The organism is Acinetobacter sp. YH12140 (assembly GCF_013418475.1).
GTDB lineage: Bacteria > Pseudomonadota > Gammaproteobacteria > Pseudomonadales > Moraxellaceae > Acinetobacter > Acinetobacter amyesii.
Genome location: NZ_VPBZ01000002.1, coordinates 1 through 57671, shown reverse-complemented (window position 1 = coordinate 57671; position 57671 = coordinate 1). Strand labels below are relative to the sequence as shown.

General features: G+C 40.8%; 49 protein-coding genes, 2 tRNA genes and 1 pseudogene (1 of these 52 running past the window's edge). 22 read left to right on the top strand and 30 right to left on the bottom strand.

What is annotated here, in order from left to right; translation table 11 throughout:
• Nucleotides 1–677 carry the 3' portion of an ABC transporter permease gene (locus FTU75_RS01815; RefSeq protein ID WP_180114935.1) on the top strand. It extends 454 nt beyond the left edge of the window, so the window shows 677 of its 1131 coding nt (coding positions 455–1131); its start codon lies beyond the left edge, outside the window; it ends in the stop codon at nt 675–677.
• Nucleotides 674–1792 carry an ABC transporter permease gene (locus FTU75_RS01810; RefSeq protein WP_180114933.1) on the top strand — a complete coding sequence of 373 codons (1119 nt, stop codon included), beginning with the start codon at nt 674–676 and terminating at the stop codon, nt 1790–1792. The genes FTU75_RS01815 and FTU75_RS01810 overlap by 4 nt, the downstream gene beginning before the upstream one ends.
• Before the next feature lie 119 nt (nt 1793–1911).
• Here the strand turns inward: FTU75_RS01810 and FTU75_RS01805 are convergent, their stop codons facing one another.
• Complete coding sequence (locus FTU75_RS01805) at nt 1912–2460, bottom strand: hypothetical protein (RefSeq protein ID WP_180114931.1); 549 nt, start codon at nt 2458–2460, stop codon at nt 1912–1914.
• Between the two features lie 459 nt (nt 2461–2919).
• On the opposite strand from FTU75_RS01805, the gene gltP reads away from it, so the two are divergent.
• Complete coding sequence (gltP, locus tag FTU75_RS01800) at nt 2920–4215, top strand: glutamate/aspartate:proton symporter GltP (RefSeq protein WP_180114929.1); 1296 nt, start codon at nt 2920–2922, stop codon at nt 4213–4215.
• A gap of 65 nt (nt 4216–4280) precedes the next feature.
• On the opposite strand, the gene FTU75_RS01795 is transcribed toward gltP, so the two are convergent.
• From FTU75_RS01795 to FTU75_RS01770, 6 genes are all read right to left on the bottom strand, one after another.
• Nucleotides 4281–4724, bottom strand: coding sequence for a DUF3887 domain-containing protein (locus FTU75_RS01795; protein ID WP_078192064.1), 444 nt, complete (start codon nt 4722–4724; stop codon nt 4281–4283).
• Between the two features lie 73 nt (nt 4725–4797).
• The gene (gene gyrA / locus FTU75_RS01790; protein WP_180114927.1) at nt 4798–7782 is read right to left on the bottom strand and encodes a DNA gyrase subunit A; all 2985 of its coding nucleotides are present in this window, start codon (nt 7780–7782) and stop codon (nt 4798–4800) included.
• A gap of 471 nt (nt 7783–8253) precedes the next feature.
• Nucleotides 8254–8709, bottom strand: a complete 456-nt coding sequence (locus tag FTU75_RS01785) for a hypothetical protein (RefSeq protein ID WP_257223681.1) — start codon at nt 8707–8709, stop codon at nt 8254–8256.
• 461 nt (nt 8710–9170) lie between these two features.
• Nucleotides 9171–10103 carry an FAD-binding protein gene (locus tag FTU75_RS01780; RefSeq protein WP_111883923.1) on the bottom strand — a complete coding sequence of 311 codons (933 nt, stop codon included), beginning with the start codon at nt 10101–10103 and terminating at the stop codon, nt 9171–9173.
• A gap of 18 nt (nt 10104–10121) precedes the next feature.
• Nucleotides 10122–10874, bottom strand: coding sequence for an electron transfer flavoprotein subunit beta/FixA family protein (locus FTU75_RS01775; RefSeq protein ID WP_078192067.1), 753 nt, complete (start codon nt 10872–10874; stop codon nt 10122–10124).
• Between the two features lie 527 nt (nt 10875–11401).
• Nucleotides 11402–12007 (bottom strand): LysE family translocator, encoded by a 606-nt coding sequence (locus FTU75_RS01770; RefSeq protein ID WP_078192068.1) that lies wholly within the window; start codon nt 12005–12007, stop codon nt 11402–11404.
• A 113-nt stretch (nt 12008–12120) separates the two neighbouring features.
• Here FTU75_RS01770 and FTU75_RS01765 point away from each other — a divergent pair, with 113 nt between their 5' ends.
• Nucleotides 12121–12615, top strand: coding sequence for an Lrp/AsnC family transcriptional regulator (locus FTU75_RS01765; protein WP_078190405.1), 495 nt, complete (start codon nt 12121–12123; stop codon nt 12613–12615).
• Between the two features lie 465 nt (nt 12616–13080).
• Here FTU75_RS01765 and FTU75_RS01760 read toward each other — a convergent pair whose 3' ends face one another.
• The 7 genes from FTU75_RS01760 to FTU75_RS01730 form a co-directional block, all read right to left on the bottom strand.
• On the bottom strand, nt 13081–13452 hold the full coding sequence (locus FTU75_RS01760; protein ID WP_078192069.1) for a hypothetical protein: 372 nt from the start codon (nt 13450–13452) through the stop codon (nt 13081–13083).
• 279 nt (nt 13453–13731) lie between these two features.
• Nucleotides 13732–14655 (bottom strand): tyrosine recombinase XerC, encoded by a 924-nt coding sequence (locus tag FTU75_RS01755; protein ID WP_180003344.1) that lies wholly within the window; start codon nt 14653–14655, stop codon nt 13732–13734.
• A gap of 71 nt (nt 14656–14726) precedes the next feature.
• Complete coding sequence (locus FTU75_RS01750; protein WP_180114925.1) at nt 14727–15560, bottom strand: enhanced serine sensitivity protein SseB C-terminal domain-containing protein; 834 nt, start codon at nt 15558–15560, stop codon at nt 14727–14729.
• A gap of 85 nt (nt 15561–15645) precedes the next feature.
• The gene (gene dapF, locus FTU75_RS01745; protein WP_180114923.1) at nt 15646–16491 is read right to left on the bottom strand and encodes a diaminopimelate epimerase; all 846 of its coding nucleotides are present in this window, start codon (nt 16489–16491) and stop codon (nt 15646–15648) included.
• Between the two features lie 13 nt (nt 16492–16504).
• Nucleotides 16505–17749 (bottom strand): diaminopimelate decarboxylase, encoded by a 1245-nt coding sequence (gene lysA / locus FTU75_RS01740; RefSeq protein WP_078192073.1) that lies wholly within the window; start codon nt 17747–17749, stop codon nt 16505–16507.
• 24 nt (nt 17750–17773) lie between these two features.
• Nucleotides 17774–17983: a lipoprotein gene (locus FTU75_RS01735; RefSeq protein ID WP_373685839.1), complete on the bottom strand. Its 210-nt coding sequence runs from the start codon at nt 17981–17983 to the stop codon at nt 17774–17776.
• A gap of 344 nt (nt 17984–18327) precedes the next feature.
• Nucleotides 18328–19731: an amino acid permease gene (locus FTU75_RS01730; RefSeq protein ID WP_078192075.1), complete on the bottom strand. Its 1404-nt coding sequence runs from the start codon at nt 19729–19731 to the stop codon at nt 18328–18330.
• Between the two features lie 333 nt (nt 19732–20064).
• Here FTU75_RS01730 and FTU75_RS01725 point away from each other — a divergent pair, with 333 nt between their 5' ends.
• A complete protein-coding gene (locus FTU75_RS01725) occupies nt 20065–21426 on the top strand; it encodes a sodium:alanine symporter family protein (protein ID WP_180114919.1) in 1362 nt (453 codons plus the stop codon).
• A 75-nt stretch (nt 21427–21501) separates the two neighbouring features.
• Here FTU75_RS01725 and FTU75_RS01720 read toward each other — a convergent pair whose 3' ends face one another.
• Nucleotides 21502–22029 (bottom strand): hypothetical protein, encoded by a 528-nt coding sequence (locus tag FTU75_RS01720; RefSeq protein ID WP_306669976.1) that lies wholly within the window; start codon nt 22027–22029, stop codon nt 21502–21504.
• Nucleotides 22030–22214: 185 nt separating this feature from the next.
• Here FTU75_RS01720 and radA point away from each other — a divergent pair, with 185 nt between their 5' ends.
• The 6 genes from radA to FTU75_RS01690 all read left to right on the top strand — a co-directional run bounded on the left by radA (nt 22215) and on the right by FTU75_RS01690 (nt 27981).
• Nucleotides 22215–23603 (top strand): DNA repair protein RadA, encoded by a 1389-nt coding sequence (gene radA / locus FTU75_RS01715; RefSeq protein ID WP_180114917.1) that lies wholly within the window; start codon nt 22215–22217, stop codon nt 23601–23603.
• Between the two features lie 123 nt (nt 23604–23726).
• Nucleotides 23727–24728, top strand: a complete 1002-nt coding sequence (locus FTU75_RS01710; RefSeq protein ID WP_180020733.1) for a Tim44 domain-containing protein — start codon at nt 23727–23729, stop codon at nt 24726–24728.
• Between the two features lie 202 nt (nt 24729–24930).
• A complete protein-coding gene (locus FTU75_RS01705) occupies nt 24931–25278 on the top strand; it encodes a hypothetical protein (protein ID WP_078192079.1) in 348 nt (115 codons plus the stop codon).
• A 1-nt stretch (nt 25279) separates the two neighbouring features.
• Nucleotides 25280–27031: a PepSY domain-containing protein gene (locus tag FTU75_RS01700; protein WP_180114915.1), complete on the top strand. Its 1752-nt coding sequence runs from the start codon at nt 25280–25282 to the stop codon at nt 27029–27031.
• The gene (locus FTU75_RS01695) at nt 27028–27366 is read left to right on the top strand and encodes a DUF3325 domain-containing protein (protein ID WP_180114913.1); all 339 of its coding nucleotides are present in this window, start codon (nt 27028–27030) and stop codon (nt 27364–27366) included. Before FTU75_RS01700 ends, FTU75_RS01695 begins: the two co-directional genes overlap by 4 nt.
• Before the next feature lie 102 nt (nt 27367–27468).
• Nucleotides 27469–27981 (top strand): tetratricopeptide repeat protein, encoded by a 513-nt coding sequence (locus FTU75_RS01690; RefSeq protein ID WP_078192082.1) that lies wholly within the window; start codon nt 27469–27471, stop codon nt 27979–27981.
• A 64-nt stretch (nt 27982–28045) separates the two neighbouring features.
• On the opposite strand, the gene FTU75_RS01685 is transcribed toward FTU75_RS01690, so the two are convergent.
• From FTU75_RS01685 to FTU75_RS01675, 3 genes are all read right to left on the bottom strand, one after another.
• Nucleotides 28046–28570 (bottom strand): cysteine peptidase family C39 domain-containing protein, encoded by a 525-nt coding sequence (locus tag FTU75_RS01685; RefSeq protein WP_078192083.1) that lies wholly within the window; start codon nt 28568–28570, stop codon nt 28046–28048.
• 65 nt (nt 28571–28635) lie between these two features.
• Nucleotides 28636–29583 (bottom strand): DUF4424 family protein, encoded by a 948-nt coding sequence (locus FTU75_RS01680; protein WP_180114911.1) that lies wholly within the window; start codon nt 29581–29583, stop codon nt 28636–28638.
• A 34-nt stretch (nt 29584–29617) separates the two neighbouring features.
• Nucleotides 29618–29920, bottom strand: coding sequence for a hypothetical protein (locus FTU75_RS01675; RefSeq protein WP_111883908.1), 303 nt, complete (start codon nt 29918–29920; stop codon nt 29618–29620).
• Nucleotides 29921–30156: 236 nt separating this feature from the next.
• Between FTU75_RS01675 and ahcY the strand changes: the two genes are divergently transcribed.
• The 7 genes from ahcY to FTU75_RS01640 all read left to right on the top strand — a co-directional run bounded on the left by ahcY (nt 30157) and on the right by FTU75_RS01640 (nt 40736).
• Nucleotides 30157–31539: an adenosylhomocysteinase gene (ahcY, locus tag FTU75_RS01670; protein ID WP_180039608.1), complete on the top strand. Its 1383-nt coding sequence runs from the start codon at nt 30157–30159 to the stop codon at nt 31537–31539.
• A gap of 176 nt (nt 31540–31715) precedes the next feature.
• Nucleotides 31716–32552 (top strand): methylenetetrahydrofolate reductase [NAD(P)H], encoded by an 837-nt coding sequence (gene metF / locus FTU75_RS01665; protein WP_180114909.1) that lies wholly within the window; start codon nt 31716–31718, stop codon nt 32550–32552.
• A gap of 32 nt (nt 32553–32584) precedes the next feature.
• On the top strand, nt 32585–33298 hold the full coding sequence (locus tag FTU75_RS01660) for a 16S rRNA (uracil(1498)-N(3))-methyltransferase (protein WP_180114907.1): 714 nt from the start codon (nt 32585–32587) through the stop codon (nt 33296–33298).
• A 183-nt stretch (nt 33299–33481) separates the two neighbouring features.
• Complete coding sequence (locus FTU75_RS01655) at nt 33482–36358, top strand: EAL domain-containing protein (RefSeq protein WP_180114905.1); 2877 nt, start codon at nt 33482–33484, stop codon at nt 36356–36358.
• A 140-nt stretch (nt 36359–36498) separates the two neighbouring features.
• Nucleotides 36499–38778, top strand: coding sequence for an NADP-dependent malic enzyme (locus tag FTU75_RS01650; RefSeq protein ID WP_180114902.1), 2280 nt, complete (start codon nt 36499–36501; stop codon nt 38776–38778).
• Between the two features lie 81 nt (nt 38779–38859).
• A complete protein-coding gene (locus FTU75_RS01645) occupies nt 38860–40101 on the top strand; it encodes a multifunctional CCA addition/repair protein (protein ID WP_180114899.1) in 1242 nt (413 codons plus the stop codon).
• A 161-nt stretch (nt 40102–40262) separates the two neighbouring features.
• On the top strand, nt 40263–40736 hold the full coding sequence (locus FTU75_RS01640; protein ID WP_180114897.1) for a hypothetical protein: 474 nt from the start codon (nt 40263–40265) through the stop codon (nt 40734–40736).
• Nucleotides 40737–40871: 135 nt separating this feature from the next.
• On the opposite strand, the gene epmA is transcribed toward FTU75_RS01640, so the two are convergent.
• The 6 genes and pseudogenes from epmA to greB form a co-directional block, all read right to left on the bottom strand.
• A complete protein-coding gene (gene epmA / locus FTU75_RS01635; RefSeq protein ID WP_373685843.1) occupies nt 40872–41840 on the bottom strand; it encodes an EF-P lysine aminoacylase EpmA in 969 nt (322 codons plus the stop codon).
• Between the two features lie 5 nt (nt 41841–41845).
• Nucleotides 41846–42913, bottom strand: a complete 1068-nt coding sequence (locus FTU75_RS01630; protein ID WP_180114892.1) for a 4-phosphoerythronate dehydrogenase — start codon at nt 42911–42913, stop codon at nt 41846–41848.
• 115 nt (nt 42914–43028) lie between these two features.
• Nucleotides 43029–43781, bottom strand: a pseudogene (locus FTU75_RS01625) (class II aldolase/adducin family protein).
• 165 nt (nt 43782–43946) lie between these two features.
• Nucleotides 43947–44036 (bottom strand) — tRNA-Ser (locus FTU75_RS01620).
• 229 nt (nt 44037–44265) lie between these two features.
• Nucleotides 44266–44355: transfer RNA gene (locus FTU75_RS01615), tRNA-Ser, on the bottom strand.
• Nucleotides 44356–44441: 86 nt separating this feature from the next.
• Entirely contained in the window at nt 44442–44936 is a 495-nt protein-coding gene (greB, locus tag FTU75_RS01610) for a transcription elongation factor GreB (RefSeq protein ID WP_180114890.1), read from the bottom strand.
• A gap of 365 nt (nt 44937–45301) precedes the next feature.
• On the opposite strand from greB, the gene FTU75_RS01605 reads away from it, so the two are divergent.
• The gene (locus FTU75_RS01605; protein ID WP_180114888.1) at nt 45302–46414 is read left to right on the top strand and encodes a transglycosylase SLT domain-containing protein; all 1113 of its coding nucleotides are present in this window, start codon (nt 45302–45304) and stop codon (nt 46412–46414) included.
• Between the two features lie 76 nt (nt 46415–46490).
• Here FTU75_RS01605 and FTU75_RS01600 read toward each other — a convergent pair whose 3' ends face one another.
• Both FTU75_RS01600 and ttcA read right to left on the bottom strand, forming a co-directional pair.
• Nucleotides 46491–46874, bottom strand: a complete 384-nt coding sequence (locus FTU75_RS01600; protein ID WP_078190434.1) for an SCP2 sterol-binding domain-containing protein — start codon at nt 46872–46874, stop codon at nt 46491–46493.
• A 222-nt stretch (nt 46875–47096) separates the two neighbouring features.
• On the bottom strand, nt 47097–48026 hold the full coding sequence (gene ttcA / locus FTU75_RS01595) for a tRNA 2-thiocytidine(32) synthetase TtcA (RefSeq protein WP_078192144.1): 930 nt from the start codon (nt 48024–48026) through the stop codon (nt 47097–47099).
• A 498-nt stretch (nt 48027–48524) separates the two neighbouring features.
• On the opposite strand from ttcA, the gene FTU75_RS01590 reads away from it, so the two are divergent.
• Together FTU75_RS01590 and htpX are read left to right on the top strand one after the other, a co-directional pair.
• Complete coding sequence (locus tag FTU75_RS01590) at nt 48525–49388, top strand: lytic transglycosylase domain-containing protein (RefSeq protein WP_180114886.1); 864 nt, start codon at nt 48525–48527, stop codon at nt 49386–49388.
• 133 nt (nt 49389–49521) lie between these two features.
• Nucleotides 49522–50427, top strand: coding sequence for a protease HtpX (htpX, locus tag FTU75_RS01585; protein WP_078192146.1), 906 nt, complete (start codon nt 49522–49524; stop codon nt 50425–50427).
• Nucleotides 50428–50591: 164 nt separating this feature from the next.
• On the opposite strand, the gene FTU75_RS01580 is transcribed toward htpX, so the two are convergent.
• The 3 genes from FTU75_RS01580 to FTU75_RS01570 form a co-directional block, all read right to left on the bottom strand.
• Nucleotides 50592–51182: a DUF4112 domain-containing protein gene (locus FTU75_RS01580; RefSeq protein WP_180114884.1), complete on the bottom strand. Its 591-nt coding sequence runs from the start codon at nt 51180–51182 to the stop codon at nt 50592–50594.
• A gap of 80 nt (nt 51183–51262) precedes the next feature.
• The gene (gene mgtE / locus FTU75_RS01575) at nt 51263–52606 is read right to left on the bottom strand and encodes a magnesium transporter (RefSeq protein ID WP_180114882.1); all 1344 of its coding nucleotides are present in this window, start codon (nt 52604–52606) and stop codon (nt 51263–51265) included.
• A 232-nt stretch (nt 52607–52838) separates the two neighbouring features.
• A complete protein-coding gene (locus FTU75_RS01570; protein ID WP_180114880.1) occupies nt 52839–55940 on the bottom strand; it encodes a multidrug efflux RND transporter permease subunit in 3102 nt (1033 codons plus the stop codon).
• Nucleotides 55941–56216: 276 nt separating this feature from the next.
• Here FTU75_RS01570 and FTU75_RS01565 point away from each other — a divergent pair, with 276 nt between their 5' ends.
• Nucleotides 56217–57404 (top strand): glycerophosphodiester phosphodiesterase, encoded by a 1188-nt coding sequence (locus tag FTU75_RS01565; protein WP_180114878.1) that lies wholly within the window; start codon nt 56217–56219, stop codon nt 57402–57404.
• A gap of 56 nt (nt 57405–57460) precedes the next feature.
• Here the strand turns inward: FTU75_RS01565 and FTU75_RS18240 are convergent.
• Nucleotides 57461–57671 (bottom strand): hypothetical protein (locus tag FTU75_RS18240; RefSeq protein WP_257223678.1); only part of this gene is annotated, 211 nt, incomplete at its 5' end.

Here is a 57671-nt window from a genome sequence, read left to right as displayed (position 1 = left end):
ATACCATCCCCTACCTCGATGCACCGACGCCCAATGTTAAAATTTCACCCTTATATAATCCGGGTTTAAATTATGAGTTCTATTTAGAGCCTTATATGATTCCTGCGATTCTGCATTTATTACTGTGTTGCTGCGTCGCATTTTCGGTCGGTCAAGAAATCAAATATGGCACTGTAAATCAATGGGTGAAACCGACTTCTGTCTTTCAAGCCTTAATCGCTAAAAATCTCAGTTATGTTTTCATTTTTACCGCTTGGACATGGGCGTGGATGTTCTGGCTAATCGTGTCTCGAGGGTGGTTTGTTCAGGGTTCATTAGTGCTAATTTTGCTCGGACAATTGTTTTTTTATACAGCCTATGCCTTTATCAGCTCTACCGTAGTTTTGGCGACACGTGATCTCACCAAATCTTTTGGTTTTATCGCTGTGTATGGTGGCTCATCACTGAGTTTTGCAGGGGTGACATTGCCGCTGAATAACGCGCCAATGTTTACAAAGTTCTGGGCCAATATTATTCCCTATACGCCTTATGCCAAGTTACAAACAGAACAATGGGTCATTGGTAGCCCAATCTCCATTTCAATCACACCGCTTGTCACCCTGATCATTTACTGTCTGTTCTATTTTGTTCTTGCCAGCTTCTTTCTACGTAAAATACTAAAGGAGCAAGTCATATGAATGTAATCGCGTCATTTCTATCAAATTTGCTCAGACACTATATTCAAACCTTTAAAGATATTGTGAAGCACAGTTCGATTTTTACCACTTTAGTGCTTTCTGTTTTTCTTTACAGTTTTTTTTATCCCATTGCTTATCAAGCGGAACACGCGGAATCGCTCCCCATTATTGTGGTGGATGAGGAACAAAGCATACTCACCAATACGATTATTGGTGCTGTAGCCAATAGTCCCAATGTAGAAATTCGAGCTGTGACTGGTAATTTTGCTGAAGCTGAAAATATGCTCCGAAGTCAGCAAGCTGACGGAATTTTACTGCTGCCGAGTAATCTTTCAAATAGCATTCGCCGTGGTGAAACCGGTGGAATTGGTTTATATCTTAGTGCTGCAAACTTTCTAAAGACACAAAAAATTGGCTTAGGTTTAGCCAGTTCGATGGAAAATGCCCTCGTCGAATATGCAGAAAAATTCCAGAACATATCCGATTTTAGCCCCGCTTTGTCTATCCATAAGATTCCATTATTTAATCCACTTTCAGGCTATGGCAGTTATATTTTCCCAGCGGTTGCGCCCTTAATTATTCACCAGACGATTTTATTGGGTCTGTGCATGCTAATTGCGACCTATCGACAAAACACCACTTGGCGTCCGAGCTATACACAATTGGCTGGTATCTTCTTGTGTATTTTGACCATTGGAACTTTGGGCTGCTTCTATTTATTTGGTTTTACCTTTTGGCTGAATGATTATCCACGGGGTGGAAATTTTTGGGGTATGTTCATTGCTGTGCCCATCTTCCTCAGTTGTATTATTGCGATGACACTCTATCTAGCCACCTTTCTTGACCTGCCAGAACGTGCAGGACATGTCATCGTTTTTAGTTCTATTCCACTATTTCTACTCTCGGGAACGGCATGGCCACATGCAGCTATGCCTGAATGGATGCAAATACTTGCACAGGTGTTGCCATCAACCCAAGGCATTCAACTGTTCCTTCAACTCAATCAGATGGGTGTGCCTACAGTAATCGTCATTCCTAAACTGCTTTACCTCACAAGTATTGGACTGATTTTTTTATGTCTTGCTGTCTGGCGTTTAAAGTTTGCCAAAAGATAAAGCTTTTTGTGCTATAAGACATGTCTGGTCTCAAGCGAAATGCGTTCAAACCTATTCATCATGGAATCGAACGCTTTGCTTCTTAGCATGTCTCAAATTTTAATGCTTTCTGTCACCAATTAACTGTATGCATTTGGCGTCACAGTCGATGCTTCATCCACTTGAATATCAAAATCATCTGCATCTGAGGTGATCTCAGTAACCAAATCATCTGATTCTTTTTCTGCAGCGTTTTCAAGCCAGAATCCTTTTACTTTATCGTCCCCATCATGACCAGCAAAGACCACACTCATATACAGTTCTTTTTGCGGATAATCATATTTATACACAATCGTTGTGGTCTCACCTTCTCCAAGCCGAGTATTTGCCATTCGCTGAATCACTTCCGCCTCAGCACTAGGTTGACCTGCAGGAATCAGCTTTTTCATGCGCGAAAACAGCTCTGGATCTGCCAACATCGCATCACGAACATTTTCTTCAACCAATGCCAAAAAGCTGTCTTGATGGGGTTCGTGTAGCGCGACGAATAATTTTTCTGACTTAGCACGCTGTGAACTTGTCTCACTAGGTAGGCTTGATTCGAATTTTGCAATCAAGAAATCGCCAATTTTTTCACAAGCCGTTATAGGTAAGATTAAAGTGATGATGACGACTAATTTTTTCAACACCGTACAAGCCCTCTGGTTATTATTAAAATTTATAAAGTTAAAATTTAGTTAGAAAAATCTGTGTGATTTATAGAATTTTCACTGATTTATCTGCCTCACAAGTATAAAGCAAACTTCTATATAAAAATGAAAAATACAGGCTCACATTTAGTTTTTCGATCTTTCTAGGCAAATCAGAGATTTTATGAAGTGTTCATTAATAACTCAATTTTATTCGTTTTATAAATTAAACTTAATAATCAAATCGCTTATACAATTTAAAATGATAATTTATCGATCAAACAGTTTAGTTTTGATCAAAATCGTTGGCTGTATTCTCATATAAACTGCAAAATATTGTCGTATTTATCTCCCAAATTATTCAGAACTTTTTGTCATGGCGGATTCAGTCTGTCTGCAACATTTGTTCGTGGATGACTGTGGGCTTTTTTCTCCCAAATCTGACATAAGAGCTGATGTATGAAAAAGATTAAGGTGAGCCTTGCCTGGCAAATCGTGATTGCTCTCATTCTAGGTATACTTGTTGGTGCTTTCCTACACTATTCTCCTGAATATCGTGATGCTTTAGTTAATAACTTTTTGACGCCTTTGGGTTCAATTTTTATTAACCTCATTAAGATGATCGTTATTCCGCTTGTTGTGTCGATGCTTATTTTAGGTATTGCCAATACAAGTCACGGTAGTAACTTAGGTAAACTTGGTTTCAAAACAATTATTTATTTTGAAATCATTACCACCGTTGCTATTTTAGTCGGTTTAGTTGCAGCCAACGTATTCCAACCTGGTGCCGGCATTGATATGTCTGCATTGACGCAAGTCGATATTTCAAAGTATCAAGAAACAACACATGAAGTCAGTGAACATTCTCATGGTTTGATTCAAACAATACTTTCACTTATTCCATCTAACTTTTTTGCAGCTTTGACGAGTGGTCAAATGCTCCCAATCATCTTTTTCTCTGTGATGTTTGGTGTAGGTTTAGGTGCGCTTGATCAGGAAGTAAAACAACCTTTAATTAAAGTGTTGACCGCTGTTTCTGAAACGATGTTTAAAGTTACGCACATGATCATGATGTTTGCACCTATTGGTGTATTCGGCTTGATTGCTGCAACTGTTGCGAATTTCGGCTTCAGCTCTCTTGTGCCACTGCTTAAACTCGCAGTTTTAGTTTATGGTGCAATTTTCTTCTTTATTTTCATTGTATTAGGTGCAGTTGCTAAATTCTGTGGCTTCAGTGTTTGGGCCATTATCAAGATCTTAAAAGATGAATTGATTCTCGCGTATTCAACTGCAAGTTCTGAAACCGTCCTCCCCCGTATTATGGAAAAAATGGAAGCTTATGGTGCTCCGAAACCGATTACCAGTTTCGTGATTCCAATTGGCTATTCATTTAACCTCGATGGTTCGACCCTATATCAAAGTATTGCGGCTATCTTTATTGCTCAGCTTTACGGGATCGATCTGACAATCACTCAACAAGTGATTCTAGTACTGACCTTGATGATTACCTCTAAAGGGATTGCAGGTGTACCAGGCGTTTCTTTCGTGGTCTTGCTAGCGACTCTCGGCAGTTTCGGTATTCCACTTGAAGGTCTAGCATTCATTGCTGGTATTGACCGTATTTTAGATATGGCACGTACTGTACTAAATGTGATTGGTAACGCGCTTGCGGTACTGGTGATCAGTAAATGGGAAGGCCAATTTGATACTGAAAAACAAAAAAATTATGCCGCTAATCTAAAAGATGCCGCTTAATTTTATGTCATAAAAAAGGACGCTTCGGCGTCCTTTTTTACAGCTTTGTTTTATTTTTCCAAACTTTATTTATTTTTTTCGCCAAAAACTGAAATATTAAAATCTCGAATTTTGTTACTTCCTGCGGGTTTATCAAAACTTACATCATACTGTACAAGGTTTTTATTGGTATAACCGTACTCATAAGTGACCGTATATAAAGACGGTTTTTCAGTCGATTTTTCAATGTGCTTAGCCACTATATTTTTGCGTGAGTAATCTTGTTTCGGAATACCTCGTGCAAATTTACGCAGCTCTTTTTCATTCTGTTCAAACTTCGCTTTGAGTTCTGGTTCAAAGTAGGTATACAACTTTTCAAAATTGCCTTCACGTAATTGATCATAGGCAGCTTGAGCAACTTCAGTCTGTTCAGCACTTGGGTCTGGGATTGCATTTAAGGCTTTTTGACCAATTTGGTCACAGCCGCCAAGCCCAATAAGTGAAGCCATTGCAAAATATTTTAATTTCATATTGTACTCATCAATCTAAAATTATCTGTCTATAAAAAAGGACGCCGTAGCGCCCTCTTTTCTCAATCTTCAATTAGTCTTCTTCAGGCTCATTGAGATCTGATTCATTGTCATTTTGATCAATAATCGTTGAGTCATCTACAAGTTGCTCAGTTTCGATTGCTTCCACTTCTTCAAAAGTTTCGTCTTCTTCAACTGCTTCGATCGCCACAACACCGACTAAAATTTCGCTTTCACCTAAACGGATCAAACGAACACCTTGAGCATTACGACCTGTTTGTGCCACTTCAGACGCACGTGTACGAACCAACGTACCGCCATCTGAAATTAACATTAGCTCTTTAGACGCATCAATCGCTACCGCACCAACAAGTTCACCGTTACGTTCAGATGTTTTAATTGCAATAACACCTTTACCGCCACGTTTCTTGGTTGGGAAGTCATCTACTGGTGTACGTTTACCATAACCATTAGCTGAAGCACAAAGTACTTCACCAGTTTCCGGAACAACTACCAATGACACTATACGGCTAATGAGAGCTGAATCAGAGGTATCGTCATCATCAGACTCTACATCCGCATCCTCAGCGTCTTCAGCTTGAGCTGCTGCACCAATGGTCACGCGCATACCACGAACACCTTTGGCAGAACGACCCATTGAACGCACGTCAGTTTCTGCAAAACGAATGGCTTTACCTTCGTTTGAGAACAACATGATTTGTTGTTCGCCGTCGGTAATGGCAACACCGATTAAGGTGTCATCACCATTCAGCTCAATCGCGCGTAGACCGTTTGAACGAACATTCGAGAATTGTTCTAACTCAACACGTTTAATCGTACCGTATTCTGTTGCCATAAATACGTAGAAGTTTTTACGAACGGCTTCTGCTTGCTGTGCAAAGTCATTGATGATTTCGTCATCAAGATCAGTCGTAGATAACTCTAGACCCAATTGTTTCAACTGAATACGAAGTGCGTCAGATAAATCATCTGCACCGTCTTCAGTCTCAGCAAGTGCAGCTTCTAAACCAGCAAAATGACTATTAATCACTTCATTGGTTTGTAGCTGTGCACTATTGGCTTTTACAAATGCTTTAAAGTCAGCCAAGCGTTCTTTAAATTTCTTCGGCGCATCGACCACTGGTAAAATAGCGGTGATGGTCTCGTTTTCATCTAATGGCAATAAGTTCACCATTGGACGACCTTTCGCACCACGAGATGCTTGAGGTACTTCATATACTTTCAGACGATAAACTTTACCTACATTGGTAAAGCAAAGCACTGTTGCGTGGTTAGAAGTCACGATCAAATGTTGGATGTAATCGTCTTCTTTCATTGAAGTTGCAGATTTACCACGCCCACCACGACGCTGTGCAGCGTAGTCTGACAATGGTTGAGTTTTTGCATAGCCTGATTTAGAAACAGTTAGTACCATTTGCTCTTCAGGGATTAAATCTTCACGAGAGAAGTCGATACGTGATTCCACGATATCGGTACGACGTGCATCGCCATATTGTTGAAGGATTAAAGCCAATTCTTCTTTAATTACATTCATCAATAAGTTGAAATCGTTCAAAATTGCAGTGTATTCAGCAATTTGACCTAGAATTTCTGTATATTCAGCTTGTAACTTGTCTTGTTCTAGACCAGTTAAGCGATGTAAACGAAGTTCTAAGATCGCACCTACTTGGGTTGGAGACAGACGATAAACATCACCTGTTAAACCAAATGGACGTGCTGGATCTTCGCCTTCAATTTCATCTGGTCGGACAGATACCGCACCCGCTTTTTCAAGCAATGCAACAACACCACCGCCGGCCCACTCGCCCGCTTGTAAACGTTCGCGTGCTTCGCTTGGGTTTGCAGATGTTTTGATGGTTTCAATGATCGCATCGATGTTTGCAAGTGCAACCGTCAAACCTTCTAAGATATGTCCACGTTCACGTGCTTTACGCAATTCGAACATGGTACGGCGTGTAACCACTTCCTGACGGTGACGGATAAACGCTGCAATAATATCTTTCAAGTTCATTAACTTAGGCTGACCATTATCGAGGCAGACCATGTTAATACTGAATGAATTTTCTAATTGGGTATTTTGGAATAAGTTATTTACAATCACTTCGGCGTTTTCACCACGCTTCAAGTCAATTGCAATACGCATCCCTTCTTTATCTGATTCATCACGAAGTTCAGAAATACCTTCAAGTTTTTTCTCTTTGACCAACTCAGCAATACGTTCAATGGTTTTTGCTTTGTTAACTTGATAAGGAATTTCAGTGAAGACAATCGTGCTACGGCCCGATTTTTGGTCTTCTTCAATGTGATATTTACCACGGATATGCAAACGGCCTTTACCAGTACGGTACGCATCGACAATGCCAGATTTACCGTAAATGATACCGCCTGTAGGGAAGTCTGGACCAGAAATGTGTTCCATTAACCCTTCAATGCTGATGTGCGGATCGTTGGCATAAGCAAGACACGCATTAATGACTTCTGTCATGTTATGCGGAGCCATATTGGTTGCCATACCTACAGCAATACCAGCTACACCGTTAATCAACAAGTTAGGCACACGTGTTGGCATGACTTGTGGAATACGTTCAGAACCGTCGTAGTTGTCTTCCCACTCTACGGTATCTTTCTCAAGATCCGCTAAAAGTTCGTGGGTCAATTTACGCATACGAACTTCGGTATAACGCATTGCTGCTGCACTGTCACCATCGACAGAACCGAAGTTACCCTGACCATCAACCAATTGATAGCGTAAGCTGAAATCTTGAGCCATACGAACAATGGTTTCGTATACAGCTAAGTCACCATGTGGGTGATATTTACCGATGACGTCACCGACTACACGGGCAGACTTTTTGTAAGCTTTGTTGTAGTCATTGCCCAATTCGTGCATTGCAAAAAGCACACGACGGTGAACAGGTTTGAGACCATCTCGGACATCTGGCAACGCACGTGACACAATCACGCTCATTGCATAATCGAGATATGAGCTCTTCAGTTCATCCTCAATGGCAATCGGTCTAATTTCCGATACGCTCATGCATACTCCTTGTTATACAAGCAGAATTCTGCCCGCATTTATATATCGTAAATCTGTAAAAATTAGTTCAAAAAACACTGAACCAATATCAAAAATCAAGTGGGACAGTATAGCATAAAAACCCTGATTTTTGTGCCAATCATCTTGCACTAGAACCATGATTTTTTGTATTTATTTTAAGCATTTTGATTTTATTTGCTGTGAAAAAAACCTCTACGAATAGAGGTTGTTTAATGTTCAAAAGATTTCTTTTCGAAGCTTCAAATTTAGGGGCATAAATGTGATAAAAATCACTCTTTATGATATTGCATGACCTCTAATTCTTGAGGCACATGATCATGCTGCAACCATGGGTATGCTGTTAGAAACAAACCAAAAATAAGCGGAAATTCATAAACTTCTTTGATGAAATCTTTATAAGCCAAATCGTACAAAAATAAAAAACTAAGACTTCGACTATGCTCAACTGCATCAGAAATAAATAAGCCCAATATCACCCACCAAGCCGAATGCCCAAATTGGCAAAGCCAAGGTTTTTAGTTTATGTACAATTTCTTGACGCAAATAAGGCGAAAATAGCATAAAGACCACAGGTGCAATCATGAATACCGAAATTAAACGAAAATACGGTTTAGGCACATCAGGAAAATAGTCACGCCCCCAACTAATACTGCGACCAAATAGCAACAACCACCATGCGACAGCCCACAACCAAAATTGTTTCTTTCCATCTTGCATTTCAAGTGGTCGAATATAGAAAAAAGTATAAATCGCAAAAAACAGCAATAACAATGCTTGGACCGATTCAACTGCTGTAACAGTCATTCCATCAAATAAAGGAAAAGAGATACTTTGTAAAACAGGAAAAAGTAAACAGCAGATCATCAGCACCAATACACTGACTGGTAACTGAAAATCAAATTTCAAAGGGAGACTCCGCCTAAAGGGCAAGTTCAATAAAACAGCAATGTTAACACAAAATACACAATCCTTTAAGCTTGCTTTAAGTTTAAGATTCAAGGTTGAAGAATAGGTCTTGATTATTTTCTTTTAAATCTTTGTATTTTTATAATTTATTAATTTCCATCCTATTACCAAGCGATTGCTCCTGCTTACTTACCATTTAAGTTTCAACATACGTTTAGCTTACGCTACAGTAGTGCCTAATACTGACAACAAGAAATAATATCGTAAGAATTTTGAAGTACGAAATTAAGAATCCACCACTCTCATAAATATGAAAAATAAAAGTGCAATGCATATTTATGTACATTCACGTATGGTTAATCGATTAAGCATGATCAAGAAGATCTACCAGACTATTCATTCCGCAATAAAAAACGCTCCTAAGCCATAAGCTTAGGAGCGTCTTGAACTGTGTTCAGAAATTAGATTTTAGATACTAATTCTGGAACTACAGTGTTCAAGTCACCCACTAACCAGTAGTCAGCTACTGAGTTAATTGGCGCTTCTTCGTCTTTGTTGATCGCAACGATCACTTTAGATTCTTTCATACCTGCCAAGTGCTGAATCGCACCAGAGATACCTACAGCGATGTACAAGTCAGGAGCAACGATTTTACCTGTTTGACCCACTTGCATATCGTTTGGTACGAAACCAGCATCAACTGCTGCACGAGATGCGCCTTGCGCAGCACCAAGCTTGTCCGCTAATGGATCAAGTACAGTGTGATAGTTTTCACCTGAACCAACACCACGACCGCCTGAAACAACAATACGCGCAGCTGTTAATTCTGGACGTTCAGATTTCACGATTTCTTCAGAAACGAACTTAGAAATACCAGCATCACCAGTAGATGCAACAGCTTCAACTGCAGCAGAGCCGCCTTCGCTTGCAACAGCATCAAATGCAGTACCACGAACAGTCGCAACTACAACAGACTCGCCAGACTCTACAGTTGCAATCGCGTTGCCTGCATAGATTGGACGTTTGAAAGTTTTAGGACCTTCAACAGCAATGATGTCAGTGATCATGCTTACGTCAAGTAGCGCAGCAGCACGTGGAAGTACGTTTTTGCCCGTTGTCGTAGAAGCAGCAAGGATGTGAGTGTAACCCGCACCGATAGAAGCAACTAATTTAGCAACGTTTTCAGCCAATTGATTAGCATAAGCAGCGTCGTCAGCAAGTAATACTTTGCTTACACCCGCAACTTTAGCTGCTTGGTCTGCAACTGCTTGAGCGCCTGAACCAGCTACTAATACAGTGATATCACCACCGATTTTTTGCGCTGCAGCAACAACGTTAAGAGTTGCACCATTTAGTGCTTTGTTGTCGTGCTCAGCGATAACTAAAATACTCATGATTTTTATCCTTCTGTATTAGATCACTTTCGCTTCGTTTTTCAATTTATCTACAAGCTCGTCTACAGACTTCACTTGTACGCCCGCTTTACGTTCTGCAGGAGCTTCAACTTTAACAGTTTTAAGCTTAGTCGCAGGTGAAACGCCATAATCAGCAGGTGACTTAGTATCAAGCGGTTTTTTACGCGCTTTCATGATGTTTGGAAGAGCAGCATAACGTGGCTCATTCAAACGCAAGTCAGTGGTGATAATTGCAGGAAGTGCAAGTTCAACAGTTTGTAAACCACCGTCAATTTCACGAGTCACTTGTACTTTGTCGCCTTCAACTTTAACTTCTGAAGCGAAAGTACCTTGGCCAGCACCTAAAAGCGCGCCAAGCATCTGACCAACTTGGTTAGAGTCGTCATCAATTGCTTGTTTACCAAGAAGGATCAATTGAGGTTGTTCAGCGTCTACAACACCTTTTAGGATTTTTGCAACTTCAAGTGCACCTAACTGGCTGTCGTCAGCTTCAACAAGGATACCGCGGTCTGCACCAAGCGCCATAGAAGAACGGATTTGTTCTTGAGCTTCTTTAGGACCAATAGAAACAACAACGATTTCTGAAACAGTTCCTTTTTCTTTTAAACGAACCGCTTCTTCCACTGCGATTTCACAGAATGGGTTAATTGACATTTTAACGTTCGTTAAGTCAACACCACTGTTGTCCGGCTTAACGCGAACTTTAACGTTGGCATCAACCACACGTTTTACAGCAACAAGAGCCTTCATGTAATCCTCGGCTGTTTTAGCAAATGTAAATGTTGAGAAAAGTTATATTAACTCTTCACTTTAAATTTTTTAGGTGCCCTATCTTGCAATGTGTACGGCATTTCGGTCAAGTCACAATTATCGAAAGACCTGTAAAAAAGCGTAATTTCCTTGAACTTATCGTTCACATTTTTTAAAGAATGGTTCAGTTATCCAAAAAAACGCATTATTCAGTTATTTTTTAAGCATTGATTTTTATTATTTTTTTACTTGATTTAGCTCATCAAAAGATCTGATTTAATATCAATTTTCGATCAATCTTTCTGAAATAGAGCTTTCCCTCTACACATTCGGCAACATATCTAAACTTGTCATTTAAGATAGAAGCATAATGAATTTAGCGCTAATTTCACTTTTCCGAAGCTAATTGGTGGGTTTTTCTCCTGTTCTTATTCTTAATATGTGTCGATATTCACCACATATAAAAAAACCTCCGCCTTCACGAAGGTTTTAGTTAAGGCAATTATTTCTATTTACATTTGCTGTTTTTAATTGGCAATTAACCATGTCGCAGCAAGAACCAATAAACCGCCTGATGTACCATCGATCCACTTTTGTTTGCGTTCATCAATTTCAGTTTTTTGTGTAATACGTGCAAAGACCACACTCAAACTACAATACACCACAAAAATCAGCCCAATAAAAATGAAGGACAAAATCAAACCTTGACTCACGGTATTCGCTGATTTATCGATAAATTGCGGCAAAATTGCAAAATATATCAACATTCCTTTCGGGTTCAGTAAAGCCGTAAAAAAGCCTTTTTTTATCGGGTTGGACGCTGACTTTTTCTCAATACTTAATTTTTTACTGCTAAATACTGAACGCAGCAAATGCGTTGCCAAATATAAAAGATAAGCAATCCCCAACCAGCGGATTGTTTCAAACAGTAGTGGAAATGACACGATAATCGCAGCAATACCCAATGCCACCAAAATCGAGTGAACCAAATAACCTGAGCACACCCCCACTGTTGCCATCATGCCTGCTTTTGCATCCTTACCCATCACTTGTGACAGGATAAAAAGCATATCGGGTCCTGGTGTGAAAATAAGGGGAATTACCGTTAAGGCAAACAAAGCAAATACAGACATTTCAATTTTCCCTTTCTATGTCCTGAAAGTGAAATTAGTATGTTTGAATCGCTTTAAAATAGGATATCAAATATTCTATAATAGATATTATTTTTAGAATTATATTCTATTTTATGAAGACATCTTCTAAGTCAATTCTAGTTAAACTAGATCGTATTGATAAAAATATCATTCGCGCACTTCAAAATAATGGCCGCATGCAAAATAATGACTTAGCCAAGGAAATTGGACTCTCGCCTTCTTCTTGTTTACGTCGGGTCAAATTACTCGAAGAAGCAGGTGTGATTCAGAATTACACCACCGTGGTCGATCCACAAAAGATTGGCTTTCAATTGATTTTATTCTCTCGTATTTGGTTGACTGGGCAAGATGCTGAAACCATCGATACTTTTATCGAAGCGATGAAAGAACTTCCTCAAGTCATGGAGTGCTACATTATTTTGGGTGAGTGCGATGCAATGCTCAAAGTAGTGGTGCCTGACCTAGAAAGTTACCGCAAATTTCAGTCTACTCACTTAACCAAGAAAAATGGCATCACCAGTGTAAAGACTGATTTACCAAGCCAAATCATCAAACAAAGCTTCCAGTTACCGCTAGAAGATTTATAAACAGAAATTGGTCTGCCAAGGAACAACTCAAGCATCAGAAACGACGAGGCTGAAACTACAAGCTTGGCAATGTAGTGACGGATTACCTTCACAGCCTCGAATCCAAATACCTAGCAATGCGGTATTTACTTATATTATAAGCAAAGAAAAATAATAATTTGCGGCATATTTGCAGCAATTAAATGGGAAATATCTAGGAGGTCTTTGAGCTCAATTGCTCAAGTAGGAAAACCATTGATTGGATTGACAGGCTCTCGCTATCAAAATTAAACGAATTGAATTACTAAGCAGCAAAACGGATTGGCATTTAGAAATTTTTGTTTAAGCAATTAAGCTTTGCAAAGAATATTAACACTCTAACGCTCTGCTCACAAGCATCTCAACATGTCATGGAGCGAGTGATATAAGGGCTAAACATCCAAAACCAATGAAGATAGCCCTTGAGTTGTTTATTTGACCAATGGTTTAGGCTGGCTGATTTTCCAAAAAGTCACGATGGATGTGGCTTAGGTCAATAAGTTCATACTTTGCCAAATCAAAAATACGCCAAATGGTGAGGGCATCTTCTTTACTGTCAAATTTAGCAGTTGCTTTATTGGTAAGCTGCCATTGTTTATCCGAAATCCAAATAAAGTATTGGCCCGTCACCGCATTAAACGCCTGAACTTTACCATCGGCATTAATCCCTTGTAGCTGCGCACCTTCAGGCAATACAGCTTCTACTTCAGGCAAACTGATTTCAACAAAGTGTTTGATCTGGCGTAAGCCGTATCCTGCAAAAATTTCTTTTTGCTGACCATTTAACTGGTCATATTTTTCTTGAATATCTGAAATCATGGTATGGCCTATATATTTTTAACGGTACAGCAATTTAGTAAATGGCGAATTTCACTTCAGCACTTACGTTAATTCAATAATGGACAATTTTTATACCCGATAATTTGAATTTTTATAATGCGACAATAGTTCAAAATGTCGGTCAATTTTACCAATATTTTTTCACATCCTTATTTAATTTTCATGAAGTAGACCACTTTAGGATATAAAATGTGAAATCTAGCCTGTAAATTTAAGCAAAATTTAGACCACTGAGTACCAAAGTCGTTTTTGCAATTGTTACGAATCTTTATGCTGTGCCCTTGGATGGGCCTGATCATAAACTTGTGCCAATCGATCAAAATCCACATGGGTATAAATTTGTGTAGTGGTTAAATTACTATGCCCCAACATTTCTTGTACAGCACGCAAGTCACCGCTATTGGACAACATATGGCTAGCGAAGCAATGTCGTAATAAATGCGGATGTAAATCGACATTTACACCTGCACGTCGAGCTTGAAATTTAACTCGATTTTCTATTTGTCTTACCCCTAGTGGATTGCCTTTTTGAGTGATAAAAACTTGGGCTTCTGGGACAAAATCACCATGCCATGCAGGATATAATTGCAACCAATGCATCACAGCCTCTTTGGCTTTAGAACCGAAAGGTACAATGCGCGTTTTATTCCCTTTACCCGTAATACGTAACAGTTGGCGATTAAAATCAATATCTCGAATGGTTAAGCCCTGCACTTCTGCCAAACGTAAACCACTTGAATAGAGCAACTCCAAAATCGCTTTATCACGTATCCAAAGTTGCCGTTGAGTTTCACTTTCCGGCTCGGGCTGTTCCATGATTTGTTTAATGGTTTCAATATCGACCAATCCTGGTAAAGGACGTGATTGGCGTTTGAGCTGAAAATCATCTGCAGGATTAAAATTGAGATAATTTCCTTGTTCTGCCCATTTCATAAATTGGCGTATCGAAGATAACATGCGCTGCAAACTACTTGGACTGAGCTGAAACTGTTCCACTTTATGAGCAACAAATTCACGCAGATCTGACTTTTCAACATCATGCAGTGGCAAGTTGCGTATTGTACAAAATTGGAGAAAATCACTGACATCACGCTCATACGCTTGCAATGTATGTTTAGACTGATTTTGAATTTCACGTTCCTTCAACCACATAGTCAGTAGTTGACTCTGATCCATCGTCATCTGTCTTCTCCCATTTCAACATGTGCTTTAGCGTTGTGGTACGTTCTCTAAAGCGATTTTACATATCTATTTTATGAAAAGAGTCTAGCAAAGAACCCTTTAGGCTTACCATCAACACGTTGGTAAAAAGCTTGCGTTTCATTAAGCAAATACCCTTCTACACCATCCACACTGTGTGGATTGACATGGATTAAATCCACTGGGCATTGCTCTTTTAAACTATCCTGTGTGATACGACCAATTTTACTGTGCAAATCTTGAATTTGTTGTTCAGATAACCCTGCTTCTAAATCTAGTCCGATCAACAAAGTTGGTGAATCATCTCGAGCTTCATTCAGCATTTGCGCCAAATAGGCAGCTTTTACCACACGCTCTGTGCCAAAAAAAATGCTTAATTGATCAATCATAAACTGCGGATATTCTGCCGGCTGACCAATTAAAACTTCCGTATCTTCCGTAACTTCATAGTTTTCTGAGGGCTGAATATACTGCCCGTTCAGCAAATGTTGAATTTCTTCTGGTACAAAGTCCTTCGTCGCATCAGGTGATTGTGGATTCAATACAAGCCTTGCCCCAATGGTCATTTCAAATAATGCCTTGGTTGGTAGCCGGATATACGAATCCTCTTCAGATATTGCCAACCGCATTTTTTCCAAAGAAGTAAAAAACGGGATGACGCAATCATAAGTTTCATCTTCCCATGATTTCAATTGAACACTGCCGCCCTCATCCAAGATCAAAGCTTCGGCAATACGTGAATCACGTCCCCCTGTTGTTCCCACACAATACACATTGGCCGCTAATAATTGAGCTAAAAATTCGGGTCGATACGCAGGTTCATGTAAAGCTTTATGAAAAAGTTGCTCTAAGATTTCTTCTTTTATTTCTTCGTTTATTTGTTCCATGTTGACTACAATCCCATTGAATTATAATTTTTTATTCACTTTTTATTTTATGAAAAAAAGCCCTGAATGGATCAGGGCTTTGATTTTAACCTTGGAAGTAGCTTAAATCTAAGCGTCCTTCGTAAACTGTTGCAGTTGGTCCAGTCATCCAGACTACACCACCTTCTTGCCACTCAATTTGCAGCTTACCACCTGCCAACTCTATTTCGACCGAATTGGCTAATAAACCACGACGCATACCTGATACTGCCGCTGCACAAGCACCTGTACCACAGGCCATGGTTTCACCGACACCACGTTCAAATACACGTAGGCGTGCATGTTTCTCATCCACAATTTGCATGAAGCCAGCATTTACACGCTGTGGAAAACGCTCATGCGATTCGACTTGTGGACCAATTTTAGCGACGTCTGCAGTAATGACATCAGGAACGATCGTCACTGCATGCGGATTACCCATACTCACTACATCAATGGTGAGCTGTTCATTATTCGCCAATGCTATGTCGTATAAGTTTTCAGGTTCTTCCGCAATAAATGGAATTTCATGCGGCAAAAAGCGTGGATAACCCATATTAACGCGCACCCAACCATTCGCACCTAATTCAGGCTCTACGATACCTGACTTGGTTTGTACTTTGATTTTGGTTTTGCTGGTCAACTTACGTTCATGCACAAAGCGTGCAAAACAACGTACGCCATTACCACATTGTTCAACTTCCGAACCATCTGCATTAAAAATACGATATTTAAAATCGACATTAGGCAAATCAGGTGGCTCTACAATCAAAAGCTGATCAAAACCAATACCAAAATGACGGTCGGCCAAACGCTGAATCGTCACTGTATCTAAATAAGCCCATTGGCTAATTAGATCGACCACCATAAAATCATTGCCAAGGCCATGCATTTTGGTAAATTCTAATAACATCTCGAATTTCTCCTTAAGGCAATAAACGTTCACGTTCCCATAATGATTCAATGGTTTCACGCTCACGAATCAAATGAGACTGATCACCATCAACCATCACTTCAGCAGCACGTCCGCGGCTGTTGTAGTTTGAGCTCATGACAAAACCATAAGCACCCGCACCCAATACTGCAAGCACGTCATTTTCTTGAATCGCCAACTGACGTTGCTTACCAAGGAAATCACCGGTTTCGCAAATCGCGCCAACAACATCCCAGTCTTTCTTATCTGTATCAGTACGAGGCGTTACTTCCTGAATATCCATCCATGCTTCATATAAAGCAGGACGGATTAAGTCGTTCATAGCAGCATCAATAATGGCAAAATTACGATGATTGGTCGGTTTGAGTAAATCAACTTTAGTTAACAACACACCTGCATTTGCAGAAATACTACGACCCGGTTCCATATACACCTTAAGGCCTAATTTTTCTAAAGCCGGACGCATTGCCTGAGCATATTCTTCAACGGTAGGCGGAACTTCGTCTTTGTAAGTCACACCTAAACCACCACCAATATCAATGTGTTTTAGCTGAATACCCATCTCTTTCAGTTGATTGATCATCACAATGACACGATCAAGTGCATCAACAAAAGGCTGAGTTTCAGTCAACTGTGAACCGATATGACAATCAATCCCGACAATCTCAAGATTTGGCAACGACGCTGCATATGCATAGGTGTCAAAAACGCTGTCTGAAGGAATACCGAATTTATTTTCTTTTAAACCCGTAGAGATATAAGGATGGGTTTTGGCATCCACATCTGGATTTACACGCAATGAAATCGGTGCTTTCTTACCCATTGCCGCAGCAACTTTTTGGATTCGATCTAGCTCTGCATGAGATTCTACGTTAAAACATGCAATACCCACGTCCAACGCTTTTTGGATATCGGCTTCAGTTTTACCCAAACCAGAGAATACAATTTTAGAAGCTTCACCACCGGCTTTTAATACACGTGCGAGTTCACCACCCGTCACGATATCAAAACCAGCGCCCTGCTTGGCAAGTACGTTTAACACCGCAAGATTAGAGTTTGACTTTACCGCAAAACAAATTTGATGGTCGATAAAGCTAAATGCACGATCCATATCTGAATAATGCTTTTCAAAAGTAGCTTTTGAATAAACATAAAGCGGTGTGCCATATTGCTGTGCAAGCTGTTGTAAAGAACATTGCTCTGCATGCAATACCCCATTCGTACGGGTGAAACTCATGAAAGTATCCTTTCTATAAAAGCATTAAGGTGTAGGGTTAGAATTTGAAGATTCCGATTCAGTTGCAACAGGAGCCGCTTGTTTTTCCTGCTTTTGATGTGCAGGCGTATTTGGATAAATCAGATATTTTGCGCGCTTATCTGCATTTGCATCTGAAGGTAAATGCAATGCACCAGACTGACCACAAGCGGTCAGCAGCACAGCACTTGCTAATACAATAATTTTATAATTCATAAAACGATACATAAACGTACCTAATGAAAAGATTTTTCCGAGTATAACGTGATCAACCCGCGGATAAAAGAAAAGCCCTGTAAATCCAAGTGAGCTTTTTGCCATTCTGCACTAAATTTAAGCAAAATTTGATGGTGCTGTTTTCAATCCTTATTTGTCTATATTTCTAGCTCGATCAGGCTATTGATTTCACTGAAATAGCTTATCAATTTGAATGCTGTTTAATACAAATCGAAACGCTAATAAACAGTCTGTTTTAACTTAAAATAAGTCCATATCCAAATAAAAAAGCTGCCCCCTCAGGAGCAACTTTTTATGTTTTTACATCAGATCAAAAATGTAAATTAATGGTGCTTTTTCTTATAAAAACCAAAATAACCAATAATCAAAATGATGAACCAAATTGGGCTCACCATGAGCGCTTTCATGGTATCTGCTTCTAGCGACAAGACATAAATCATGCCGATGAAGAAGATAATCACAAGCCAGCAAGTATATAAGCCACCTGGTAATTTAAAGGTTGATTTCGCATGCAGCTCAGGACGAGTTTTATAGTAAACGATATAGCTCCAGATAATCATGAGCCATACGCAAATAAATAAAATCGTAGAAAGTGTGGTTGCTAATGTAAAGGCTTCAACAGTGTTCGGTACGAAATACTGTAATGCAGCACCTAACAACAAACAAACTGCCGAGAAATATAACGCATTTGCCGGAACTGCACGTGAGTTTAGACGGCCAAACGCTTTTGGACCTTGCTCTTCACGAGATAAACCAAACAACATACGTGAAGTCGAGAACACACCACTATTCATCGATGACATAACTGATGACAACACAACCAAGTTCATAATAATCGCAGCAGCAGCAATACCGGCTTGGCTAAACAAGTTCACGAATGGTGAAATGCTTGGGTCAATGGCATTCCATGGCGTAACGGACATCACAATCACAAGTGCCAGCACATAGAAAATAATGATACGAATCGGAATCGAGTTCACAGCTTTAGGCAAGTTGTGTTCTGGATCTTTGGTTTCTGCTGCCGTAGTACCCACGAGTTCTACGCCGACAAAGGCAAAAATGGCGATCTGGAAACCTGCCAAGAAGCCAGTTACTCCTGTTGGGAATAGACCACCATGTGACCATAAATGTGTGAATGATGCGATTTCACCTGTCGATGAGGTAAAACCGGTAAAGATCATCCAAAGACCGACACCAATGAGCACCACGATTGCAATAATTTTAATCAGTGCAAACCAAAACTCTAATTCACCAAAAAGTTTAACCGTAACAAGGTTTAAACCCATGATAAAAACAATGGCGGCAACACTGATCATCACCCCTTCTTCGGGCGAGAACGGGTTACCTCCATTAAAGAATTGCAGGTAATAAATAATGGCCGATAAATCTGCAATCCCTATAGTGATCCAGCACAGCCAATAGGTCCAACCCACAAAATAGCCTGCCCACGGGCCGATTAAGTCGGTTGCAAAATCGATAAAAGATTTATATTCAAGATTTGATAGTAATAACTCGCCTAATGCACGCATGACGAGGAAAACCATAAAACCAATAATCATATAGATAATAAGGATGGACGGACCAGCTAAACTGATGGTCTTTCCTGACCCCATAAATAAACCTGTACCAATCGCACCACCAATCGCAATCAATTGCAGGTGTCGGTTGGACAAGCTTCGTTTCAAATCGCCGCTATCAGCGTGCGATCCATGAATTTCATTTGACATTATTTAATTCAACTTCGCGTTCCAATTGCGACAAATTAACGTAAAAATTTCAGAAAATACAAAATTATTTTTCATCATCTATATTTTCGGATTAAGTGACAAAGTTAATTTATTTTTCTTATATATAAAAATCTTAGCGCCAGCTCACATTTTAAAGCGACCAATAAAACAACAATTTACTTGTAATAACTTAAATTTTATGCAAAAAATATTTTACCAACGATAAAAAAATTATGCCAAATATCATGGAAGTTTCAAACAATGGCATATCAATTGCTACAGATATCAAAAATGTAGCATTCACTCACTCAGGGCCGATAAGAAGAAGATACTATGCAAGACATTCAAAATATCATGGAAACACTCAGTGGATGGGTCTGGGGCCCGTACATGTTGGTCCTCATTGTCGGAACAGGTGTATTCCTCACCTTCCGACTACTTTTCTGGCAATTTCGCATGTTGCCTTTCGCCTTCAAACAAGTCTTTGGCAAGCATCCTAAAGCCAATCAACATGATGGCGATATTTCTCATTTCGCCTCACTTATGACCGCACTTTCTGCCACCATTGGTACAGGTAATATTGCTGGTGTAGCCACCGCTTGTGTGCTCGGTGGTCCGGGCGCAGTGTTTTGGATGTGGATAACCGCGCTCTTTGGTATGGCAACCAAATATGGTGAAGGTGTACTCGCTGTAAAGTTTCGTCATAAAAATGAAAATGGCGAAATGAACGGTGGTCCGATGTATTACATCGAACGTGGACTTGGGCCTAAGTGGAAATGGTTGGCAGTGGTATTTGCCCTATTTGGTACTTTGGCATCCTTTGGTATTGGTAGCTCAGTACAGTCCAATACTGTCGCGCTTGCTGTGCAAAACAGCTTAGGGATCAGCACACTCACCACTGCAATCGTCATCACCATATTCTCTGCCCTCGTTATTTTAGGCGGCATCAAATCCATTTCTAAAGCCTCTTCATTTATTGTTCCAATTATGGCGGTAGGTTATGTATTGGGTGGCTTAATCATTATTTTCACCAACCTTGAATTGGTGATCCCTGCACTAAAAATGATCTTTAGCTATGCATTTACGGGCGAAGCTGCTGCGGGTGGTGCGATTGGTGCTGCGATTCGTTATGGTGTGGCACGTGGTGTATTCTCTAATGAAGCAGGTATGGGCTCAGCACCTATTGCCGCTGCGGCTGCAAAAACTGACCACCCAGCACGTCAAGGTCTTGTCTCTATGACAGGTACGTTCTTAGACACCATCATTGTTTGCTCAATTACAGGTATCGTACTGGTGATGGGCTTCATCATGGCAGGACAAAGCTTTGGTGATCAAACGGGTGCCGTACTGACGATTAGTGTTTTTGACAAACTACTTCCGGGCTTCGGTGGTTGGGTCGTGACTTTCGGTATTATTTTCTTCGCTTATTCAACCATTCTGGGTTGGAGCTATTATGGTGAAAAATGCTGTACATACCTCTTAGGTGAAAAGTCAGTACTGATTTATCGCTTAATTTACATCGCATCAGTCTTTGTCGGCTGTGTCGTAACACTCGATCTCGTTTGGTTATTTGCCGATACATTTAACGGTTTGATGGCTGCACCAAACTGTATTGCACTGTTATTGCTCTCAGGCATCATTGTGAAAGAATCGAAAGATTTTATTGAACGTCGTAAATCAGGTGAGTTGTACTAATACCTGCATCCTGCTCAACAAAAAGCCACGTGAATTCACGTGGCTTTTTTATTCGGACTGAAAATCGATATTTACTTATTGAATTGTGCCAATTTGACCATCATCAAATTTGTCGTTTTTCGTCTTGCTTTCATTGGCTGCTTCATCTTTTGGATATGATTCAGTATCTTCAATAAAGCCTTCACCAAATTGGTCACCAAACTCATTTTCAGCATATTCAGAATCTACAGCACTAACTTCCATCAGATCAGCTTCGATTTCTAAGGCAATTTCCAAAGATAAAGAAAAGAACAATACCCCCTGAATTTTCATGTTCCCTTGTTCATCTTCAAGATATTCACTGAGGGTTTTATATGCAGGGCTGCTTTCATCAAAAGGTACGTCAAGGTACAAATCACCTGTATAGCTATCGATCAAAGACTCACCTTCTAGCCCCATACAAGGGAAATAATCTATATTTTGCAGGTCAAACCAGTGCATAACATCATTACGCACCGTATTTTTTTCAGGATGTTGATGATCATATTCTTCAAAATGCACAAATAACACATCACGATTTTTTTCACGTGCGATGGCATCGATATGTCGTAATAGTTCAGTCATGTGGTGACCCATTTCAAAAAATATGATGCGCTATTATAAAGTGCTTACCATGTAAAAGTGCAGCTCTTGAAAATAAAACGACATCAATTGACCTTCAACAGCCATTTCATGCGATAAAAACTTGGTTTTTCGATGTATTCACCGCTATGCTGTGACTCAATTTGAGTTTGTGCACAGTAAATATTATGGCGAAAGCAAAAAGTGTCTATCGATGTGAACAATGTGGTGCTGATCATCCCAAATGGGCCGGTCAATGTACCGAATGTGGTGAATGGAATTCATTAGTCGAAATCAATATTGCACCCGCCGTTACACACCGTGCACAGCCGAAAATGGGCGGTGGCTATGCAGGTCAAGCTGCTGCTGTGACCACCTTAAATCAAGTTTCAGTTTCGCATGAAACTCGAATGGCAACAGGTATTGGTGAATTTGACCGTGTGCTCGGTGGTGGACTGGTCACAGGTTCAGTTGTGCTGATTGGTGGTGACCCCGGCATTGGTAAATCCACTATTTTGCTACAAACCGCAACCTATATGGCGGCGAGTAAAAGTTCTGCCTTATATGTCACTGGTGAGGAATCTTTGTCTCAAGTGGCTCTACGTGCCCAGCGCCTAGATTTGCCGACCGATCAACTCAAAGTCATGGCCGAAACCTGTGTCGAGCGTATTTGTGAAGTTTTGGCACATGAACGCCCTGCCGTTGCCATTTTAGATTCGATCCAAACCCTATACACCGAGACACTCCAGTCTGCGCCGGGCGGTGTTTCCCAAATTCGTGAATCGGCTGCACTCCTGACTCGCTTTGCCAAAAATAGTGGCACTGCACTGTTTATTGTCGGTCACGTAACGAAAGAAGGTTCTTTGGCAGGCCCTCGCGTGCTTGAGCACATGGTCGATTGTGTTTTGTATTTTGAAGGTCAGTCTGACTCGCGCTTCCGTATGATTCGTGCAGTGAAAAACCGTTTTGGTGCGGTCAACGAGCTTGGTGTATTTGGCATGACTGATAAAGGTCTGCGCGAGGTATCAAACCCTTCCGCTATTTTCCTGAGTCGTTATGATGAAGCCATTCCGGGTTCCATTGTCATGATTAGCCGTGAAGGTACACGCCCACTTTTGGTTGAAGTTCAGGCTTTGGTGGATGATGCGCATGGACAACCTCGACGCGTGGCCTTAGGTTTAGAACAAAACCGTTTAAACATGCTTTTAGCCGTTATGCACCGTCATGGTGGCGTACAAACCGCTGGACAAGATGTCTATGTCAATGTCGTGGGTGGTTTAAAAATCACAGAAACAGGTTCTGACCTTGCGGTACTTTTAGCCTGCGCCTCTAGCTTAAGAGCTAAAGCCCTGCCACAGCATTTGGCAGTATTTGGTGAAGTCGGCCTTTCAGGCGAAATCCGCCCTGTACCCAATGGACAGGAAAGACTCAAAGAAGCCATTAAACATGGTTTTAAAACCATTATTTTACCGCGTGGGAATGCACCGCAAAAACCTATTTCAGGTGTAGAGATTATTTCTGTCGCACGTTTACATGAGGCGTTGAGTCAGGCAATTACGCTGACCGATGAGTCTTAGTCACGTTGAATCGTTTATTTTGAATGAATTTTCAATTTTTTACCGATGTTCTATTGAAATTCAGTACAAATGGCGGCATAACTAGAAGGCTATTTTAAATTTATATAGATATAGGAAAATTTGATGGAAGTTCGACAGCGTGGTTTGATGACTGCTCTTTTAACAGCAGCCCTTTTGGTAGCGCCGATTGCAGAAGCGAAACGTGCCGGTGGTGGTAAAAGCCATGGTATGAGCCGTCAAGCTGCTCCAACTCAGTCTTATCAGCAACCTCGTCAATCTGCTCCTGTTCAACAGCCTGCAACTGCTGGCGCTCCAGCAAAATCTGGCTCGAATGTGGGCGGAATGGTTGCTGCTGGTGTGGCTGGTGCTGCTATTGGTGCAGTCGCTGCAAATGCGATGGCCGATGACAATAACGGTCAAGCAGCTTCTGAAGCGCAAGCTCAACAACAGGAAGAGAAAGGTGGTATTCCAGGCTGGATCTGGATTTTACTTGCCGCTGCTGTTGCCTTCTTCATTTTCCGTAAGATGGGCGCAAAAAAAAAACTAGCCACTAACAATCCGTATGCGCCAAACAGCGGTGCAAACAATGCACCGTTTGGCCAGCAAAATGCCGCACCTCGTGCAGGTAATGACAATACGAATATTTTTGGTAATTCTGTAGGCGGTAATTCAGCAGCTTCAAATGCTCCATTTGGTGCAGCTGCAGCAACGAACGCGCCTTTTGGTGCTGCCTATACCAACAGCGGCAATCAATTGCCGGATGGTACAGAACCAGCAACATTTTTACGTGTTGCACGTCAGCGTTTTAACCACATTCAATCGATGAATACGGCAAGCAACATTTCTGAAATTCAGCGTTACTTAACGCCTGATCTTTACCAGTCCATGTATAACGACATTATGGCGAATAAAGATGAAGACGTTGCTGAGTTTTCTAACTTAAATGCTATGGTGGTCGATTCTGCTAACGAAAATGGTCAATACGTTGTAAGTGTGCGTTTTACAGGTACTGTAAGTGAAGACTTAAATAGCCTGCCACAGCCTTTTGCTGAAGTATGGCATTTTGTTAAACCTGCGGGTTCTGATCAAGACTGGTTAGTTGCAGGCATTCAACAAGAACAATAATGTAGACACATAAGCATTCTTGCATTCTAAAATAGCGACTTCGGTCGCTATTTTTTTGCCTTTATTTCCCCTCTTTTTAAATCAATTTCTACTCAGCATGCTGAAATATCAATAATTTTGTGAATACATTATTCTAATTATTAATAATAATTGTTATCATTTAGATTAACTTTAATACAATTTCCAAGCGCTTAAGTATTTTATGAATAGCTCACCACCTGAGGCACTTGTGACACCCCTCACATCTGCGCTGCCTAAAACGCGTAAAGATACTCCTTCTCTATTGACCTATCGCTTGATGATTTTCTATCGCTTTGCCCTCGCTTTAGTGGGCGGATATGTTGTCGCGATGCTATCGGCCATCGTGATCGCAGATGTGTTTAGCGAAGACCGTGGAAGTGCAGCCATGAGTGCAACTTTAATTGCATTTATCCTGTGGAGCTGTGCATTTATTTGGGTCTTTATGGTGAATAAAACCCTCAAAGCAACTTTAGGCATTGTGATCCCTGCGGTGTGTTTGTATGCCATTTACATGATGATGGGAAGCTAAAATGCGTGTTGATGCAAAAGTAGAGGGACCTCGCCAGTCCATGTCTTGGCTGCATACATGGGCTAGCCTTATCTTAGGTTGGTTGCTGTATGCAATTTTCCTGACCGGGACCCTAAGCTTCTTTAAAAATGAAATCAATGTTTGGATGACACCTGAGCTGCATCAATCTGTTCCAGCCAGTTCACAAGTCCAACAAACTCAAGTCGCACTGAATTATTTACAACAAAATCATCCGAATGCAGGTGCTTGGAATATTTTGCTGCCGAATACACGTCAAAATGCCACCTTAATTACCGTTCGTGAACAAGGTGAAGACCCTCGTGCACGCCGTGGTGGTAAACAAATTTACATTGATAGTGCTACAGGTGAAGTGCTTGAGCCGCGCGATACGCGTGGTGGTAATTTTCTCTATCGTTTCCATTTCGAACTATATGGTATGCCACGTATGTGGACGCGATGGTTTGTCGGGATAGCCACACTGTTGATGTTAGTTGCCATCATTAGTGGTGTGATTACTCATAAAAAAATCTTTAAAGATTTCTTTACCTTTCGTTCAGGTAAAGGACAACGTTCTTGGCTCGATGCACATAATGCAACCGCAGTATTTGCGCTTCCCTTCCACATCATGATCACCTTTAGTGGCCTGTTGCTGCTGTTATTTACAATCATGCCTTGGGGGATTGAGCGTATTTATGAAAACCGTGGACAATTTTTACAAGAACAAAATCGTGTATTGGTTCAGGAAAATAAACCTGAAGGACGTGAATCCGCTCAAGGACGTGAAGAACGTGGCGAACGCCCACAGCAAGCCCGTGCCAATTCTGCACAAAACCAAGGCGAAAATCGTGCTGAGAGCCGTGGTGAAGGTCGAGGAGATCGTCGCTCTAAACGTGAAGAGCAACCTGTCGTTGCTGCGCCGTTGACCAACTTAGCGCCGATCGTGACTGCGGTTCAGAATGAATGGAAAACTAATCCGATTAGTACCGTTAGCATCATTGCACCGAATACAGACCAAGCTAAAATTGAACTACGCGCCTTACATGGTGAAAGTGTCGCGTATCGAAATATCTATGCAAGTAAACAATTTGATGGCGTAACTGGCAAAGACTTAACTGACGAAAGTGCCAAGTTAAAGCAACCTTCTGTACCGATGGGTATTTACAATGTAGTCACTACGCTGCATGAAGCACGTGGTGTAGACTTAGCTCTACGTTGGCTGCTGTTTATTTCAGGGATTGTAGGCACCTTGATGGTCGCTACAGGTCTCATTCTGTGGTGTGTAAAACGTGCGCCGCAACAGCAAAAACAAGGCTTTAAATCATTTGGCTACCGCACGGTTGAAGTGACCAATATTGCAGCGATTATTGGTTTACCCATTGCCTGTACAGCATTTTTCTATGCCAACCGTTTTATTCCCACACAGCTTGAAAACCGTTCGGAATTAGAAATTCGTAGTTTCTTTATTGTTTGGCTACTGACGCTCGTTTATGCGATGTTCCATACGCATCGTCAAGCGTGGCTAGAACTTTTAGCTTTTGCCACAGCAATTTTTGCTTTACTGCCGATTGTAAACTTCATGACTGGTGGTCAAGCGCTTTGGAATACCATGGCAAATGGCCAATGGATGATTGCATCCTTTGATCTTGCAATGTGGCTTTTGGCTATCTTGTTTGCCTATTCATTTTACAAAGTGAAAAAGCATAAAGGACTGCCTGTTAAAAAAGCGCGTGCCACAAAGGAGGTTGAAGCATGATGTTCTTTCTCCTGATTTGGGCACTGAGTAGCTTAGGTTTTTTTGCCTTGGCATGCAGCATGTCTAAACATCAAAAGCAGTTCTACAGCAAAGAGTTAAGTGTGGGTCAAACACGCTTAGCCACGCTGGTCGGCTGGGCGCTATTGATCATCGCCTTACTACTTTGCCTCTCACTTGGCACGCCGAGCAATAACATCAGTTATTGGTTTGGCGCGCTGACCATTGCGGCTTTATTTGTCGGGCTATGTATTAGTTATATCGCTGAGTATTTTTGGAAAATTATTGGTGCATTAGTTGTCATATTTGTATTGTCTGCAGTGTTATTGAAATTTTAATTCTTTAGACAACGATCTCTAAACATTGAAAGCCAATCTTCGGATTGGCTTTTTTCATGCCAACCGATTAGGCTATGCCTATTCTGCTCTTTTGGATTACACATGTCTGAACTTTCAATCTCTCCTGCTTTATATAACCGCGCTATGGCAGGCAATAAAGATGCTCAATTTGAACTGGCTGAAATTTATATGCAAAGTGAAAATGATGAGCATGTTGAACTTGCTGAAGAATGGGCACTCAAAGCAGCTCAGTTAGGTCATGTAGAAGCAATGTATTGGCTGGGTGAAGGCTATGCAGTCTATGCCAAAGACATGCTCGAAGAAGATCCTGAAGAATCTAAAACCTATTTTGAGCATGCGCACCGCTGGTTAGAACAAGCGTCAAAACATGACCATCCTGCTGCAATTTTAGAATTGGCCAATTTTTACCGTCGCGGCGATGTGGTGGAAAAAGATGTCGCTAAATCCATTGAACTGGTTGAACAATCTGCAAAATTAGGTGAAGTTCAGGCCATGCGTGACTTAGCCTTTATTTATGCCAATGGCTTAGGCATCGACGCTGATGAAGAAAAAGCAGATTTTTGGAATGAAAAAGCCGATGTGGCTGAGCAGTAATCCAATTTTTTTCTAAAAAATAAAGCCCATCTCATGATGGGCTTTTTGCTTTTAACAAAATGGCTCAGCTCGCCACATAGTCATTTACATCTACAGTAATCACTTGTCGGCAAATGCCCTCTGCCCCACGCTGCTGTTCAAATACATCTGCTGGCATGGCATCAAAGCTGTCAAAGAAACTAATTTCAGTTTCGTCAATGTCATACACCAAAGAATGGTTCCCCACGCCCTCTAGAGTATCGTAATACACAATCACAAACTGATTTTGTTCAAAAGCCTGCTGAATTTGTGCATAGCCAATTGCAGGCAATATAGGCAGTTCCAATTGGTCTGCTTCTGCATAACTGCGTTTTTCACTGTCCTGCAGCTCAGGATCATGCTCTGTGTAAAACTTTACTTGAAAACCAAACTTTTTCAGTCCTACAGCTAAACCAATGGTTGTTGTGCCATGGTCAGCGTCATAAGCGCAAACTTCGATGAGTTGCTGAATATCTGCATCTATACCTAAGTGCTGCAGCAACATCCACACCGCATAAATGCCCCCGTTGGCTTCTAAATTTGCCAATTCATCAGGTATTTCCATCGACATATATCAAAACTCAAAATTGCTTATGGACGATGATAAACAAATCAAAGTGGTTTTGCCTGCAAGTTTTAATCCAGACCTGATTTCACATGTACAAAAATAATGTCCAAATCTTGTTTAGGTACAAAATTCTTTTCAACCATTTGAAACTGCGTAGCGCTGATTTTCTTCACTTTTCCTGCCCAGCAAAAAGAAACCAGCTCTCCTGCATCACGCTCAATCGTCAGTTTAAAATCTTGAATAGGTTTTGCCCAATTGGCACCTGTTTTTAAGATATAACCCAAAGCTTGAAATGGTGCATGCTGTGATTTGGCCTTTCTGAGTCCTGCCTTAAAGTTTTTATCCATACAAAATTGTTGATTATACTCATCTGGATATAACGCCACAGAGCCACCCACCAGCGGTGCATATTGATGCTGTACGCGAGTAAATGCTTTGGCTTTAAAGGTTTGCTTCCAGCTGTAAATTACCTGAGATGACCATGAAATGACTTCACTCGGATCTTTGGGCAAGATTTTTTGCAGTGCTGCATTTTTACAGTTTCTGAGCTTTGTCTCGAGTGTTTCATATTCATCATCTTGCCTGCTCCACGGATTCAGCATGTCTTTTTCCGTAAACCCGCATTGCTTAAAACTCTCCGTCATATCAATCGGGGCTGTTTTTTCATCTTTTTGAATAAAAGTGCGCACATGCATTTCAGGCTGAATCGTTTTTCCATTCACCTGAACTTTAAAACTTTTTAGCAATTTTTCAGTATTGGCAAAATCAGATTCAAAGAAGTTTTCAACTTTTGGCAGCGGAAATAAGACCGTTTCAGTCACATCTTTATTGCTTAAATTTTTGAACTGGTAATCGACCTTGATGATTTTTTTACTAATAAACAGGTCTTCACTGAACATTTGAATGTCTTTATTTTTCAGGTATTTCACACCGCCTGTTGCCACATAGCCTGTTGAATCGTTGGCATATGTTAGTGCTGAAAAACACAAGCATATGAATGCAGTTAATTTTTTCATTATTAGCTTCCAATTTTTTATATTTAAAATTGCACTAGAATATCATCGACCATTTTTCAGGAATATACTCAGAAATTAGCCCTATCCCGATAATTATAAGGGCAATGATGCCAATCAAAATAATAAAACTCACTGCTTTTATGACTACTCTAAGGGTTAAATTTAAGCCTTTCGTATAATTTTCAATAAAGCCTGAAAATTTAAATAAGGATAAAACCCCAATCAAAATTAAAGGCAGAAAAAAAATATCTTGTGGTGAAAAGTCGCCTCGCCTTGCTGAGACAGCTTGTGAAGATACGAGTAAAACTAGGAAAATATTAAATTTTAATATATTCATGATACGTACGTTATTATCTTTTTATTATCAGATTATTCATCTACATATTAACCAATTTTTGATTGGAACTCACTCTATTTCCAAGTACAATACTGCCCTAGTCGAGGGATGCTGCGACTTTCTTATAGGCACTAAATATAAGATCGCTAGGCTCGACGATTCGGTTGGACACTCGTTCCAATCAACAACGGCATCCGCGAACATAATGATCAATTGTTTTTATTAAGGAGATCGTGATGAACGCGGTTAATGCTTCATTTACAGATTATAAAGTTGCCGACATTTCACTAGCTGACTACGGCCGTAAAGAAATCAAACTCGCAGAAGCAGAAATGCCAGCCCTCATGGGTCTTCGCAAACGCTATGCAGCGGCTAAACCGCTTGCTGGTGCGAAAATCCTTGGCTGTATCCACATGACCATTCAAACTGCAGTTTTAATTGAAACTCTAGTTGAATTGGGCGCAGAAGTACGCTGGACTTCATGCAACATCTTCTCTACTCAAGACCACGCTGCTGCTGCAATCGCTGCTGCAGGTATTCCTGTATTTGCTTGGAAAGGCGAAACTGAAGAAGAATACATGTGGTGTCTTGAACAGCAAATCAATGTGAACGGTACACCTTGGGATGCAAACATGATTCTGGATGATGGCGGTGACTTAACTGCGCTTGTTCACGAAAAATATCCTGAAGTGATTGCTAAAATCCACGGTATTACAGAAGAAACCACTACAGGTGTTCAACGTCTTTACGAAATGCACCGCGACGGTACTTTAAAAGTTCCAGCAATTAACGTAAATGACTCTGTCACTAAGTCTAAAAACGACAACAAATACGGCTGCCGTCACTCACTTAACGATGCAATCAAACGTGGTACAGATATGCTTTTATCTGGTCGTCGTGCGCTTGTAATCGGTTATGGTGACGTAGGTAAAGGTTCTGCTCAATCACTTCGTCAAGAAGGCATGATTGTACGTGTCACTGAAGTTGACCCTATCTGTGCAATGCAAGCATGCATGGACGGTTTCGAAGTTGTTGCTCCGTATAAAAATGGCATTCAAACGGGTAAGAAAGAAGACATCAACCTTGATCTTCTTCAAAATACTGACTTGATCGTAACAACAACTGGTAACTACCACGTATGTGACGCTGCAATGCTTGATTCATTAAAAGCTGGCGCTGTAGTTTGTAACATCGGTCATTTCGATACTGAAATCGACACAAATTACTTACGTGGTTACAAGTGGGTTGAAGTGAAGCCACAAGTTCACCAAGTGTATCGTACAGAAAATGAAAACGATTACTTAATCCTTCTTTCTGAAGGCCGTTTGGTGAACCTTGGTAATGCAACTGGTCACCCATCACGTATTATGGATGGTTCTTTTGCTAACCAAGTATTGGGTCAAATGCACCTATTCGCTGAAAAATTTGCTGATCTTCCTGAAGATCAAAAACAAGCTGCGATCCGCGTAGAACTTATTCCTAAGAAATTAGACGAAGAAGTTGCTGCTGCAATGGTTGCAGGTTTCGGTGGCGTATTAACGACTTTGACTCAAGAACAAGCGGATTACCTCGGTGTTCAAGTTGAAGGCCCGTTCAAAGCTGAGGCTTATAAATACTAAGTTTTATAAATACCTCTCCCTAACCCTCTCCTAAAAGGAGAGGGAACTCTTCATTGTGAAAGCAAATTTGATGTTAACTCCAAATCACTATTACTTTCATAATGGAAGTCGCTTCTCCCTTTGGGAGAGGTCAGGGAGAGGGTAAACAAATAGTATTTATAAAAAAGGATTTGAACATGTCAAAACAGATTCCTATTTCCTTTGAGTTCTTCCCAACCAAAACTGATGCGGGCGCGGAAAAACTTAAAGTTGTACACCAAGAACTACAATTATTAAATCCTGAATTTTTCTCTGTGACTTATGGTGCAGGCGGTTCTACCCGTGAACGCACTTTGTCTACATTGAATGATTTCAACGGTAAAGGCACACCGGTTGCCCCTCACCTGTCTTGTATTGGTGACAGCAAAGAACGTATTGCTGAATTGCTGGATTTGTATAAATCGCAAGGCATTGACCGTATTGTTGCGCTGCGCGGCGACTTGCCGTCTGGTCAAGTGGGCTTAGGCGAATTGCCTTATGCAACGGACTTGGTACGTTTCATTCGTGAGCACACTGGTGATCATTTCAAAATTGAAGTTGCAGCATACCCAGAAATGCACCCGCAAGCAGACAGCTTTGATCTCGACATCAAACGTTTCTGCGACAAAGCCAATGCAGGCGCAAACGCAGCACTCACACAGTTCTTCTTCAATCCAGATGCCTATTTCTACTTTGTAGAACGCATTCAAAAAGCAGGCGTGAACATTCCTGTCGCTCCAGGCATCATGCCTATTACCAATGCAAGTAATTTAATTCGCTTTGCTGATGGTACAGGTGCAGAAATTCCACGTTGGATTCGCAAACAGCTTGCGACTTATGGCGACGACACAGCGTCAATCAAAGCCTTTGGTCATGAAGTGATTGTAAAACTTTGCGAACGCCTGATTGCTGGTGGTGCGCCAAGCTTGCACTTCTATACCATGAACACCACGGACCCTACACGCCAACTTGTGAAAGACCTCGGTCTAGCATAAGACATTTCGACCTATTTGAGAGTAAAACTTTAATGCCACGTTTTTATATTGAAGCTGATTTAACTGTTGATACGACTGTTGAATTAACGGAAACAGTGTTTCATCACTGGGTAAAAGTTTTACGTGCTCAAGTGGGAGAAACAGCCACTTTGTTCAATGGACAAGGTGGCGAATACCATGTTGAATTGATTGAAATCGCTAAAAAGTCGGCTGCCGTTCAAGTTTTGCAATTCAATCCAAGCAATCGCACACCACATTTTACGGCACTATTGGGTCAAGTGATGAGTAAAGGCGACCGCATGGATTATGCGATTCAAAAAGCGGTGGAACTCGGTGTTTCTGAAATTCAACTACTCACTTCAGAACGTTGTGAGATGCGTTTGAAGTACGATCGTGATCAAAAGAAACTTGACCATTGGCAAGGCATTGCTATTGCTGCTTGCGAACAGTGTGGACTCAACATTGTTCCTAAAGTACTTCCGCCTCTTCCCCTTGAAAAATGGTTGGAAAGTGACCTACCGACAACAAAATTGGTACTCGCACCCAATAAAGATGAAGTTGATGTATTAGCTGATGCTGACCCGCACGTTGCCTTACTGATTGGCCCTGAAGGTGGCTTGAGCGAAGCAGAGATCAGGGCAGCAAATGAGAAAGGTTTCGTGAACTGGTGTATCGGTGAGCGTGTCCTTCGCACAGAAACTGCGCCTGTAGTTGCACTTTCAATTTTAAATTATAAATTTATTTAATTTTTACTCGATAGTTCATCTGAAAGCATCAATGATGGCATCCTTGATATTGCTTTTTATTTGTAACGCAATTACCCTAGAGTCAATAAAAACAAATGATTTGTTACCAAGAATAAACAAACACTCTCAGGAACAATACAAATACAACGATCTAGATTTAGTTAAGGCAGGGTTTTTATATTCATGACGTATAAACAAGATGAATATATCAAGCAGTACAATCATACTGCTCAAATTGCGAACACGATTCGCCATAGCCGCTATTTTTTAGTCAGTATTCTGATTATTTGCTTATATATTTTTTCGATATATCAAATTTTTTATAAATCGCCATCTTTGTATTTCAATATTTGGTTTATTTTTACAGAAGTTTTTGTCAGTTTATGCTGGCTGATTAGCACAGTTTATTTTAAACCCGAACAATACTCACTGATGATTGCGCATCGTTGGCTACAATTTCAATGTTTTTCTGTCGGCACACTGATTGCGAGCGGTATTTTTTTAATTTTTTATTATTTGCCTGCGACCAATCAAAGCTTTGAACCAATTCAAGCCCTGACACTCTCTGCCCTACTATTGATCGTGACGCAAACCTTTGGTTTGACCTATTTGACGCAAAAACTTAATTATTTTTGTTTAGCCTTTATCCCGTCTATCGTGCCCTATCTGATTGCACAGTTCTTTTTCTTAGATGGCTCAAATCACTTATTTAGCTTGAGTATTAATTTTGGGCTCATTGTGATTCTAATGTGCGCCATGACGTCATATCGAATTCATCGTCGTGTATCGACTTTACATGCTAAAAATAACCTACTGGTCGATAGTGCCAAGCAACAAGTCAAATGGACTGATGAACTGTGTCAGCAGCTCCAAGATGAAGTCAACAAATCACGAGACATCGAATTACAGCTACAACTGGGTAACCAAATCCTTGAACAGAAAGTTAAAGAGCGGACCTTCGACATTGAGCAAATGAACAAGGATTTAGAAAACCAACAAGCCAATTTAGTCCTTGCGCATGAAATCGCCGGTTTACGTCCTTGGGATTGGAACATCAAAGACCGTAAAATCGTTGTCACCAACTATAAGCAAGAAAAAACCCTTAGACATTCGAAAGAGCATCAGCAACAGTTACAACATGTGATCCATCCTGATGATATCCCACATTTTAAATCAGCGATGATTCAACATCTACGTGGATTTAAAGACCGTTATGAGGCCACTTATCGGATTCAAAACAGTCAAGGGAAATGGAGTTGGGTACATGATATTGGACGGGTCATTCAACGCGATCCAGATAATCGTAAGCCATTGCGCATGGTCGGTATTCGACGTGATATACATCAAGAACGGACATCTCAGGAACGTTTAAAACTTGCAGCCAGTGTACTCGAACAAGCTGCTGAAGGGATTTTCATTTTAAATGAAGAGCTGTGCTATATCGAAGTCAATCCGTTTTACGAACAATTAACCGGCTTTAACTACGACCAAATTATTGGTAAACATCTTTTTGATATCACTGCAAATTACAAATCAATTCAACGTAGTATGCACTACTCGATCATTAAACAAGTGCTGAAAATTGGTGAGTATGATGGTGAATTGCACGAAAAATTTCTTTCAGGTAAAGAACTGACGCTATGGATGCATATTAATGCGATTACAGATGATCAAAATCGCGTCACCCATTACATTGGAATTGTCTCAGATTTAACAGAACGTAAATTGCAAGAACAACGTTTATCTTATTTAGAAAATTATGACACTTTAACGGATTTACCGAACCGTTTTTATTACAACTATCAACTGCATCAGTATTTAGTTTCGCAACAAGATTCGATTAAACAGTTGGCTGTCATTCGTTTAAACATCGACCGTTTCCGTCCATTAAATGAATATCTCAGCAACAATGGTGGTGACGAGCTGTTACGCCAAGTCGCACAGCGTTTACGTCTAACCAATGCCGAAGCTCTGTTTGTCGCACACTTAAATGGCGATGATTTTGCGATTGTGTATGAAATTTCACACATCCGCCCTTCTGTGCAAGAGCATTGTGAACGCATCAATAAAGCCTTTAGCATTCCATTTAATATTTTTGGCCAAGATCATGTCATCACCTTATCGATGGGTGTAGCGTTCTACCCTGAGCATGGCCGTCAGCTAGATTATCTAAATAACTGTGCGGAACAAGCGCTGAGCGAAGCCAAAAATTTGGGAGGCAATACTACACGTTATTATTCCAATGAAAATACCGCATTATTAGAGCAAGGGATCTTCTTGGAACGCGACTTGCGTAAAGCCATTCAAAATAATGAGCTGGTGGTGTATTACCAACCGAAGATCAATTTCCGTGATAAAAATATTTACGGTTTTGAAGCCTTGGTGCGCTGGAATCATCCTGAAAAAGGCTTAATACCACCGGGCTTATTTATTCCTTTAGCAGAACAAACCAGTTTAATTTCCGATATCGGGCGTTTTGTCCTGCAAAAAACCGCGCAGCAAATTTGTTTTTGGAATAATTTGGGTTATCAAAATATTTGTGTATCCGTCAATATTGTTGCGCAGCAACTGCGCCGTGGACAATTATTAAATGATCTAGATGAAGCGATAGATGCCAATCAAATTGATGGTGCCAGTCTGGAACTGGAAATTACAGAATCTTCTTTGGTCGAAAATCTAGATTCAGTACGTGAACTATTAAACGAAATAAAAAAACGTAAAATCAATATTTCACTTGATGATTTTGGTACGGGCTACTCATCTCTATCCTATCTGGCTGATTTTCCAATTGATATTTTAAAAATAGACCGCAGTTTTATCTCTAAAATTGGTGAAAATAAACAATTGGCCATCGTTAGTGCCATGATTGCCATGGGTAAAGCGATGGGCATGACGGTAGTCGCTGAAGGGATTGAAACTGAACAACAGTTACAGTATCTACAAGACTTAGAATGTGACATTGCTCAAGGCTATTTTTTCTCTAAGCCACTGCCACAAGAAGAGGCAACCGTGTTCCTTGAAAATAATATCTCTTCGCCTGCTTATACTTACTTAATATAAGTCACTATGCCTGAGCTATAAGATTGTCTGAAAAAGACGCGACTTCGACTGTCCCAACTGTGCAACTAATGTTATATTCAAGCGGATAAAGCAAGCATTGCAGCTTTATATTGGATAAACAAAACACAATCGAGATACAGATGGACGATCAATCTTTAAAACAGCAGGCTTTGTATTATCACGAATTTCCAACTCCGGGGAAAATCAGCGTTACACCAAGCAAACAATTGGTCAACCAACACGATTTAGCCCTCGCATACTCGCCAGGTGTCGCTGCACCTTGTTTAGAAATTGAACGCGACCCATCTACTGCTGCACTTTACACAGCGCGCGGTAATCTTGTTGCTGTAGTCAGTAACGGTACAGCCGTACTGGGCTTAGGTAACATTGGTCCTTTAGCGTCAAAACCTGTTATGGAAGGTAAAGGCGTTCTATTCAAAAAATTCGCTGGTGTTGATGTTTTTGACATTGAAATTGCTGAAAACGATCCAGACAAAATCGTAGATATCGTTGCAGCATTGGAACCAACTTTCGGTGGTATCAACCTTGAAGACATCAAGGCCCCAGAGTGTTTCTACATCGAGCAAAAACTTCGTGAACGCATGAATATTCCTGTGTTCCATGATGACCAACACGGTACATCAATCATTGTGGGTTCTGCATTACTGAATGCACTTCAACTCAATGGCAAAAAAATTGAAGAAATCAAAATTGTCGCTTCTGGCGCAGGTGCTGCTGCCCTTTCATGTTTGAACTTACTTTGCGCACTTGGCGTGAAAAAAGAAAACATCGTTGTGGCAGATTCACGCGGTTTATTGACGACTAGACGTGAAGGCTTGGATGAGTCGAAAAAGGCATACGTTCAAGACATCGAAGGCTCTCAGCTTGCTGATGTAATGGAAGGTGCGGACATGTTCCTTGGTCTTTCTGCAGCAGGTATTTTGACCAAAGAAATGGTTAAAGTCATGGCGAAAGATCCGATCATCTTTGCCCTTGCTAACCCAGACCCTGAAATTCTTCCTGAACATGCACATGAAGCACGTCCAGACGTGATTATGGCAACTGGTCGTTCAGACTATCCAAACCAAGTGAACAATGCGCTTTGCTTCCCTTATATCTTCCGTGGCGCACTAGATGTTGGTGCAACCACAATTAATGAAGAGATGAAGATTGCTTGTGTACATGCGATTGCTCGCATGGCACATGTCGAAGCTGATGCTGCATCATATGGTGAAAAATCTGCTTCATTTGGTCGTGATTACCTCATTCCGCGCCCATTAGATCAACGTTTGATTCTTGAAATTGCACCTGCTATTGCGCAAGCAGCGATGGATTCAGGTGTTGCAACTCGTCCAATTCAAGACTTCTCTGCATATCGTCAACGTTTGTCTGAGTTTGTTTATAACTCTGCATTCATGATGAAACCAATTTTTGCGCAAGCGAAAACTGATCCAAAACGTATTGCATATGCTGAAGGTGAAGATTTACGTGTACTTCGCGCAGTACAAATTGCTGTTGATGAAGGTTTAGCAAAACCAATTCTTGTAGGCCGTCCTGCAGTCATTGAAGCAAACATCAAAAAATTAGGTCTACGTCTTGAAGACGGCGTGAACATCACTATCGTCGATCAAGAGAAAAACCCTGATTACGATAAGTTTGCTGACGATTACTACAGCATCATGCAGCGTAAAGGTGTAACGCCTGAATATGCTCAGCGTGAAGCACGTCGTCGTTCTACACTTATTGCGGCAATGCTGGTTCGCCATGGTGTGGCTGACGGCATGCTGTGTGGTACATATTCAAGCTACGACATTCACTTAGACTTCGTCAGCAATGTGATTGGTCTAAAAGAAGGCCGCAATAATTTCTTCACGCTGAATGCATTGATGCTTGAAGACCGTAACTTGTTTATTGCCGATACTTACATTAACCGTAATCCAACAGCTGAACAGCTTGCTGAAATGACTATTTTAGCGGCTGAAGAAGTACGCCGTTTTGGTATTACGCCGCGTGTAGCATTGCTTTCTCACTCAAGTTTCGGTTCAGACCAAAACGATCCTAGCGCACAAAAAATGCGTAAGGTTTATGATATTTTGTCAGAAATTGCACCAGAACTTGAAGTTGAAGGTGAAATGCATGGTGATGCCGCACTGGATGAAAATATTCGTCATTTCGCATACCCGAACTCACGTTTTAAAGGTTCTGCGAACTTGCTGATTATGCCAAATCTAGATGCAGCGAACATTTCGTTCAACTTGTTGAAATCAACTTCAGGTAGTAACGTCACGATTGGCCCAATTCTTTTGGGTGCTGCAAAACCTGTTCATATTTTAACACCAACAGCGACAACTCGCCGTTTAGTGAATATGACTGCATTAACTGTTGCAGAGATTCAAGAAAACGAAAAATTAGCGCTCTAATTTAGTTGACCTGAACACACTTTGTGACTTGAGAAAACCTCTGTTCTGTAGCATGATTGCTCTAAGAATAGAGGTTTTTTCATGCAAGTTTATTTAGTAGGCGGTGCAGTTCGAGATCACTTGCTCGGGCACCCCTATCACGAAAAAGATTATGTCGTTGTCGGTGCAACGCCGGAACAATTACTTGCTCAAGGTTATCAACCTGTGGGTAAAGATTTCCCTGTTTTTCTTCATCCAGAGACCAAAGACGAATATGCCTTAGCCCGTACAGAACGTAAGTCTGGACATGGGTATCATGGCTTTGAATTTTATACCGACGTCAATGTCACACTCGAACAAGATCTCATTCGACGTGACCTCACGATCAATGCGATTGCCATGGATGATGCAGGTAATGTCTATGACCCCTATGGCGGTCAACGTGATCTAGAACAGCGTGTCCTTCGCCACGTGTCTAATGCCTTCGTCGAAGATCCTTTGCGAGTTCTGCGGATTGCACGTTTTGCGGCACGTTATAAAGCTTTAGGTTTTAAAGTGGCTGATGAAACATTGGAACTGATGCAAGAGCTTGCCAAATCTGGCGAGCTTGAAGCCCTTACACCTGAACGTGTATGGAAGGAAACGTCTCGTGCATTAATGGAAGACCACGCAGATGAATATTTTGAGGTATTAAGAGCCTGTGGCGCTTTAAAAGTCTTGTTCCCTGAAATTGATGCGTTATACGGTATTCCACAGCGTCCTGAATATCATCCTGAAATAGACTGTGGCATTCATACCATGATGTCGCTACAACAAGCGTGTCGTGCAAATTATTCTTTGGATGTTCGTTTTGCTGTACTGGTACACGACTTAGGCAAAGCACTTACTCCAGTAGATGAGTTACCGCGCCATATCATGCATGAAGAGCGTGGTGTAAAACCAGTTACTGATGTCTGTGACCGTATGCGTGTTCCCACCAATACCAAACAATTGGCTATCTCAGTGTGTAAAGAACATTTAAAATGCCATCAAGCCTTGAGTTTAAAACCGGGTACCTTGTGGCGCCTGTTACAACGTATGGATGTGCTACGCCGTCCTGAACGCGTAGAGGCCTTTGTACAAGCCTGTGAATGTGATTCACGTGGTCGCTTAGGTTTAGAGGATCGTGCCTATCCGCAAGCTAAATACGTTTTAGATGCCATGCAGGTGGTTCGTAATATTAAGGCTTCTGACTTACCTTCAGATGTGAAAGGCCCTGATATTGGTGAAATGTTGATTCAGAAACGAATTGAAGCTATCGGACAATTCAAGCATGAACTCGGCCATAACACGCCTACAGCTTAAAATAAATCCTCTCAGAAATGAGAGGATTGACTTTCATCATTGCTGTTAAGCCTGCCGAAGTATTTTGAAATAAATGAAAAATTGAAATAATCTAGTGTCATCTCTGAAAATTAAATACTGATACTCAACCCAATTTAAGACAGGTAAAAAGAATAAAAATAATGAAGAAACAACTTTCCAATATATTGATTGCTATTGTCTTTTGCGGACTCCTAGTAGGGATGGGCTTTACCCAAACCCTTTTTAAAAGTTTGCCACAGCTCATCATGATATTTTTTGGAATGTTAGCCTTAGGCTCCTTAATAATTAAGCGTTCATTTATAAGCTCTATTCCTTTTTATATAGTTTTGGGAGTTATGTTTTATATTAATATTTTTCTATTGGCGAGCGCTGCTGTGGATTTTATTCATCCACATCAAGACTGGACTACACAGAATGACGGGAGTATTGATAGAAGCCCAAATTTAAACTGGCTGTGGGCGATAATTGTCTCCTTTTTTCTTTCCCCACTCAGCATTGTTTTCTATCATAAAAAAATTCAAAGAAATAAAGGTCTTGAAATAGCCTTTATTACTCTTTTTATTATTGTGACATTGATAATTTATATAAAATTTGAGCTACTCTGCTGTAATTAAATTGCATCTTTTATAAATATTTAGACATATTATCGCTAAATCACAATCTATACGTTGATAGGCCTTTTTAAATTTGAAAGCTATGCTGCTGTCTAAAATGTATAAGCATTTAAAGACAGCAGCTATTCAGTTCACTTATGACGCAGCTGCTGGAAAACTAATGACTTTTTCAAGTTTTAACTGATTCGTTGCCACCATTAGCAATCGATCAATGCCTAAGGCTATACCTGCACACTCACTCATATGCGGTAATGCAGCAAGCAAATATTCATCAATCGGCATCACATGCAACCCAAGTTTAGCGCGCTCTGCATTATCTGCCTCAAAACGACTGCGTAAAACATCCGCATCAATCAGTTCATCATAAGCATTCGCTAACTCTAAACCTTCGATATACAGCTCAAATCGTGCTGCAACCAACTCCCCATCTTCGTCCACACGGGTTTTCGCCAAAGAAGCCATTTCAGGTGGAAAATCTGTAAGGAACACTGGCGTATCAAAACCGAGGCTCGGCTCAACATAATGCGAAAACAATAAATCGATATAGCCTAAACGGTCTTCACCCAAATCTAAGCTTAGCCCCACACGACGACAGCAATCTTTTAGATCTTGTAAAGAAGCTTGTAACGGGTTCAAATCCAAACGATCCATAAAGGCATGCTTATAGCTCAAAATAGTCGGACGAATTTCACCAAAGCGTTGTTTCAAGGTTACATTCAGTAAATCCGTCACTTCAAACATCAAGTCTTTTAAGCTAAAACCCGGACGGTACCATTCCAACATGGTGAATTCACTGTTGTGTTTACGTCCATGTTCATCATCACGGAAAACTTTACAGATTTGGTAGATAGGCCCACTGCCACTTGCCAACAGACGCTTCATGGCAAATTCAGGTGAAGTTTGCAAATAATGCGTTTGCTTTTGACCATTCACATGACGCTGAGCTTGTACCGATGCTAAATGCACATCGGTGACACCCGCTTGTGAAAGTACAGGTGTTTCTACTTCAAGAACATCACGTGCCGCAAAAAACTGGCGAATTTGAGCATACATCGTGGCACGTGCACGAAGTGCAGTGAGTTCACAACTCGGTTGAAAGTTCATTTGGCTCATGCTGCTGGGCCTCCATGTGCAGCCCATTCACGGCGTAAAGGATAGGTTTTACGTAAATAATCAAAGGCTTTTTGATCCACCTTGCCGTCTTTTAGGCAAGCACGTAAGTTGGCATCATCACGAGCGATATCATAAATATCTTTTAAGTAACGCTGTAATACCGTCTTTAAGTCAGCACTAGTAAAATACTGCTCACAAACGGGTAACTGACTTTCAAAAGCTTTATTTATCGGTTGATTGAAAGTTTGACAGAATGCTTCATAGATCATCTGTGTGCCACGTGCTTTACCTTCCAAGCTGTAGCCTGCAATATGGGGTGTCACCACGTAAATTAAATCCAACAACGCTGCTGAAATCTCTGGCTCATGTTCAAAAACATCTAAGACCACTTTACGCTGAGTTTGTTGAATATCGGCAATTAAGGCAGCTTCTTCGACCACTGGCCCACGCGCGGAATTAATCAAAATCGCTGAAGGCTTCATAGCGGCAAGTGCAGCAGCATTAATTAAATGACAGGTTGGATATTCCCCCACTTTAGTTAGTGGCACATGGATACTAATCGCATCTGTATTTTTTAACAGTTCTGCAAATTCAACTTGTTTCACCTGATCAGATTGCACAAATGGATCATAGCCAATGACATTCCAACCGAATAATTCTGCCATGACGGCTAAACGTGAACCGACATTACCTAAGCCAACGATGCCCAAGGTAAATTGTTCATTTGCATTCAACAATTCAGGTTTAACGTAGAGCAATGCAGTAATCACATATTCAGCAACCGCTTGTGCATTACAACCTGCGGCATTTGACCAAGCAATGCCCTGCTTTTCTAGAGCGGTAATATCTAAATGATCTGTTCCAATCGTAGCACTACCGACAAATTTGAGTGCGGTCTGTTGAATTAATTCTGCATTTACCTGAGTCACTGATCGTACCAATAATGCATCGGCTTCTTTGACATCCTCATGGGTCAATGTTCGACCTGCCGCTTGCTTTATTTCACCAAATTCGGTAAAAAAATACTCAGTAAATGCCAGATTTTCATCTGCAACGATTTTCATAGTTCATCTCATAATTCCACTACGAACATGATAACGCGTTGCTCATGCCATGACTATTCTTCTGCACATAAAGCATAGCGCCATTTTTTTATAAGCTAAATGATAGAAAATTATATTAACGACAATAATCTGACTGCTGATCTTCAATTAAAGACAAGGCCGCCTGCCAAGCCGCTTGAATAATGGGCTCGGCCATCGGATTTTCAAACTACTGCAACGTATGTTCACAAACCTTCGGACTCGGATAATGCAATGTAGCACTCGACAACGCTTTTACTTGAATTTGACAAGCCCGTTCTAAAAAGTAAATTTCATGAAATGCCCGTGCCACATTATCTCCAGTCGCAAGCAAGCCGTGATTGCGTAAAATCATGCAGCGATAATGACCCATGTCATGCACCAACCTTTCACGCTCTTCAGTTGAAAAGGCAATACCCTCATATTCATGATAAGCAATGTTCTGATAGAACTTTAACGCATGTTGTGAGATTGGCAATAATCCATGTTCCTGCGCAGAAACTGCCACGCCATCTGCAGTATGCGTATGAATCACACAATTAATATTTGCACGCGCATGATGTAAGGCCGAATGAATTACAAAGCCGGCGACATTCACCATCTTCCCTGCATCATAAGTTTCAATAATTTTTCCTTCATGATCAATTTTGACCAAATCAGAAGCTGTCATTTTGTCAAAGGTCACACCATAACGATTAATCAAAAAATGCTCCGGTTCATGACTTAAACGTAGGCTGATATGGGTATCAATTAAGTCGGTCATTTTATAATAAGCCACCAAGCGATACAGTGCCGCCAATTGACAACGCGCTTGCCATTCCAGTTCATGAATAAGCTCTGGTTTCTGCATGGATGAATTCCTTTTCTAAATCGATTAATTATGTTTTCTGTTTATTGTGAATAATTAATAGCATGTCATATTCATACTGTATATCAACTTCGCCTGTAGAAAAAAACTATTCAAAAATTTAGGCAATAAAAAAACCCCAATGTAAAACATTGGGGTTTTTGAATATGGCGGAAGCGGTGAGATTCGAACTCACGGAGGACTCGCGCCCTCGTCGGTTTTCAAGACCGGTGCATTAAACCGCTCTGCCACGCTTCCATGGCCGCTATCATATAAATAAAAATTCAGATTGGCAAATTATTTTGCCTTATTTTGAACACTTGGCGAATCGTTCATACAAAATTTAGGCGATTGTAAAATTTTGGCTTCGAGCTGAAAAATAGAAGCTGAATCAATATGTATTGAATTGAGATCAAGGCAAATTGCATTGCCTAAATTTACGCACATAAAAAAACCCTGATGCTAAAAACATCAGGGTTTTTGAATTTGGCGGAAGCGGTGAGATTCGAACTCACGGAGGACTCGCGCCCTCGTCGGTTTTCAAGACCGGTGCATTAAACCGCTCTGCCACGCTTCCATGGCCGCCATCATATAAATAAAATTCAGCAATGGCAAATTATTTTGTAAAAAACACGTCCAATTGAACAAAATAAGAGCAGTTTGTTATTTTTCAGTACTTTCGCCCATTTCATAACGAATTGAATTGATATACCAACATTTTTTTCCTAGCGGGGTTAGGACTTCGACTTCATCATCCACTTGCTTGGATAAGAGTGCCCGAGCCATAGGTGAATCAATTGAGATATGTTGCGGATGATGATCATAAATTTCATCTACCCCCACGATTCTTAGCGTTTTGTGTTCGCCGTCTTCATTTTCAATATCAACCCATGCCCCAAAATAGACTTTCCCTTTTTGTTCGGGTGAGTAATCGATAATACGAAGCTCTTCCAAACGTTTTCCCAAGTAGCGTACACGTCGGTCAATTTTGCGTAACAATTGCTTATTATATTGATAATCCGCGTTTTCCGAACGATCTCCAAGACTAGCCGCCCAGTTCACTTTTTTAGTAATTTCAGGTCGCTCTTCATGCCATAAATGTTGAAGTTCAGCGACCAATAAATCGTGTCCACCACGGGTAATTAAGTTAGATTTCATGACGATTTTTAGGCCTTGAGCAAGTGCTGATTTTTACCAAACATGCCTATTTTATCCTCAATTTCTACACAGTCAAAGTATATAAAATTTATTCCCAAACAAAATCAATTGTTTATGTTACATATTTTAATATTTTTTCGTACAAAATTTGACAAGTATTTTTTTGCTCATTATTATGCGCACATCTTTTAGGCTTGTTTAATTTTTATCCAGTGTAGATTTTCTACATATTTCCCGAAACCCCCTAGTCATTTTTGAATGACGTCATGACTGCCCAACCCTTATTGAATTTATCAAACTTGAAAAAGTCTGAGGCCTGTTTGCCTTTGCTTTTTAGGGCATAAATTACTTGTAGCGGAGACAACATGCACAGTAGTTCAACTTCTGGGTCGAGGCTTTGCCTTAACTCTTTTAACTCTCTCCCATTTAAAGCGCTTGCACTTAGTACTGTCTTAATTCCTTTTCACAGTATTAATGCCAGCAAAACAGCACATCAATATGATGCTGTCGTCAACAGTAATAAACTCACTGTTGTTGCAGTTGCCAATCCTGCCATTGTTTTTCAGGATGGTAAACATCGACATGGTTTTGGTTACGACCTTGCACGTAACTATGCAGAAAGTTTAAATGTCCAATTAGATTTTAAAACAGTGAATGACAATGCCACTGCTTTAAAAATGGTTGCCAAAGGTCAAGCCAATTTTGCTATGACCACTGCCGAAATGAGTACCATTGAAGCCAAGCATTTGACGTCATTTTCAGCCAGTTGTGGTGATACCGTTTCTTTAAAAAAGAATGGTTTAAACAGCAACTTAAACTGGGTATTTAAAAATGCAGATGATCCACTAAGCCAAACCGCGAGTGGTTTTATTTGCCGTGCCAAACAAAATGGCGCAATTGGACAGTTGGCATCATTCTACAACCGTAATGTGGTCAAACAAGATTCTTGGAATGTGATTCAACGTGATTTAAGTAAACGTATGCCGATCTATAAGGCAAGTTTTAAAAACACGGCCAAGCAATACGATCTAGACTGGCATTTATTGGCAGCGATTGGTTATCAAGAGTCTTACCTCAAACCTGACTCGGTATCCCCAACGGGTGTTCGTGGCATTATGATGCTGACCAACAGTACAGCAAAAGCCATGGGTGTGAGCAACCGTACAGATGCGACTCAAAGCATTCAAGGTGGTGCAAAGTACTATGACCAAATGTTAAACCGTTATAGCAACATTCCCTACCCTGATCGTAATTGGTATGCCTTAGTGGCTTATAACATGGGTCCTGGTGCTGTAAGTCAGATTCAAAAGCGCGTCCAATCTCAAGGTAAAAACCCGAATAAGTGGGTGAATTTATATGCTTATCTAGACCGTAACAAGGCCAGCAATAGTCGTTATCGTCAAGCTGTGCAATATGTCACGCGTATTCGTGCTTATTTGGAACATATTAAAACCACACCTCAACTGGTGAATATCTAATATACATCCACCTAACATTTACATGTGAGCGCACAAAAAAAAGCTTACCTTCGGGTAAGCTTTTTTCGTTTTAGACTTAAGCAGTTTGCTCAAGTACTTTTTTGAATAAATCTTTTTGCTCAGTACTTGGTTTTGCTGTTTGCAATGCCATCAATTGTGACATATCACCTTGTACTTTTATTTTGCCTGTCATAAACGCTTGCATCGCTGCAGCCATATCAAACTCAAGGAATACTTTACGTAAAGTTTCGGCATCCATGTTCAAAGTTGTTTTCGCGTTTGAAGATAAACCTTTTTTAATTGCACCACCGTCTAATGACAATTCAGTATTGCCTGCAGCGTCAGCAACTACAAGGTTAATTGCAAGATTAGCCAATGCAGGTGGTAAGTTTAAATCACCAGCTTGAGCTGTCAGAGTTTCTACAGTTGAAAACCAATCATCAGTTAAAAAAGCAGGCATGATCTTTCCTCAATTTATTTTGTTCGTGTGTGTTGCCGTTCCGGACAACATCAGTGCAAGCATATTTTGCTTGAGGTTTGTTATAGCATGATCATTTGTGAAAAGGCTAAAGTTTTTTGTACGCGCCGTTCAATATTTAACTGTTTAACAACAAAATGTGAAAAATCATAAGCATAAAAAAGGCATTCCGTAGAATGCCTTTTGCGTGATGAGGTTTTCGGGTTAATCTGCCATAAACCCTAAGTTCACCATATTAATGCGTTTGCTTTCTGACTCACCTTCTTCAGTTGAACAACTTTCGCTATTTTTAAAGTCAAATTCGCGTTGTTCATCTAGGGCTTCAAAGTCGAATAACTCACGGTCAGCCAGTTGTGAAGGTGATACATTTTGCAACGCACCAAAAATACTGTGTAAACGTTTTGGAAATTCTTTATCCCAAGTACGCAGCATATCATTTAGCATCGCACGTTGTAAGTTTTCTTGAGAACCACACAAATTACACGGGATAATTGGGAACTTACGCATTTCTGCATATTTGATAATGTCTTTTTCTTCCACATAAGCCAGTGGACGAATCAAAATGTTCTTTTTGTCAGAAGACAATAATTTCGGTGGCATGGCTTTTAAGCTGCCGCCATGGAACAAGTTCAAAAAGAACGTCGCCAAAATATCATCACGGTGATGACCTAAAGCCACTTTCGTCGCCCCAATTTCTTGAGCAAAGCCGTATAACGAACCACGACGTAGACGCGAGCACACTGCGCAGTACGTTTTACCTTCTGGTGTTAAACGTTTGGTAATGCTGTAAGTATCTTTTTCTAAGATGTAATACGGAATTTTGTTTTCTTCTAAATAACGTGGCAATACGTCTTCAGGGAAACCCGGCTGTTTTTGGTCAAGGTTGACCGCAACCACATCAAAATTAATCGGTGCGATACGCTTAAACTGCAACAAAATGTCGAGCAGGGTATAACTGTCCTTACCGCCTGAAATACAGACCATCACTTTGTCACCCTCTTCGATCATTTTAAAATCACGAATAGCATGACCGACCTGACGGCGTAGCTTTTTCAATAAACGATAATACGCAGAGCTAGTTGGTAGTTCTGGTTTGAAATTAAATCCTTGTTCGGACTCAACTGGCGAGAACATAGACGAGTTAAACCTAAAAAAAAATACCGCGCAATTTTATCCGATTCGCAGACTTCTCGCATCAAAAGAATGTAATTTCCGAAAAAAGTAGAAATACTGTCATGATCACGTAATCTTCAGTGCATTATTTTATACGGTACAATTCATTTTTTAGCCCAAATGCTTATCTTTTGGACTTTTCCACAGTTGTCCACAAAAGCTGTGGATAACTTTGTGGATTCTAAATGACTTGACAAGGTGAGCCGCCCTTATTTTAAGGCTTTTATTTAAATTGATCATTTTTTGATCAATTTATAAATATTTAATTATCAATAACTTAGGTGTGTCAAGTTAAGCTCATTAAAAAAAAATAAATATTTTTTTTGATTATTGAATCGTCAAAATGACTTGATTTTTACAAAGTAAAGAAGAAATCAGTCTATGAAGCCTTTTCATCTAATTATTTTTTGATAAACTCTCTTTAACTGTTTGGGGACAGAATTTTTTCTTCACAATAAAATGAAAAACATGACTTGGACTTTGGGGCTGTTATTAGGTGGAAGTGTGGCTATCAGTTTAGCAGCACCAAACATTTTTGCCGGCCAAACGATTTATCAATTGCGTGAAAGTAATGGCACAACGTTACTGACCAATAAACAAGGCCGCTATAGCAATCTAAAAGTTGAGAAAAAAACCTACTATCCGGACAGTAATATCCATAGTTATAGTAACTGGGGCTCAAATGAAGCGTCTGTGTTACCCAGCTATAGTAGGAATAAAAATGCCTTTGACAATATTATTAAACAAGCAGCGGCCCAACATGGTGTTTCCGAAGGTCTAATCAAAGCGGTGATGCATACCGAATCAGGCTTTAACACTAATGCTCGTTCACCTGTTGGGGCTCAAGGTTTAATGCAGCTCATGCCTGCCACGGCACGTCGCTTCAATGTAACAAATGCTTATGATCCTCATCAGAACATTATGGCTGGTGCTCGATATTTATCTTGGCTACTGAAACGTTTTAATGGTAACACCTCACTTGCCTTAGCTGGTTATAACGCAGGTGAAGGCAATGTCGCAAAATATGGTGGTATCCCACCTTTTCGCGAAACACAAGATTATGTCCGCCGTGTCACTAGCCGCTACAACAACCTATATGCTGGTAGTTTAAGTGTCTCGGGTTCGAGCAATTCCAATAGCGCTTCAAATAGTGGTCGGATTATTGCCAGTTCGGATAATTATCATGCTGCTGCCCCTACGGTTGCTAAATCATCGGCACGTCAAATTATTCAAACAGACAGTGGTAGTTTTACCGACGCACCTTCAGGTTCATTTGCCACAGCAAATGCGTCTGCTTCAGCGCGTATTTATTTCAATGAATAAATTCACTGATTTTGTAAAATTGCATCTGTTTTACTAATTTTTCCTTGAAATTTTAAGACTTTCACCTCATATTGAGTTTAATGATTTTTATTTGTAAATCAGATCATTTTTCTATAATAAGAGGATTTACCCAATGATGCGGATTGGTTTGTTCTTGCTAACCAACCTCGCGGTACTGGTTGTAGCTGGCATAATCTTGTCACTCTTCGGTGTCGGTAGTTACCACGGTGCAGGCGGCTTAAATTTAGGCAATTTGCTCGTAATCTGTTTTGTGTTCGGTATGGTGGGTTCAATGATCTCACTATTCATGTCAAAATGGATGGCGAAGAAAACCACGGGTACAGAGCTGATTGACCCTAATGCACCACGTAACCAAGCTGAAGCATGGTTACTTAACGAAGTTGCGCAACTGGCACAACGTTCTGGTATCAAAATGCCAGAAGTGGGTATTTTCCCATCGTACCAGTCAAATGCCTTTGCAACAGGCTGGAACAAAAATGATGCTTTAGTGGCGGTTTCTACCGGTCTACTTGAGCGTATGAACAAAGACGAGCTCCGTGCCGTACTCGCTCACGAAATTGGTCACGTAGCTAATGGTGATATGGTTACCCTTGCATTGGTGCAAGGTGTAGTCAACGCCTTTGTGATGTTCTTTGCGCGTGTAGCAGGTGATTTCATTGACCGTAATGTCTTTGGTCGTGAAGATGGTGAAGCACCGGGTATCGCATATTTTGTCATTACGATTGTATTAGATATTGTTTTTGGTATCGCAGCGTCTGCCATTGTGATGTGGTTCTCTCGCTACCGTGAATACCGTGCCGATGAAGCTGGTGCGCGTTTAGCAGGTAAACAAGCGATGATTTCTGCCCTGTTACGTTTACAAGCAGAATCTGAAATGCCAGATCAAATGCCAAAAGAAATGAAAGCCTTTGCAATTTCTGCGGGTCAAGAACAAGGTTTCAGTTTAGCTGCTTTGTTCCAAACACACCCAACGATTGAACAACGTGTTGCGGCATTACAACAATTAGATTGCCCATAATCGAGCATCTAATGTATGTGGTAAAAAAGCCTCCCTATGGAGGCTTTTTTAAGTCTAATTTTTTTCTCCGAACATTTACTTTCTTATCAATAATCTTTCAGTTAAACGATCTTTCAATTGAATAGCCTCTCAGTGATCGCGTTCAAGTAACAAGGCATTTCTATCTACAATACTCCATTGGCCTTTAACCATTGCCAAAGCAATGAACCACCCATATAAATTGCAAAGATAAAGATTAATAAGAAAATCAACCCGAGTATATCTGGGATATGGATCCATATCCATGCAACCACAGGGTTGCGCCAAAAAGCCGATTGCTGTTGTTTCTCTTCTAATTTTTCATGTAAAAACGGATGTACCACATGTTGGTCTGTACTGATTTGATATTCTTCGCGAATATGCGTGTGTACGACATCTAAAGCTTTACGGCTCGGTCGAATAAACACATCGAAGATCGTCCCTGCAACAGGAATAAACCCCACGACAGCATCCATAACCGCGAGTTTCATCACACCATTTAATTTGGCTTGTGGTACGCCAATCTGTTTGGCTTTATAGACGGCATAGCAGGTCAAGACGAATCCTGCGATATCACCAGCGACCGGAATGGTACTCAACGCTGCATCTGCACCTACCCCTTGTCGGGTAAATGGAATTCGAACCACCGAGTCCATCATATTGGCAAACTTTGCGAGATCGCGTTCAAGACGAATGACTTCTTGCTTTGACATTTTTTGTTTTAATGGTTCAGTCATGTTTTATCCAATAAAAACCGTGTAAATCACTGAGATTAAAACATATTAGAAGTCTTCAATCTGTAGCAAAATGCTAATCTCTATAAATTAAGCAATTGCGATGCAATCATCAAATACACCACCACGCCGGTCGCATCACAAATCGAGGTTACCAATGGTGCAGATGCACTTGCAGGATCGAGCTTTAACTTGTTGAGTATAAAGGGCAAACTCATCCCAATTAAACAACCGAGCAATACGATGCCCATCATACTTAAAGCCAAGACTAAAGCGACGGTTGCATCACCACGGTAGTAGCCTAAAATCGATACAGCAATGGCCATGGTTCCGCCGAGGCAAAGTGCGACGAGCGTCTCCCGTCCCAACAAATAAAACCAATCTCGAATTTTTACATCCCCTGTGGCAAGCGCTCGCACCATTAAAGTCGCAGACTGTGAACCTGCATTGCCTCCACTTCCGACCAGTAAGGGTAAGAAAAAAACCAAGACGATATGTGCGGCAATGATGTCTTCATAATATGAAATGCCTAATCCGGACAATAAGCTGCCAAAGACCAATATCACCAACCAGAACACCCGCTTTTGATACAACTTTAAAATCGGTGCTTTATTAATGCTCATACCTGGTTCGGTACTCACCGCACTGGCTTTTAAAAAGTCTTCAGTGGTTTCAGCCTGTACCACATCCATCGCATCATCATAGGTGACAATCCCCATCAAACGCTGGGCATGATCCACAATCGGTAAGGCCATAAAATCATATTCAGCCAATTTTTGCGCAATACTCTCTTGGTCTTCATCTATCCAGCCGGTCACCACATCTTTGGTCATCACCTGTTGAATCCGTGAATCACGATCGGCCTGCAAAATTTGCCGCAGTGAAATCACCCCTTCTAATTGAAACTGATCATTGGTGACATAAATTAAATATAGGGTTTCACGGTCATGCGGTTCATGGCGCAAGGCCTCTATGGCTTGTTGCATGGTAAAGTCAGCAGGCATACTGACATAGTCTGAGCTCATGATTGCGCCTGCAGACTCTTCTGCATATGCAGATAACGCCTTTAGATGCTCTTGGGTATCTTGATCAAGTTGTTGATAAATCCGATCTTGTTCTGCATCAGTTAAACTTTTATATAAGTCCGTTGCATCATCAGAATGCATATCATCAAATAGTTCAATTTGTAGACGCAGTGGATAACGTGAAATCAGCTGTCGCTGTGACTCAAACGGGAAAAACTCAAATACCAAGCCCTGATGGTCTAAACCTGAAAGTAACTCGATTTGATCTTCGATTGGAAATTGCTGAATTAAACGAGCCTGATCAGCGTAGTTCAGAGGCTGTAAAGCGAAAACTGCTGCTGCATAATTTTGTTGTTGCAGCAAAGCGGAAATTTCACGCTGTCTTTGTATTAAATCCGCCATTCAACTCACTCTTATTTTAATCTTTCTATGTAGAGCACATTTTGAAGGATAAACTAAAGAGTTTCAAATCTCTTCAATATGTTCTCGGTGAACGTTCTTTGCGAAAATTCTCTGTGAAAATTCCCTGTCGAAAGTTTGGTGACATAAATTTGGCGACATAAAAAACCACCGCGATGTACTCAAGCTTTCACGGTGGCTTTTAGTGGAGCGATACGCTGTGCGTGAATTATTTCTAAGTTTCAGACACCGGCTTGATTTTAAAAATAGATCGGACCATCACATACATAAACGGAATAAAAATCAGCACCAAAACCGTACCGAATATTACCCCACCGAGTACGCTCACCCCAATCTCTTGGCGACTGGCTGCACCTGCACCAAAAGCAAGAACTAAAGGAACCACTCCCGCACCAAAAGCCAAAGAGGTCATCAAAATAGGACGTAAACGAAGTGCTGCGCCTTCCATTGCAGCTTCGATTACATGTTTGCCTTTTTCTTGTGCCATCGCTGCAAACTCTACAATCAAGATCGCGTTTTTACAGGACAAACCAATTGTTGTCAGTAGAGCAATTTGGAAATAGATGTCATTTGGAAAACCGGCCATGTAGCTAAACAAAATATTACCGCCTATCCCAAGTGGAATCGCACTCATGACTGCAGTTGGAATACTCCAACTTTCATATAGGGCAGCAAGACAGAGGAAAATAAATCCAATCGAGACTAAATATAGCCAAAACGCTTGATGACTTGATTTTTGCTCTTCAAAGGATAACCCACTCCATGCCACGTCCACACCCGGCACTTGATCAACTAAAGCTTTAACATCCTGCATGGCTTGTCCACTTGAGACATTTTTGGCTGTATCCGCTTCCATTTGTAATGCGGTATAGCCCATGAAACGATTAACAACTTCTGGACCACCACTCCAACCAATGGTTGAAAAATTACTAAATGGAATCATTTCATTTTGGTCATTACGTACATGCCAATAAGCTAAATCTTCTGGTTTAGAACGGAATTCGGCATCTGCCTGCATCATGACGCGTTTAATGCGCCCACGGTCGATAAAATCGTTGATATAGCTACCGCCCCATGCGCTACTCATGGTGCTATTAATCGCATTTTGAGTTAACCCCAAGGCCATTGCTTGTTTTTGATCAATATCCACTTTTAGCTCGGCTTTATCGGGGTTTGAGCGTTTGTCTAAATTTTCGAAACTGCTGAATTGTGAAGATTTTTCTTGCAAGCTTTTAAATTGCGCATCGAGATAAGCACGGCCTTCACCATTCATATCTCGCAGCCAAAATTCCAGACCATCGGTTTGCCCAAGGCCACTGACAGAGGACGGCATGCTGACATTGATTTGTGCATTGTTAAATTTTTTAAAATGTTTCATAGCACGTTCACGAATCGCTTGCGCTGAATTGTGTTGTCCTGAACGTTCATCCCAATGCTTCAGTGCAATAAAGCCTTGCCCTAAGTTTTGACCCGTACCAGAAAAATTTCGTCCATAACGAATCATCACCAAATCAACATTTTGCTTTTCTTCAGTTAAAAAGTACTGCCTAATTTGTTCACCGACCTCACGACTTTTCGACATCGGTGCACCTTCTTGTAATTTAAGTTGCACACTCAAAATACCTTGGTCTTCACTAGGAATAAAACTGGTCGGCAAAGCACGATAAAACAAAGCAAATACCGTAATGAGCCCCGCAAACAAAACCACCGTCCATAAGCGATAACGAACCGTGGCTTGTGCAAGTGTCAAATATTTGGTTTTTAAAATCTCTAATTTGGCGTTAAACCAAATCGCCCAGCGCTGCGGTTTCGGATTGGGTTTTAAAATTAAGGCACATAATGCAGGGGTTAAAATCAGCGCAACCATCAGTGACAAGCCCATTGCAGCCACAAGTGTGATGGAAAATTGTCTATAGATCACGCCCGTTGAGCCACCAAAGAACGCCATGGGAATAAATACAGCTGTTAATACCAAAGTAATTCCGATTAATGCCCCGCTAATTTCATGCATCGACTCGATGGCCGCTTGTTTTGCTGTTAACTGTTGTTCATGCATTAAACGTTCGACGTTTTCCACCACAACAATCGCATCATCGACCAACAGACCGATGGCCAATACCAATGCAAACAATGTGAGTGTGTTAATGGTCATGCCCAAAGCATATAAAATCGCTAAAGTCCCTAGAATCACCACAGGCACGGTAATCGCAGGTATCAGCGTTGCTCGCCAATTTTGCAAGAAGATAAACATCACCAAAACCACCAATAAAACGGCTTCGAATAATGTTTTCACCACTTCTTTAATCGATTCTTGTACAAATGGCGTGTTATCCCGTGGATAAACAATTTTATAACCGGCAGGTAACTGCTTCGCTAACTGTTCAATTTCTTGCTTAATTAAGGCTGAGGTTTCAAGTGCATTCGCCCCAGAAGCCAATGAGATCCCCATCCCTGAAGATGGATATCCATTAATGGTATTCACCCCTGAATAATTTTCCGCACCCAATTCAACACGTGCAACATCTTTTAAATAGACAAAACTGCCGTCTCGTGCAGATTTGACAATAATATTTTCAAATTCTTCAACTGACTTTAAACGTGAACCTGATGTGACTTTTGCATTAAGATATTGATCCGAAACACTGGGCAATTCACCTACGGCTCCGGCTGCAACCTGCGTATTTTGTGATTCAACAGCCGCACGGATATCACTGGGCATGAGGCTATATTGCTTCAGCTTCAGTGGATTGAGCCATATGCGCATGGCAAATTGTGAACCAAAAACATCGACTTCACCGATACCCTCAATTCGAGCAATATCCTGTTCTAGATGCGTCATCATATAGTCGCCAAGTTCGATATTCGAACTCTTGCCGGTCTCATCATAGAGGCCGATAACCATATGGGTATCACCCAAAGATTTATAGACATTTACCCCTTGGCGCTGCACATCTTCGGGCAGCCGATTGATTACCCCATTTATGGCATTTTGTACTTGTACTTGAGCGGTATCTGGGTCAGTACCATTTTCAAAACTGATGCTGATCCGGCTTCGACCTGAAGAGTCACTGCTTGAACTAAAATATAAAAGGTGATCAATTCCTTTAATCTGTTGCTCAAGAACTTGTGTGACACTTTCCTCAACTGTTTCTGCTGACGCACCGCTATAACTTGCGCTGACCGTAATTCGTGGTGGCGCAATATCTGGATAGCGCTCTACCGGTAAATTGAGGACAGCAAATAGCCCGAGCGCCATGACGATGATCGCCAAGACACCTGCAAAAATCGGTCGATAAATAAAAAACTTAGACAGCATCAGTCCATGTCACTTTTCAATTAATGAAATAAAATATGTTGATTGATTTTTTCAAAAAATCTTATTGATAATCAATCACAATGTGCTTGATTACAAGCCTAGACTACATAAAAACCTTGCTTGAAGCGAAATATGTAGAAAATATGGAGAGCCTCCATTTCAGCTATTTTAGTAAATTTATGTGACAAAACCGCCTCTGTCATGAAGTCTTAGCCACTGCCCTGCAATGTATGCCTGCAACATCATTCATTTATATAAAAAGATGCAGAGGCAGCCATGCAAAAACAATTAACAAAACAGTTAAATCTAGCCATAACTAGCAAAGTGAAATCCTCATGGGGCGTGTCTTCACTGCTCCTTTTTAGCGTTTTTGGTTTATCTGCATGTAATTCGGATGACGATAAAACCCATGTCACCAAGCCCCCTATTTTGCCTGATACAGGTTTTGTCATTGTTGGGCATCGTGGTGCCAGTGCTTTGCGACCTGAGCATACTCTTGCCGCATATCAAAAAGCGATTGATGATGGTGCGGATTTTATCGAACCCGATTTAGTGCCAACCAAGGATGGCTATCTGGTTGCGCGCCATGAAAGTGAAATTTCAGGGACTACCAATATTAGTACGCTGTCACAATTTGCGGATCGAAAAACCACCAAAAAAATCGATGGTATCGACTATACAGGATGGTTTACGGAAGACTTTAATTTGAATGAACTGACTCAAAATGTAAAAGCACGTGAGCGTATTGCTCAATATCGCCCTAATAACACTCAATATAATGATCAATACAGCATCCCAACGCTCGAACAAATCATTGAACTTGCCGATGCTCACTATAAAAAAACTGGGAAAATTGTTGGTTTATATATTGAAACCAAGCACCCAACATTTTTCCAACAGCAAAATCTAGCCATGGAAGATCGTTTACTCTCCACGCTTGCTAAATACAGTTATACACGTGATATCGCGCCTGTATATTTACAGTCCTTTGAAACCACCAATCTTAAATACTTACGTGATCAACTCACGCAAAAGAAAACCCTCAAACATGGCAAAATTATTCAATTATTAGATAGCCCAACTGCAATACCGGGTGACTTACAGCAACAAAGCTCACCTCAAAATTATGCAAGCTTAGCAACAGCAGAAGGCCTAAAATCAGTGGCAAAATATGCAGATGGTGTGGGTCCTAGTAAAACGTATATCTTTTCAAACATTGAGTTTAAACAAACCAGTTTTGTCAAAGATGCCCATGCTGCTGGTTTGAAAGTCCATCCTTATACGCTCAGACCTGAAAATGGTTTTTTACCTGACTATTTAAAATGTAGCTCAGTGGCAACCGAACGTTGTGATACCGGTGCGGCTAAAGAATTTGAAAACTTCTATAAAGCTGGTGTAGATGGTGTATTTGCAGATGATCCGGGACTGGCACGCAAAACCTTAACACAACTGCAAAAGCCCTAGTTTTCCTAAATTTAAAAAAGACGCCGAGGCGTCTTTTTTATTGTTCAATGGAAACCTTAAAGCGGGTTTGCCAAATATTCTGCGGCTGACTGCGTTGCCACTGGCTGAGGTGCTGGAGCTGTCGGAGCTGTCGGAGCTGTCGGAGCTGTCGGAGCTGTCGGAGCTGTCGGAGCTGTCGGAGCTGTCGGAGCTGTCGGAGCTGTCGGAGCTGTCGGAGCTGTCGGAGCTGTCGGAGCTGTCGGAGCTGTCGGAGCTGTCGGAGCTCTG

Excerpts from the sequence above, each read along its gene's own strand:
- FTU75_RS01675 (WP_111883908.1), bottom strand. The coding sequence starts at position 29,920 with ATGAATATATTAAAATTTAATATTTTCCTAGTTTTACTCGTATCTTCA.
- ttcA (WP_078192144.1), bottom strand. The coding sequence starts at position 48,026 with ATGTTCTCGCCAGTTGAGTCCGAACAAGGATTTAATTTCAAACCAGAA.
- FTU75_RS01735 (WP_373685839.1), bottom strand. The coding sequence starts at position 17,983 with ATGAATTATAAAATTATTGTATTAGCAAGTGCTGTGCTGCTGACCGCT.
- FTU75_RS01640 (WP_180114897.1), top strand. The coding sequence starts at position 40,263 with ATGAAGAAACAACTTTCCAATATATTGATTGCTATTGTCTTTTGCGGA.
- FTU75_RS01605 (WP_180114888.1), top strand. The coding sequence starts at position 45,302 with ATGCACAGTAGTTCAACTTCTGGGTCGAGGCTTTGCCTTAACTCTTTT.
- FTU75_RS01760 (WP_078192069.1), bottom strand. The coding sequence starts at position 13,452 with ATGATTTCAGATATTCAAGAAAAATATGACCAGTTAAATGGTCAGCAA.
- htpX (WP_078192146.1), top strand. The coding sequence starts at position 49,522 with ATGATGCGGATTGGTTTGTTCTTGCTAACCAACCTCGCGGTACTGGTT.
- dapF (WP_180114923.1), bottom strand. The coding sequence starts at position 16,491 with ATGTTATTAGAATTTACCAAAATGCATGGCCTTGGCAATGATTTTATG.
- FTU75_RS01730 (WP_078192075.1), bottom strand. The coding sequence starts at position 19,731 with ATGTCAAATGAAATTCATGGATCGCACGCTGATAGCGGCGATTTGAAA.
- epmA (WP_373685843.1), bottom strand. The coding sequence starts at position 41,840 with ATGAACTTTCAACCGAGTTGTGAACTCACTGCACTTCGTGCACGTGCC.
- FTU75_RS01770 (WP_078192068.1), bottom strand. The coding sequence starts at position 12,007 with ATGTCTGTATTTGCTTTGTTTGCCTTAACGGTAATTCCCCTTATTTTC.
- FTU75_RS01725 (WP_180114919.1), top strand. The coding sequence starts at position 20,065 with ATGCAAGACATTCAAAATATCATGGAAACACTCAGTGGATGGGTCTGG.
- mgtE (WP_180114882.1), bottom strand. The coding sequence starts at position 52,606 with ATGGCGGATTTAATACAAAGACAGCGTGAAATTTCCGCTTTGCTGCAA.
- FTU75_RS01565 (WP_180114878.1), top strand. The coding sequence starts at position 56,217 with ATGCAAAAACAATTAACAAAACAGTTAAATCTAGCCATAACTAGCAAA.
- FTU75_RS01775 (WP_078192067.1), bottom strand. The coding sequence starts at position 10,874 with ATGAAGGCTCTTGTTGCTGTAAAACGTGTGGTTGATGCCAACGTTAAA.
- FTU75_RS01580 (WP_180114884.1), bottom strand. The coding sequence starts at position 51,182 with ATGACTGAACCATTAAAACAAAAAATGTCAAAGCAAGAAGTCATTCGT.
- gyrA (WP_180114927.1), bottom strand. The coding sequence starts at position 7,782 with ATGAGCGTATCGGAAATTAGACCGATTGCCATTGAGGATGAACTGAAG.
- FTU75_RS01645 (WP_180114899.1), top strand. The coding sequence starts at position 38,860 with ATGCAAGTTTATTTAGTAGGCGGTGCAGTTCGAGATCACTTGCTCGGG.
- FTU75_RS01680 (WP_180114911.1), bottom strand. The coding sequence starts at position 29,583 with ATGAAAAAATTAACTGCATTCATATGCTTGTGTTTTTCAGCACTAACA.
- metF (WP_180114909.1), top strand. The coding sequence starts at position 31,716 with ATGTCAAAACAGATTCCTATTTCCTTTGAGTTCTTCCCAACCAAAACT.
- FTU75_RS01810 (WP_180114933.1), top strand. The coding sequence starts at position 674 with ATGAATGTAATCGCGTCATTTCTATCAAATTTGCTCAGACACTATATT.
- FTU75_RS01780 (WP_111883923.1), bottom strand. The coding sequence starts at position 10,103 with ATGAGTATTTTAGTTATCGCTGAGCACGACAACAAAGCACTAAATGGT.
- FTU75_RS01660 (WP_180114907.1), top strand. The coding sequence starts at position 32,585 with ATGCCACGTTTTTATATTGAAGCTGATTTAACTGTTGATACGACTGTT.
- FTU75_RS01720 (WP_306669976.1), bottom strand. The coding sequence starts at position 22,029 with ATGACTGAACTATTACGACATATCGATGCCATCGCACGTGAAAAAAAT.
- FTU75_RS01685 (WP_078192083.1), bottom strand. The coding sequence starts at position 28,570 with ATGTCGATGGAAATACCTGATGAATTGGCAAATTTAGAAGCCAACGGG.
- FTU75_RS01700 (WP_180114915.1), top strand. The coding sequence starts at position 25,280 with ATGCGTGTTGATGCAAAAGTAGAGGGACCTCGCCAGTCCATGTCTTGG.
- ahcY (WP_180039608.1), top strand. The coding sequence starts at position 30,157 with ATGAACGCGGTTAATGCTTCATTTACAGATTATAAAGTTGCCGACATT.
- radA (WP_180114917.1), top strand. The coding sequence starts at position 22,215 with ATGGCGAAAGCAAAAAGTGTCTATCGATGTGAACAATGTGGTGCTGAT.
- greB (WP_180114890.1), bottom strand. The coding sequence starts at position 44,936 with ATGAAATCTAACTTAATTACCCGTGGTGGACACGATTTATTGGTCGCT.
- FTU75_RS01705 (WP_078192079.1), top strand. The coding sequence starts at position 24,931 with ATGAATAGCTCACCACCTGAGGCACTTGTGACACCCCTCACATCTGCG.
- gltP (WP_180114929.1), top strand. The coding sequence starts at position 2,920 with ATGAAAAAGATTAAGGTGAGCCTTGCCTGGCAAATCGTGATTGCTCTC.
- FTU75_RS01600 (WP_078190434.1), bottom strand. The coding sequence starts at position 46,874 with ATGCCTGCTTTTTTAACTGATGATTGGTTTTCAACTGTAGAAACTCTG.
- FTU75_RS01695 (WP_180114913.1), top strand. The coding sequence starts at position 27,028 with ATGATGTTCTTTCTCCTGATTTGGGCACTGAGTAGCTTAGGTTTTTTT.
- FTU75_RS01765 (WP_078190405.1), top strand. The coding sequence starts at position 12,121 with ATGAAGACATCTTCTAAGTCAATTCTAGTTAAACTAGATCGTATTGAT.
- FTU75_RS01795 (WP_078192064.1), bottom strand. The coding sequence starts at position 4,724 with ATGAAATTAAAATATTTTGCAATGGCTTCACTTATTGGGCTTGGCGGC.
- FTU75_RS01570 (WP_180114880.1), bottom strand. The coding sequence starts at position 55,940 with ATGCTGTCTAAGTTTTTTATTTATCGACCGATTTTTGCAGGTGTCTTG.
- FTU75_RS01650 (WP_180114902.1), top strand. The coding sequence starts at position 36,499 with ATGGACGATCAATCTTTAAAACAGCAGGCTTTGTATTATCACGAATTT.
- lysA (WP_078192073.1), bottom strand. The coding sequence starts at position 17,749 with ATGAGTTTCACCCGTACGAATGGGGTATTGCATGCAGAGCAATGTTCT.
- FTU75_RS01690 (WP_078192082.1), top strand. The coding sequence starts at position 27,469 with ATGTCTGAACTTTCAATCTCTCCTGCTTTATATAACCGCGCTATGGCA.
- FTU75_RS01655 (WP_180114905.1), top strand. The coding sequence starts at position 33,482 with ATGACGTATAAACAAGATGAATATATCAAGCAGTACAATCATACTGCT.
- FTU75_RS01755 (WP_180003344.1), bottom strand. The coding sequence starts at position 14,655 with ATGACGATGGATCAGAGTCAACTACTGACTATGTGGTTGAAGGAACGT.
- FTU75_RS01750 (WP_180114925.1), bottom strand. The coding sequence starts at position 15,560 with ATGGAACAAATAAACGAAGAAATAAAAGAAGAAATCTTAGAGCAACTT.
- FTU75_RS01590 (WP_180114886.1), top strand. The coding sequence starts at position 48,525 with ATGAAAAACATGACTTGGACTTTGGGGCTGTTATTAGGTGGAAGTGTG.
- FTU75_RS01630 (WP_180114892.1), bottom strand. The coding sequence starts at position 42,913 with ATGAAAATCGTTGCAGATGAAAATCTGGCATTTACTGAGTATTTTTTT.
- FTU75_RS01710 (WP_180020733.1), top strand. The coding sequence starts at position 23,727 with ATGGAAGTTCGACAGCGTGGTTTGATGACTGCTCTTTTAACAGCAGCC.